The organism is Erwinia persicina (assembly GCF_014838825.1).
GTDB lineage: Bacteria > Pseudomonadota > Gammaproteobacteria > Enterobacterales > Enterobacteriaceae > Erwinia > Erwinia persicina_A.
Genome location: NZ_JACYMO010000001.1, coordinates 115,344 through 172,223, shown reverse-complemented (window position 1 = coordinate 172,223; position 56,880 = coordinate 115,344). Strand labels below are relative to the sequence as shown.

The window sequence follows — 56,880 nt, the reverse complement described above, 5'->3', positions numbered from 1 at the left end:
TGACGCGCTGGAGCAGGCAATACGTGACGTTGTCACTCAACTTACCCCTGAACAGCGGCTGAATGTGGTGGGCATCGGCGTGGATTCGACAGGATCCACCCCTGCCCCTGTCGACCGTGAAGGGCGGGTACTTGCCCTGCGCCCGGAATTTGCCGAAAACCCCAACGCGATGTTCGTGCTGTGGAAGGATCACACTGCCATTGAGGAGGCTGAAGCTATTACCCGCCTGTGTCACAGCGGCGATTTTCAGGACTATTCACGCTTTATCGGCGGTATTTACTCCTCTGAATGGTTCTGGGCCAAAATTCTGCATATCAGCCGCCAGGATGCGGCGGTACGCGAGGCAGCGGTCTCCTGGGTGGAACTGTGTGACTGGGTGCCGGCGCTGTTAAGCGGCACCACGGCCCCTGCCGACATGAAGCGCGGCCGCTGTGCGGCCGGCCATAAGTCGCTCTGGCATCCGGTCTGGCAGGGGTTACCTGAAGCCCGGTTCCTCAATGCTCTCGACCCACTACTGACCGCCGATCTCGATTACCCGATGTTTACCGATACCTGGACGGCCGACGTGCCGGTCGGCAAGCTCAGCGCCGAATGGGCAGCGCGTCTTGGTCTTCCGGGCAGCGTGACGCTTTCCGGCGGCGCATTTGACTGCCATATGGGGGCGGTGGGTGCCGGAGCGCAGCCCTATACGCTGGTGAAAGTGATCGGGACGTCGACCTGCGACATTCTGATTGCTGATGCCGATCGCGTAGCCGAGCGTGCGATTAAAGGGATCTGTGGTCAGGTGGACGGTAGCGTGGTGCCGGGGATGATTGGCCTGGAGGCCGGGCAGTCGGCGTTTGGCGACATGTATGCCTGGTTTGGCCGTCTGTTGAGCTGGCCGCTGGTGCAGGCGGCACAGCAGCAGCCAGCGCTGAAAGCCGAACTTGAGGCCATACAACAGGGCATGCTGGAACAGTTAACCGCCGCCTGGGCCGCCGATCCGCAGCTCGACCATCTGCCGGTGGTCCTTGACTGGTTTAACGGCCGCCGTACGCCCTTTGCCAACCAGCGGCTGAAAGGGGTGATCACCGACCTCAATCTCGGCACCGATGCCCCGACGCTGTTCGGTGGCTTTATTGCCGCTACCGCGTTTGGCGCACGCGCCATTATGGAGTGCTTTGAACAGCAGGATATCCCGGTACAGCAGATCCTCGCCCTCGGCGGGATTGCCCGCAAGTCGCCGACCATTATGCAGGTGTGCTGCGACGTGATGAACCGTCCGCTGGACATTGTTGCCTCCGACGAATGCTGTGCGCTGGGGGCCGCCATCTTTGCCGCTGTGGCCGCAGGCGTCTATGCCGATATCCCGTCGGCACAGGCGCAGATGGCCAGCCCGCTGGATCAGACCCTGCAGCCGGATCCGGTTCGCGTCGCCCGCTTCCAGCAGCTTTATCAGCGTTATCTTCAATGGTGTGAGCTGGCGGAACCGCAGTTTGCCCCACAACCTTCATCAGTCAGTTAAGGAATCGCTTTATGACACAGTTAAACGCCCGCAGCGTATGGTTTGTGATTGGTACCCAGCACCTGTACGGTGCGGAAACGCTGCGCCAGGTCGAGCAGCATGGACAGCAGGTGGTGGAAGGCCTGAACCGGGCGGGTAAACTGCCCTTCTCTTTACAGCTTAAACCGCTGGTTAAAACACCGGATGAGGCACTGTCGCTGTGCCGCGAGGCGAATCACGATCAGAGCTGCCTGGGCATTATCACCTGGCTGCACACCTTCTCCCCGGCAAAAATGTGGATTGGCGGCCTGTCGATTCTGAATAAGCCGCTGCTACAGTTCCATACCCAGTTCAATGCGGAGATCCCGTGGGACAGCATGGATATGGACTTTATGAACCTGAACCAGACTGCACACGGCGGCCGTGAGTTTGGCTTTATTGGCGCGCGGATGCGTCTGCCGCATCAGGTGGTGACCGGCCACTGGCAGGATGAACGCTCACAGCAGCGCATCGGACAGTGGATGCGCGGTGCCGCCGCTCTGCAGGCCAGCCAGCAGCTGAAAGTGGCCCGTTTCGGTGACAACATGCGCGAAGTGGCAGTGACGGAAGGCGATAAAGTCGCGGCACAGATCCAGTTTGGTTACGCCGTGAACGGCTGGGGCGTGGGCGATCTGGTAGAGGTGATCAACCAGGTCAGCGACGGCGATGTCAGCGCACTGATTGATGAATACGAAAGCAGCTATGAATTTAGCGCGGCAGCGGCCGTGAACGGTGACAAACGGCAGAACGTGCTGGATGCTGCCCGGATTGAACTGGGGATCAAGCGGTTCCTGGAAAGCGAAGGCTGCCGGGCATTCACCACCAATTTCCAGACGCTGCACGGTATGACGCAGCTGCCGGGGCTGGCGGTACAGCGCCTGATGCAGCAGGGGTACGGTTTTGCCGGTGAGGGTGACTGGAAAACGGCGGCACTGCTGCACATCTTTAAACAGATGGCGGGAGATGTCCCGGGAGGCACCTCGTTTATGGAGGATTACACCTACCACTTCGCACCGGGGAACGACCTGGTGCTGGGCTCACATATGCTGGAGGTCTGCCCGACCATCGCGCGTGAAGCCAAACCGCTGCTCGACGTGCAGGCGCTGGGCATCGGCGGCAAGGCCGATCCGGCTCGTCTGATCTTCTCCGCCCCGGCCGGACGAGCGGTTAATGCCAGCGTGATTGATATGGGTGACCGTTTCCGCCTGCTGGTTAACGTGGTGGACGCGATCGAACAGCCGCAGGCACTGCCGAAACTGCCGGTGGCCCGCGCCCTGTGGCGGGCGCAGCCGTCGCTGGCGACAGCGTCTGAAGCGTGGATTCTGGGCGGCGGTGCGCATCACACCGTCTTCAGCCAGGCGCTGACCGTCGACGATATGCGGCTTTACGCCGAGCTGACCGGGATTGAAGCGCTGGTGATCGATGAAGAAACCACGCTGCACGGTTTCCGCGATGCGCTGCGCTGGAATGAAGCTTACTACCGTCTGAATCAACGCTAACCGCTAACGCCCCCTGACGGGGGCGTTTTCTCATCTTACTCTGCGTTACCCTGCCCCCAACGCCACTGGCTGACTTCCGGCATGTCTTCTCCGTGTTCACGCACATAATCATGGTGATACGCCAGACGCGCCTGCAATGTTTCAACAACGTGACCCTGAGTGGCGGCCAGATGCGGAACATGTGTGATAGCCGCTTGCGCCAGATGGTAGCGGTCCAGCTTATTGAGCACGGTCATATCAAACGGTGTGGTGGTGGTGCCCTCCTCACTGAACCCCTGTACGTGAAAATTCTGATGATTCCGGCGCTGATACGTCAGCCGGTGGATCAGGCTGGGGTAACCGTGAAAGGCAAAGATGACCGGCTTATCCGCCGTGAACAACGCTTCAAACGCCTGTTCCGTTTTACCGTGCGGGTGCTGCTCCTGCGTTTGCAGCGCCATCAAATCCACCACGTTGACGACGCGGACCTTCAGCTCAGGGACCCGTTCACGCAACAGTTGTACGGCTGCCAGCGTTTCAATGGTGGGAACATCTCCGGCGCAGGCCATCACCACATCAGGGCTGACATCGTTGTCAGTATTGCCCGCCCAGGACCATATCCCCATACCGGCTTCGCAATGCTTCGCCGCGCTGTCGCGGTCCAGCCACTGCGGCGAGGGCTGCTTGCCCGCGACAATAACGTTGATGCGATCCCAGGTTTTCAGACAGTGATCGCCCACCCACAGCAGGGTATTGGCATCCGGTGGTAAGTAGACGCGGACGATGTCGGCTTTCTTATTCACCACGTGATCGATAAAGCCCGGGTCCTGATGACTGTAGCCATTATGATCCTGACGCCATACGTGTGATGAGAGCAGATAATTCAGCGAGGCGATCGGTGCCCGCCAGGGGAGCTTGCGTGACACCTTCAGCCATTTTGCATGCTGGTTAAACATCGAATCGATAATGTGAATAAAGGCTTCGTAACAGTTGAACAGCCCGTGCCGGCCGCTCAGCAGATATCCTTCCAGCCACCCCTGGCAAAGATGCTCACTGAGCACTTCCAGTACCCGACCATCCGGGGCCAGCTGCTCGTCATACGGTTCGCGTTCCCCCATCCAGCGGCGTGCGGTGACATCAAAAACCGGACTCAGCCGGTTAGAGGCCGTTTCATCCGGCCCAAAAATCAGGAAATTATTGGGGTTTTTCTGCACAACCTCACGCAGATAATGACCCAACTGCGCCGTCGCCTGCCCCTGTACGGCACCGGGCGTCGTTACGTCCAGTGAGAATGCACCAATATCAGGCGTGATTAAGGGCTGCCTGAGCCTGCCGCCGTTAGCCCAGGGGCTGGCCCCCATGCGCCAGTCACCCTGCGGTGCCAGCGCCTGCAGTTCCGGGCGTAAACGTCCGCTGGCATCAAACAGTTTTTCCGGCTGATAACTTTTCAGCCACTGTTCAAGGATACGTCGATGTTCATCATTCTCACGACAGCCTGAGACCGGCACCTGGTGGGCCCGCCAGAAGTCTTCCACTTTCTTACCGTCGACACTTTTGGGCCCGGTCCATCCCTTCGGACTGCGTAACAAAATCATTGGCCAGCGTGGCACACCGGCCGGCGGTTTTTCCTGACGGTACTGCCGCTGGATCGCCGCAATCTCGTCAAAGACTTCATCCAGTACCATCGCCATTTGCGCGTGCATCAGCGCCGGATCATTGCCTGTCACCACGCGCGGTGCATAGCCCAGCGCCCGGTAGAGTTGTACCAGTTCTTCATCACTGGTGCGGCCGGACAGGGTGGGATTGGCGATCTTATAGCCGTTCACGTGCAGTATCGGCAGTACCGCCCCGTCACGCTGTGGATTAAGGAACTTCAGGCTTTGCCAGCTGGCAGAAAGCGGCCCGGTTTCCGCCTCTCCATCACCAATAATGCACGGAACAATCAGCTCGGGATGGTCGAATGCGGCACCGAAGGCGTGTGCCAGCGAGTAGCCCAGCTCTCCGCCTTCGTTAATCGAGCCCGGGGTTTCGGCCGCCGCATGGCTGGGTATCCCTCCCGGGAAGGAAAACTGCTTAAACAGCCGTTTCATGCCGGCGATGTCCTGGCTCACGTCAGGATAAATTTCGCTGTAGCTGCCTTCCAGCCAGGTATTGGCCACCATGCCCGGCCCACCGTGTCCCGGCCCGCAGACATAGAGTAAGTTAAGCCTGCGCTGGCGAATGATGCGGTTGAGATGGACATAGATAAAATTCAGGCCGGGTGTCGTCCCCCAGTGGCCCAGCAGTCTTGGCTTGATATGCTCCGGCTTCAGCGGTTCGCGCAGAAGTGGGTTATCCATTAAATAGATCTGACCTACAGAAAGGTAATTGGCTGCCCGCCAGTAGCGATCGATTAATATACATTCGCTGTCAGTGAGAGAGTCTGCCACGTGATAGTCTCCTCTTGATTCGCTTATTCCTGTGTCGTTATTCCTGAGTTATCTGTCATGGGGCGGGTTCGCCGGGGAGATTACTCCCCCTTTTTCAACTGCTCACCTAATGCTTTTTCGCAGCCCGCCTGCGTGTTAGCCTGGCGACGCTGTTCCGGCGAGAGCGCCAGCCAGCCGTCAACAACCTTCCCGGCCACCTCGCGGTCAAAATCAGTTTTATTCAGCGAGGAAGAAGAGTGACTGCGCATGTGCATATCGTTGAGCTGCTGCAGGTAGGCGTCACGGGAAGCGTCCGGTTGGGCAGACGCGGTGGTACACAGCAGGCTGACATAGCGGGCCTCCTCAGAGGGGGTACCTGTCTCAGCCGCGAAGGCTGTGCCCGCTAGCAGCAATGTGGATAAAAGCAGAATGTTTTTCATAACGGCTCCTTACCTAAAAGAGTAAGGATAGAAGAGATAAACCGCTTTTGCAGGCCGCCCGACCCGGGCAACGGCTGCGCGGCCGCCGGGGGAACGGAGCGAGCCGGCCCCAGGGCCGGCTCGCTCCGTCTGACGTCAGACCAGCCGCTTCACCGGCGCATTTTGCTGGCGATCCCACATCAGCGTTAGCAGGCGCTGCAGGGCAATAAACGCAAACAGCAGCACGCCAATGGCAATTTTGGTCCACCAGGAACTCAGGGTGCCGTCAAAGTTAATCCACGTCTGGATCAGCCCCTGGATCAGCACGCCGAACAGCGTCCCCAGTACGGTGCCGACCCCGCCAGACAGCAGCGTCCCGCCGATCACCACCGAGGCGATGGCATCCAGCTCCACGCCCATTCCCGCCAGCGCATAGCCTGCAGAGGTATAGATGGAGAACACGATGCCGGCCAGCGTGGCCAGTCCGGAAGAAAGCATATAGATCCGCACCGTGGTGCTGCGGGTGGAGATGCCCATCAGCCGGGCGGACGTCGCATTCCCGCCGATGGCGTACACCTGATTACCAAAGCGGCTGCGGTGCGCCAGTAAGATGCCCAGCGCCACGACCACCAGCATAATCACGGCCAGCAGGCTCAGCCGCCCGCCACCGGGAATTTTCCACGCCATCGATGACAGCGTGGCATACAGCGGGTGGTCGATGGGTAACGAGCTTTCCGCCACCAGATAGCTGCAGCCGCGCAGGAAGAACATACCGGCCAGGGTAATAATAAACGCCGGGATCTTCAGCGCATCGATCAGCCAGCCCATAAAGGCTCCGAACGCCGTGCCCAGGGACAGCACCAGGGCAAATGCCAGCCAGGGGTCAACGTGGAAATCACCAATCAGACGGGCAAGAAAGACCCCGGTAAAGGCAATGACCGCCCCCACCGACAGATCGATACCGCCGGAGAGGATCACAAAGGTCATTCCGACGGCGATAATGCCCAGAAAGGCGTTATCGGTGAGAATATTGGCAATCACCCGCGTGGAAGCAAAACCGGGATACTGGCTCAGGCAGAAGAGATAACCCGCGACAAATACCAGCAGGGTGATCATTAACGGCAGATGGCGTTTAATCACGGCGATGCCCTCGTTTAAACAGTTGAATAAAGCGCGGAGACTGCAGCAGCAGCACCAGCATCACCACCACCGCCTTCACCACCTGATTCAGTTCGGGTGGGAAGCCGGAGAGTAAAATCCCGGTATTCATCGCCTGGATGATCAGCGCGCCGATCAGCGACAGCATCAGGCTAAAACGCCCACCCATCAGCGATGCCCCGCCAATCACCACCGCCAGGATGGCATCCAGCTCCAGCCACAACCCGGCATTGTTGGCATCGGCACCGCGTATATCCGCAGCGACAATCAGCCCGGCCACCGCCGCGCACAGTCCACTCAACACGTACGTACTCATCACCACCAGCCAGCCGTTGACGCCCGCGTTGCGCGCCGCCCGCAGGTTAATCCCCACCGCTTCAATAAACATGCCCAGTGCGGTTTTACGCGTTAACAGCCAGACCAGCAGTGCCAGCCCGAGGGTGATCCATACCGGTACCGGAAGCAGAAGCAGCGTCCCGCTGCCCAGGCGTGCCAGCGCGTCGCTGTCGAAGGTAACAATCTGTCCCTGGGTGATCAGCTGCGCAATACCGCGCCCCGCCACCATCAGGATCAGCGTGGCCACAAACGGCTGGATCTTCAGCAACGCGACCAGCACGCCATTCCACAGTCCGCAGAGAATGCCGCTGCCCAGCGTCACCAGGATGATCACCGGCAGGCTGTGTCCGGCAACGGTCAGGGTGGCGGCAGTGGCCCCGGCAATAGCCATGACGGCCCCGACCGAAAGATCGATGCCCCCGGTGGCGATCACCAGCGTCATGCCAATCGCCAGAATTGCCACCGGAGCCGCGCGGTTAAGAATATCAATCGGGCTGCCGAACAGACGTCCGTCCTGCAGGTGGATAGCAAAGAAGTTGTTCGCTACCAGACTGTCAATCAGCAGCACCAGCAGCAGTGCGCCAATCTGCGGCAGCCCGGGCGGCAGTTTTCGTTTTAACATCGGTGATTTCCCCGCCATCAGATGCGATTCAGGCATGTTGTTCCCCTCCCGCCGCTATCGCATTCACGATCGCCGCAACGGAGAGCTGCTCCAGTGGAATTTCGGCAACCTGCTGACGGTCGCGCAGGATCACCACGCGGTCCGCATAGCCGACCAGCTCCTCCAGCTCGGAGGAGATCACCAGCAGCGCCAGGCCATCGGCGCACAGGGTTTCAATCAGGCGGATAATCTCCGCGTGGGCGCCGACGTCGATACCGCGCGTCGGCTCATCCAGGATCAAAAACTGGGGTTTGGTCACCAGCCAGCGCGACAACAGCACCTTTTGCTGGTTACCACCGGACAGCAGTTCCACCGGCTGTTCCGCATCCGGGGTACGGATGCCGAGGCTCTTGATAAAGCGCTCCGCCACCTGCTGCTGCTCTCGCTTTGGGATCGGTCGCAGCCAGCCGCGCTGGGCCTGCAGCGCCAGAATGATATTTTCCCGTACGGAAGCCGCCCCGATAATACCGTCCGTTTTGCGATCTTCCGGACAGAAGCCCATGCCCAGCCGCGAGGCCTGGGCGGGTGAGCGAATGGTCTGAGGTTTTCCCCTGATGAAGGCACGGCCGCTGTCGGCTCGTTTGATGCCGAACAGCAGCTCTGCGGTCTCCGTGCGCCCGGAACCCAGCAGGCCCGCCAGCCCGACGGCCTCGCCAGGACGCACGCTGAGGCTAAAGGGTTCAATCGTCCCTTTCTTACCGTAATCTTTGAATTCCACCGCAGGCTGATCGCTTTTCAGCGTGCTGCCCGCGCGTTGCAGTGCAGTTTCCAGCAGTTCACGCCCCAGCATCAGCTTGATCAGTTCGATTTGTGGCAGGCTGTGGGTGTCGCGCGTGGCGATAAACTGGCCGTTGCGCAGTACGGTAATGCGGTCCGTCACGCGGTAAACCTGGTCAAGGAAGTGGGTGACAAACACCAGCCCCATCCCTTTTGCCTTCAGCTGTTCCATCAGCGTGAACAACATGGTCACCTCGCTGGCATCCAGGCTGGCGGTCGGTTCATCAAGGATCAGGACTTTTGCCGACAGGTCCACCGCCCGGCAGATGGCAATAATTTGCTGCATCGCTACCGAGTACTGCCCCAGCGGTCGGGTGACGTCCAGTTCAAAGCCGTAATCGGCCATCAGCTTCACTGCCCGCCTGTTCAGGGTTTTACGATCGATCAGGCCAAAGCGCTTAGGCTCACGGCCAATAAACAGATTATCGGCAACGGACATATTCGGCAGCAGGTTCACCTCCTGATACACCGTGCCAATACCCAGCTGCTGCGCCTCGGCGGTATTACGGGGATTAATGCTCTGCCCGCCAAGCATCAGGGTACCGCCATCGCGCTGATAAACGCCGGTCAGCACCTTGATCAGCGTGGATTTCCCCGCCCCGTTCTCCCCCAGTAAGGCCATTATTTCGCCGGCACGCAGGTCAAACGAGACATTGTCCAGCGCCCGGACGCCGGGAAAAGATTTGCTGACGTTGCTGATGGCCAGCAACGCAGGCGTAGAGGTTTCGATGGTCATACGCGTGCCTCAGACAAATAGGTAACCGCCCCGGGCGGGGCGGCGAGGGGATCAGTAGCCCATTCCTTTTTTGGTGTCTAACTGCGCCTGCGCATCGGCTGGCAGGAACAGTCGGGTTTCCGTTTTGATAATTTTTGGCGGCATGGTGCCGTCTTTTTTCAGTTTTTCCAGCGCATCAAACGCCGGGCCAGCCATATTCGGCGTCAGCTCAACGTTGGCATTGGCTTCGCCGGCCAGCATCGCTTTATAAATATCCGGTACGCCATCAATGGATCCGGTTAAAATATCTTTACCCGGTTTAAGTCCGGCTTCTTTTATCGCCTGAATAGCCCCGATCGCCATATCATCGTTATGTGCGTAAACCATACAAATATTCTTGCCGTTGTTTTCCGCCTTAATAAAACTTTCCATCACTTCTTTACCCTTGCTGCGGGTAAAGTCACCAGACTGCGAACGAATAACTTTAATATTTGGCGTATTGGCAATGGCTTCAGCAAAGCCTTTTTTACGGTCGATGGCCACGCTGGCCCCTACGGTTCCCTGCAGTTCCACCACGTTACAGGGCTTACCGGCCTGATGTTTCACCAGCCAGTCACCGATCAACTTGCCTTCATAGACGTTATCCGCCGTTACCACGGCCTGATAGAGGGATTTATCTTTGACCACGATGGCGCGGTCCAGCAGGAAGACCGGGATTTTGGCGTCTTTGGCTTCAGAGAGCACCGGTTCCCAACCTGTCTGCACGACAGGCGCGATAAATATCGCGTCTACCCCCTGCGCGATAAAGGAGCGCACTGCCTTGATTTGATTCTCTTGTTTTTGCTGGCCGTCCGCGATCTTCAGCGTAATGCCCCGTTTTTGAGCTTCACTTTTTGCCACGCTGGTTTCTGCTGCGCGCCAGCCTGATTCCGAGCCAACCTGTGAGAATCCGACGGTCATTGATTCGGCCAGCGCAGGTGCAGACAGGCTGGCTCCGATAAGGGTGGATAAGAGTAAACGCTTCCACATGATCATTTTTCCTCTGATGGGATTTTATCGTATAGGGTTAAGAGCCACATAAGCCTGGCCTATTCGCAGGAAAACATTTACGACAATGCTCACAAAATTCAATAATTCAAAGAGGTTACGCCACCATCAGGCGCGGTGAGTACGATTGGTGATATGGAAAAAACGCGTATTTGCAGTAAAAATCAGGTTAAATAAGTGTAATAAACATAAGCGTTTGCGGCAGAAGCATTTGGAAGCGATTACAACACTGCGTGAAGTTCTGTCGCCCGGGCGCTATCGGCGGCGCACCTGAGCAAACTGCAAAATTGTGATCTCTTCCACAGTTTTATTCTCTGTCGTTTCAGCATGGCGTTGGCTTATTCTCTTTATCAGATTCATCCTGGGAGGGTGAAAGGGCGAAAGCCATCTAAATCCCTCACTGGCCCTGCTGCCGACCGCAGGGGACGATAACGGATCGTCTGATGCACTAAGCTATGCTGAATTTTCTGATTTTTATATTGCCCGATGAAAACAAAGTGGAATCTTTTGCCCTGCATCATATACTGCCAGCTCTTGATTCCTACCTGGATGGCTGCAATGACCGTTCAAGATTACTTATTGAAATTTCGCAAAGTTAATTCTCTGGAAAGCCTGGAAAAACTTTTTGACCATCTGAATTATTCTCTCACCGATGACGCAGACATTATTCAGATGTACCGCGCGGCCGATCATCGTCGTGCCGAACTCGCCTCGGGCGGCCGCCTGTTTGATTTGGGTCGTGTGCCCAAAACCGTCTGGCATTTTGTGGTCTGATATGCCGCGTTCATCGCCCTGATGACCTGAACCACGATAATCCGTATAATCCTCCCCCTCATGCGTGTGGCCCTGTGCGATGCGCCTTTGCCCTTTCCGGCTGATAAAAGGATAATTTGTGCCTGTTGATTCTAAACCGCGTATCGGCGGCTGGCTGCTGGTCCCGCTGGCCTGGCTGATTATCGCCTTAATGGCCTCAGCACTGGTGATGACGATGTATATCGGCGCACTGACCGGGCCAGCAATACGAAATGTATCCTGGCACTCTCCGCAGCCCGCACTGCTGCAGTGGGCGGCGTCGCTGCTTACGTCCGCTGTCATGCTGGTGTATACGGCGTGGATCACCTGGCTTTTCTGCCAGCGGTCACGGCGGGTGCCGCGCCACTATCTGATCTGGCTGTTGCTGAATGTCGTCCTGGCGCTGAAGGCTTTTGTCTTCTCTCCGGTGGCTGATAACCTGGCAATGCGTAATTTACTGTTCGCCTTGCTGGCCGCCAGCGTTCTGGTACCCTATTTCAAGCGTTCTCAGCGGGTTAAAAACACCTTTGTCGCGCCCTGATGTTGAAAAAAACGTCAAAAATTTAATCGTGAGTGCGCTATTAAAAAACCGCTAAGACTGTGCGGTTGTGGTCAGGGCTGCAATGCCGGATAATAGACCGCTTTCACTATTTTTCAGGCGTATCAATGACCGAATACCTGCTTCTTTTTATTGGCACCGTGCTGGTGAATAACTTCGTGTTAGTGAAGTTTCTCGGCCTGTGTCCCTTTATGGGCGTTTCCAAAAAACTGGAAACGGCAATTGGCATGGGACTCGCCACGACGTTTGTCATTACGCTCGCCTCGATCTGTGCGTGGCTGGTTAACCATCTGATCCTGCTGCCGCTGGATCTGGTTTACCTGCGCACCATGGCCTATATTCTGGTGATTGCCGTCGTCGTGCAGTTCACCGAGATGGTCGTGCGTAAAACCAGTCCCGACCTCTATCGCCTGCTGGGCATCTTTTTGCCGCTGATCACCACTAACTGTGCGGTGCTTGGCGTGCCGCTGTTAAGCGTCAACCTTAACCATACGTTCCTGCAGGCCGCGCTTTACGGCTTCAGTGCTTCACTCGGCTTCTCGCTGGTGATGGTGCTGTTTGCCGGTATTCGTGAACGTCTGGTGCTGGCCGATGTTCCCGCGCCGTTTAAAGGGTCGTCGATTGCGCTGGTGACCGCCGGCCTGATGGCGCTGGCCTTTATGGGCTTTACCGGACTGGTCAAGTTCTGATGAGTGCTATCTGGATTGCCGTTGCCGTTTTAAGTGTGCTCAGCCTGATTTTTGGTGGGCTGCTGGGCTATGCCTCCCGCCGGTTTAAGGTAGAAGAAGATCCGATCGTTGAGCAGATTGACGCTATCCTGCCGCAGAGCCAGTGTGGGCAGTGCGGCTATCCCGGCTGCCGCCCGTATGCGGATGCCGTCGGCAATAACGGCGAGATGATCAATAAATGTGCCCCCGGTGGCGAACAGACCATGCTCAAGCTGGCGGCGCTACTTAACGTTGATCCGCAGCCGCTGGGCGACGAACTGCCGGGTGAACCCGAGCGTAAGGTCGCCTGGATTGACGAAGCCAACTGTATTGGCTGCACCAAATGTATTCAGGCCTGCCCGGTTGATGCTATCGTCGGCGCCACGCGTGCGATGCACACGGTACTCAGCGATGTCTGTACCGGCTGCGATCTGTGCGTTGCTCCCTGCCCGACCGACTGCATTGAGATGCGCCCGGTTGCCCCCACTACTGCCAACTGGAAATGGGACCTGAACACCATTCCGGTCCGGGTCATTCCTGTAGATAGCCATGTTTAACCTGCTTAATTTCTTAAAAAAAGACCGCCTCTGGGATTTTAAAGGGGGGATCCACCCGCCTGAAATGAAAACCCAGTCAAACGGTACGCCGCTGCGTGAACTGCCGCTGCCAGCCCAGTTTATTCTGCCCCTGAAGCAGCATATCGGCCCGGAAGGCGAACTGGCCGTGCGTCCGGGAGATCGCGTTCTCCGTGGTCAGCCGCTGACCTTTGGCAGTGGCCGGATGCTGCCGATCCACGCGCCCAGCTCCGGCACGGTGACAAAAATTGCGCCACATATGACAGCCCATCCCTCGGCCCTGGCCGAGATGTGCCTGTTTATTACGCCGGACGGTGACGATCGCTGGGTTGAGAAGCACCCCCTGCAGGATTATCGCCGCGTTGAGCGAAGTGAACTGGTGGAGAAAGTCCATCAGGCTGGCGTCGCAGGCCTGGGCGGGGCCGGTTTCCCCACCGCCAGCAAGCTGAAAGGTGGCCTGCACGGCGTGAATACGCTGATTATTAACGCAGCAGAGTGCGAACCTTACATCACAGCCGATGACCGCTTAATGCAGGACTGCGCACGGGAAGTGCTGGAGGGCAGCCGCATTCTGGCGTTTATCCTGCAGGCAGACCAGGTACTCATCGGCATTGAGGACAATAAGCCGCAGGCGATTGCCGCGCTGAAACAGGCGCTGGGCAGCGATACTGACCTGCAGATCCGCGTGATCCCCACCAAATACCCGTCGGGCGGGGCCAAACAGCTGACCAAAATTCTCACCGGTAAGGAAGTGCCGCACGGCGGTCGTTCAACCGATATCGGCGTGCTGATGCAGAACGTCGGCACGGCATTTGCCGTTAAGCGTGCCGTAATTGATGGCGAAGCGCTGACCGAACGCGTTGTCACCCTCACCGGGGGGGCCGTGGCCCGGCCCGGAAACGTCTGGGCGCGCCTGGGCACGCCGATCAGCCATCTGCTGCAGCAGGCTGAATTTACCCCCGGTGCGGAACAAATGGTGGTGATGGGCGGCCCGCTGATGGGCTTTACCCTGCCGACGCTGGATGTGCCGGTGGTGAAAATCACCAACTGCATTCTGGCCCCCGCCGCCAGTGAGATGGGACAGGACGAGCCGGAACAGAGCTGCATCCGCTGCAGTGCCTGTGCAGATGTCTGTCCGGCCGCCCTGCTTCCCCAGCAGCTTTACTGGTACAGCCGGGGCGGCGATCACGACAAGGCGCGTGAACACAATATTGCCGACTGCATTGAGTGCGGTGCCTGCGCCTATGTCTGCCCGAGTAATATTCCCCTGGTGCAGTACTACCGTCGTGAGAAAGCCGAAATCCAGGCTATCGATCTTGAAGCGGAACGCACCGCACTGGCTAAAGCGCGCTTTGAAGCGCGCCAGCTGCGCCTTGAGCGCGAGAAAGCAGCACGCGAAGCGAAACATCAACAGGCAAAACGCAGCGTCGCGTCAAGCGACGCTGATGCGATTGCTGCGGCACGTGAAAGAGTAAAAGCGAAGCAGGTGGATCCGTCAGCCGCAGAAACCACCGATCGCGCCCTCAGACAGGCGGAGCGTGAAGCCCGCCAGGCAGAAGCGCGCGTGCATCAGGCCGAGCAGCAGGCGGTGAATGAACCTGTTACCCGACAGACCACCGACCCGCGTCAGGCGGCGGTGGAAGCTGCCATCGCCCGCGCCAAAGCGAAGAAAGCCGCGCAGGCCAGCGCCAGCGCACCGGACGAAACCAACGTGACGCCTGCCGAACCGCCGGTCGACGCCCGCAAGGCGGCGGTGGAGGCTGCCATCGCCCGCGCCAAAGCGAAGAAAGCCGCGCAGGCCAGCGCCAGCGCACCGGACGAAACCAACGCGACGCCTGCCGAACCGCCGGTCGACGCCCGCAAGGCGGCGGTGGAAGCCGCCATTGCCCGCGCCAAAGCGAAGAAAGCCGCGCAGGCCAGCGCCAGCGCACCGGACGAAACCAACGCGACGCCTGCCGAACCGCCGGTCGACGCCCGCAAGGCCGCTATCGAGGCCGCCATCGCCCGCGCTAAAGCGAAGAAAGCCGCGCAGGCCAGCGCCAGCGCACCGGACGAAACCAACGCGACGCCTGCCGAACCGCCGGTCGACGCCCGCAAGGCCGCTATCGAGGCCGCCATTGCCCGCGCCAAAGCGAAAAAGGCCGCGCAGGCCAGCGCCAGCGCACCGGACGAAACCAACGCGACGCCTGCCGAACCGCCGGTCGACGCCCGCAAGGCGGCGGTGGAGGCTGCCATCGCCCGCGCTAAAGCGAAGAAAGCCGCGCAGGCCAGCGCCAGCGCCAGCGCACCGGACGAAACCAACGTGACGCCTGCCGAACCGCCGGTCGACGCCCGTAAGGCGGCTATCGAGGCCGCCATCGCCCGCGCCAAAGCGAAAAAGGCCGCGCAGCGGCAGGAAACCGACGATCATAACGACGAAGCGCCAGCCGCTTCCGACGACGCACGTAAAGCAGCGGTGGCCGCGGCCATTGCGCGCGTTAAAGCGCGTAAATCGCAGCAGCCTTCAGCTCAAGAGGATTAAATGGCTTTTCGCATTGCAAGTTCACCTTACACGCACAACCGCCGCAGCACCGGCACCATTATGCTGCTGGTGCTGATTGCCGCTGTGCCCGGCATGGCAGCGCAGTGGTACTATTTTGGCTGGGGTAATCTGATCCAGGTGCTGATTGCCGCCGTGGCGGCCGTGGGCGCGGAGGCTGCTATTCTGCGGCTGCGTAAGCTACCGCTGGCGGAGACACTGAAGGACAACTCCGCGCTGCTCACCGCCCTGCTGCTCGGCATCAGCATCCCCTCACTTGCCCCGTGGTGGTTAGTGGTGATCGGGACGCTGTTTGCGGTGATTATTTCAAAACACCTCTACGGTGGCCTGGGGCAAAATCCGTTCAACCCGGCGATGGTGGGGTATGTTGTCCTGCTGATCTCCTTCCCGGTGCAGATGACCAGCTGGCTGCCGCCAGACAGTTTGCAGGGCATCACGCCCGGCTTCGGCGATACCCTGAGCATGATTTTCCATTTCCATACGCTGGATGGCCACACCATGCAGCAGCTGCAGGTAGGCATTGACGGCATCAGCCAGGCAACGCCGCTGGATAACTTCAAAACCGGCCTGCGTGCCGGGCACAGCGCGGAGCAGCTGCTGGCACAGCCGATCTACGGCGGCGTGCTGGCCGGGCTGGGCTGGCAGTGGGTGAACGTGGGTTTTCTGCTGGGTGGAGCCTTCCTGCTAATAACCCGCAGTATTCGCTGGCATATCCCGGTCAGCATGCTTGTTTCCCTGGCATTCTGCGCCACGCTGGGCTGGCTTTTCTCGCCGCAGAGTTTAGTGTCGCCGGTGATCCATTTACTCTCCGGGGCAACTATGTTGGGTGCATTCTTCATCGCCACCGATCCGGTAACCGCCTCCACGACCAATAAAGGACGCCTGCTTTACGGTGGACTGATTGGCCTGCTGGTCTGGCTGATCCGCAGCTTTGGCGGCTACCCGGATGGCGTGGCGTTTGCCGTGCTGCTGGCTAACATCTGCGTACCCCTGATTGACTACTACACGCAGCCGCGCGTCTACGGCCACCGGAAGGAAAAATAATGCTGGATGCCATTCGTAAAAACGGCGTCACACTGGCCGTTTTCGCCGCCATCACCACCGGTCTGACGGCAGTGGTTAATACCGTGACCAAACCGACCATTGCTCACCAGACCGCGCTTCAGCAAAAAGTCCTGCTGGACCAGGTGGTGCCGCCGGAGCTGTACGATAACGCCATTCAGCAGGAGTGCTACCTGGTCAGCAACTCCGCGCTGGGTAACGGCAGTCCTCACCGCCTCTACCTGGCACGTAAAGGGGATAAGCCGGTGGCCGTGGCGATGGAAACGACGGCCCCTGACGGCTATTCGGGGAATATTCAGATGATCGTGGGGGCCAGCTTTACCGGTACGGTATACGGCACCCGCGTGGTGGAACATCACGAAACCCCCGGCCTGGGCGATAAAATTGATCTGCGCGTTTCTGACTGGATCAACAGCTTCAACGGTAAGCGGGTCACCGGCCCTGACGACAGACAGTTTGCGGTGAAGAAAGACGGCGGCGAATTTGATCAGTTTACCGGGGCCACCATTACCCCGCGTGCGGTGGTGAATGCGGTGAAGCGCACAACGCTGTATATTGAAACCTTACCGGGGCAGCTGTCCTCGCTGCCAACCTGTGGAGATGACAATGAGTGAAGCAAAAACCCTGCTGGTCGGCGGGCTGTGGAAGAATAACTCCGCGCTGGTGCAGCTGTTGGGGCTCTGCCCGCTGCTGGCGGTGACATCAACCGCCACTAATGCCCTGGGCCTGGGGCTGGCCACCACGCTGGTACTGACCTGTACTAACAGCGCTATCTCACTGTCGCGCCGCTGGGTGCCGTCTGAAATCCGCATTCCTATTTATGTGATGATCATTGCCGCAGTGGTGAGCTGCGTGCAGATGCTGATCAATGCCTATGCCTACGGCCTGTACCAGTCACTCGGCATTTTTATTCCGCTCATTGTGACCAACTGTATCGTGGTCGGCCGTGCTGAAGCGGTGGCATCGAAAAACAGCTTACCGCTTTCGGCGCTGGACGGCATGGCCATCGGTCTGGGTGCCACCAGCGTGATGGTGGTACTGGGGGCGATTCGCGAAATTATTGGTAACGGCACGGTGTTTAACGGTGCCGATCTGCTGCTGGGTCCCTGGGCCAAAGCCATGCGTATTGAGGTGGTTCACTTTGACTCGCCGATGCTGCTGGCGATGCTGCCGCCCGGTGCCTTTATCGGGCTTGGGATGCTGCTGGCGGCCAAGTATCTGATTGATAATAAAATGAAACAACGTGCCGCGCTCAAAGCAGAAAGAGAGGCGCAGGCGCTACCGGACGGGAAAACAGGTGTATTGTGAATAAGGATAAACGTCAGGAGATTTTGATCCGCCTGCGGGACAATAACCCGCACCCCACGACGGAGCTGATGTTCACCTCCCCGTTCGAGCTGTTAATTTCCGTGCTGCTCTCCGCGCAGGCCACAGACGTCAGCGTCAATAAGGCGACGGCAAAGCTCTATCCCGTGGCCAATACGCCAGCGGCGCTGCTGGCGCTGGGTGTTGATGGGGTGAAAGCGTATATCAAGACCATCGGTCTGTTTAACAGCAAGGCGGAGAACGTGATTAAGACCTGCCGGATTCTGCTGGAACAGCACGGTGGTGAAGTGCCGGAAAGCCGTGAGGCGCTGGAAGCCCTGCCCGGCGTGGGGCGGAAAACCGCTAACGTGGTGCTGAACACCGCCTTTGGCTGGCCGACTATTGCCGTGGACACGCATATTTTTCGCGTCTGCAACCGTACCCGTTTTGCCCCAGGTAAGAACGTGGAACAGGTAGAGGAAAAACTGCTTAAAGTGGTGCCAAAAGAGTTTAAAGTTGACTGCCACCACTGGTTTATTCTGCACGGCCGCTACACCTGTATTGCACGTAAACCGCGCTGTGGCTCCTGCCTGATTGAAGATTTATGCGAATATGATGCTAAAGTAGATGAGTAGGCGCTAAGACACACCTGCACAAGCCCCTAAAAAAAATACTTTTATCCTCTTTATGACGGCACGTCGCGGTCATTATTCAGAATAGAGAGTTTGCTATGCAACATATCATTGAAGGTTTTCTTAACTTCCAGAAAGACATTTTCCCACACCAGAAAGAGTTATTCCGCAGCCTTGCGTCAAGTCAGAATCCTAAAGCGTTGTTTATCTCCTGCTCCGACAGCCGTCTGGTGCCAGAGCTGGTAACCCAGCAGGATCCGGGACAGCTCTTCGTGATCCGTAATGCCGGTAACATTGTTCCCTCCTTTGGCCCTGAGCCTGGCGGCGTTTCCGCCACCATCGAATACGCCGTAGTGGCACTGGGTGTGACGGATATTGTGATCTGTGGTCACTCTAACTGTGGCGCAATGAAGGCGATTGCCACCTGTCAGTGTCTTGACCCGATGCCCGCCGTCGCTCACTGGCTGCACTATGCGGACGCAGCAAAAGCCGTGGTCGATAAAAAGACTTACAGCAGCGAAGAGGAAAAAGTGAATGCGATGGTGCAGGAGAATGTCATTGCGCAGTTGAACAACATCAAAACCCACCCTTCCGTTGCGGTAGGCCTGCGCAACAATGCGCTGCGGCTGCATGGCTGGGTGTACGACATTGAAAGCGGGGCTATCCGGGCGCTGGATAAAGACACTAAAGAGTTTGTGCTGCTGTCAGAAAATCCAAACGTCTGCTTCGAATAGTTCTGCGATTACGGGGCGATCGAATAGGGTGGTCGCCACGACGTAACAGGAAATGGCAAAGGCTGACCTGACGTTCCGGTCAGCCCGCATGTCATTAACGACTTAACTGATAATACTCTGCTTCTGACAGCGGCAGCGGGGCTTTGCCACGGATCGCGTCAGAAATTTTCTCGGCAATCATCACCGTCGGGGCATTCAGGTTACCGGTGGTGATCTGCGGCATAATGGAGGCATCCACCACGCGCAGATTGTGCATTCCGTGGACGCGCCCTTCTGCATCGACAACGGCCATCTCATCCGTCCCCATGGCACAGCTGCCGCACGGGTGATAGGCGGTTTCCGCATGTTCACGGATAAACGCATCAATCTCTTCATCGCTCTGCACGTTAATACCCGGCTGTAGCTCCTCACCGCAGTATTCAGCCAGCGCAGGCTGACGCATGATTTCACGCGTCAGACGCACCGCATTACGGAACTCGACCCAGTCACGCTCTTCAGACATATAGTTGAAGAAGATCGACGGTGCGGCGTACGGGTGTTTAGAGGTCAGCTTGATGCGCCCCCGGCTCATGGAGCGCATCGGCCCCACGTGTGCCTGGAAACCGTGCTGTTTAACCGGGCTGCTGCCGTTGTAGTTGATCGCCACCGGCAGGAAGTGATACTGCAAATCCGGCCAGTCGGGCTGGTCATCGCTGCGGATAAATCCACCGGCTTCGAACTGGTTGCTGGCACCGACGCCGGTTCCGTTGAACAGCCACTCGGCACCAATAGCCGGCTGGTTCCACCACTGCAGGGCTGGATACAGGCTGACCGGCTTCTTACAGCCGTACTGCATATACACTTCCAGGTGATCCTGCAGGTTACGGCCTACGCCCGGCAGCGCGTGAACAACATCAATATCCAGCTCGCGCAGCCACTCTTCCGGGCCTACGCCGGAACGCTGCAGGATCTGCGGCGAGTTAATGGCTCCGGCACACAGTAGCACTTCGCGACGTGCCTGAGCTTCTTCCTGTCGCCCATTGCACAGCCAGGTGACCCCGGTCGCTGTTTTACCCTCAAACAGAATACGGTCGGTCTGCGCGTGGGTGACAATAGTCAGGTTCTGACGCTGCTTTGCCACATCCAGATAGCCGCGTGCGGTGCTGGAGCGCCGGCCTTTCGCCGTCACCGTGCGATCCATCGGGCCAAAACCGTCCTGACGGTAGCCATTCAGGTCGTCGGTTTCGTGGTGTCCGGCCTGTTTCGCCGCATCAATAAAGGCACGATACAGCGGGTTATTGCCCGCTTTCGGCGTGGTCACGCTGAGATAACCTTCCCCGCCGTGCCAGTCGTTTTCGCCAATGTCCCGTTTTTCCGCGCGACGGAAATACGGCAGGCAGTTCAGGTAGGACCAGTTTTCCAGACCCGGCTTGCTCGCCCAGTTATCATAATCCATCGCATTGCCGCGAATGTAGCACATGCCGTTGATCAACGAAGAACCGCCCAGCCCTTTCCCCCGACCGCACTCCATGCGACGGTTGTCCATATGCGGCTCTGGATCGGTTTCAAATGCCCAGTTGTAACGTTTACCCTGGAGTGGATACGCCAAAGCGGCTGGCATTTGGGTACGGAAGTCCCAGCGGTGGTCTTTACCGCCTGCTTCCAGTAACAGTACCGATACGTCAGCATCCTCAGTCAGTCGGGTTGCCAGCACGTTGCCTGCGGAGCCCGCCCCAATAATAATATAGTCAAATGTCTGCATTAAACCTCCGGAAAAACTGCCGCGACGCGGACGCCGCGGCGAAAAATCAGAATGCGGATGGATAGTCGCCCATCTCGATCAGAACAGATTTCGTTCTGGTGTAGTGATGCAGTGTTTCCAGGCCGTTTTCACGCCCGACGCCGGACTGCTTATACCCGCCCACCGGCATCGGTGCCGGCGATTCGCCCCAGCTGTTGACCCAGCAGATACCGGCTTCGAGCTGATGGATCACCCGATGTGCGCGGTTCAGTGACGTCGTGAACACGCCAGCGGCCAGGCCATACTCGGTGTCGTTGGCGCGGCGGATCACTTCGTCTTCATCGTCAAAGACCAGGATGCTCATCACCGGACCAAAAATCTCTTCCTGCACGATACGCATGTCGTCGGTGCAGTCAGTGAATACCGTTGGCTCAACGTAGCAGCCTTTGGCCAGTGGGCCTTCGGTGATGCGTGAACCGCCTGCCAGCAGGCGCGCGCCTTCCTGTTTACCGATCTCCAGGTAAGAGACAACTTTCTGGCAGTGCTCTTCGCTGACCAGTGGGCCAAAGTTCACAGCCGGGTCGGTCGGGTCGCCACAGTGAATGCCGGCCATTTTTTCCTGCAGGCGCTGTTCAAAGGCGGCCAGCAGCGAACGCTGAACAAAGACGCGCGTACCGTTGGTACAGACCTGGCCGCTGCTGTAGAAGTTCGCCATCATCGCACCATCGACTGCCCGTTCCAGATCGGCATCGTCAAACACCACCAGCGGGGACTTTCCGCCCAGCTCCATGGTCACAGACTTCAGGTTCGCCAGGGCCGCATCGGCCATCACGCGCTTACCCGTATTCACTTCGCCAGTAAAGGAGACTTTAGCAATGCCGCCATGCTGGCTCAGGCCCTGACCGACAGCACCCGCACCCTGAACCACGTTAAACACGCCGTCCGGCAGGCCGGCCTCCGTAAAGATTTTAGCCAGCTCCAGCACGCTCAGCGGCGTCACCTCGCTCGGCTTAAAGATCATCGCGTTACCCGTCGCCAGCGCCGGAGCGCTTTTCCACATCGCAATTTGGATCGGATAGTTCCAGGCACCGATGCCCGCGCAGACGCCCAGTGGTTCGCGGCGGGTATAGACCAGTGCGGTATCACGCAGTGGAATCGACTCCCCTTCTACGGCGACGGCCAGACCGGCGTAATACTCCAGAACATCGGCCCCGGTGACGATATCAACCGCAGAGGTTTCACTGATCGGTTTACCCGTGTCCGCCGTTTCCAGCTCTGCCAGCGCCTGATTGCGCTCACGCAGCAGGGCAACCGCTTTCAGCAATACGCGGCTGCGCTCAACCGGCGTATAGCTGCGCCAGATGCGCTGTCCGGCCTGGGCAGAGGCGACGGCATCATCAATATCCTGCTGGCTGGCAGCGGTGATTTCAGCCAGCACCTCGCCATTGGCAGGATTGATGGTGGTGAACAGTTCGCCATTACCCGGCACTTCGCGTCCGTTGATGTATAAACCGTGGCGTTTCATATCGGCCATGTCTCCTCCTTACAGGGGGTGGGTGCGCTGTTCAGCCACAGCGCAAGATTTTGATAACAAAGCGTGCGGGCCTGATCCAGGCCCTGCTCCATCGGCTGCGGGGCCAGCGTCATACGCAGCCACACGCCGTCGATCACTGCCGCAAGGCTTGCGCCGGCGGCCCGGGCCTGATGCTCAGGCAGAACACGACGGAAATGTACCGTCAGATTGGAATAAAGGCGGCGGTCATTCATCCGCTGCAGGCGGTGCAGATTAGGCTGATGCAGACTGTTAGCCCAGAATACCAGCCAAGTCTTCAGCACCGGTGCGGCTATCTGCGTGACATCAAAATTCGCATCGATGATAGCCCGGATCTGTGCGGCCGGGTCAGGCGTCGCTTTATGCCGGTGATGCTCTAATGCTACATAGAGATCGGACATAATCTGTCGCATACAGGCGTCAAGCAGGCCGTGTTTGTCACCAAAATAGTGACTGACAATTCCGGTAGAAACGCCGGCCTCTTTCGCTATCACTGCCAGACTGGCCTCTGCCAGACCAACCCGGTCAATCACGGTCAGCGTTGCGTTAATCAGCTGCGCCTGACGAATCGCCTTCATTCCTATTTTTGGCATCGCTTCATTGGTTTTAGCTATTGAATGAGACCTATTGTAGTGTTTTTATATTGAACGTTCAATCAATAAAAAAATAAAGACGCTAAAACCGTTTGTTTACAACGAGAATTATCAACCTTTATGTGATTTTAATCACATAAAGCGCTTTTATCTGCATTCACTGCGCCTGAAGCCCGGTAAAAACCTGATAAATCACTACATTTCTTAGAATAGACAGCTTATATAACTAACAAATTAACAAAAAACAGAATTTACAGTCGCATTGCAACAGGTCAGGATGATCATCCTCATTCCGTGCAATTTCGCCACAATGTTAAATATATTTATCTTCATAATGATGAATAAATAGCATCCATCACTACAACTTCAGCAAAACCCTGCTGTTAAGACTGTTATTGCCGCTGACAGCGATATTGAAAAAATGCTTGCCTCAGCGCCGACAATCAGCGAAATTATTCGGCGTTTTTCCCTTTCTTATAACTATAAGGTGAGCGCACGTCCCGCGTTACGCCGACTTATTTCCTGTCTCGAAACAGGTCCTGAATTCAGAGGTACTAGTGTCAACTGCAAACAAAAAACCAGAGGCCGCAAGCCTCAACGCGTTTAAGCAACCCCGGTCGTTTTATCTGATCTTCTCCATTGAGTTATGGGAGCGTTTCGGTTATTACGGTCTGCAGGGGATCATGGCCGTCTACCTGGTGAAAATGCTGGGAATGTCAGAAGCGCAGTCGATCACACTGTTCGCCTCTTTCAGCGCACTGGTCTATGGCCTGGTGGCCGTTGGTGGCTGGCTCGGTGATAAGGTGCTGGGTACTAAGCGCGTGATCGTGCTGGGTACTCTGGTGCTGGCGCTGGGTTATGCCCTGGTGGCCTGGTCAGGTCATGATGTCAGTCTGGTCTACATCGGTATGGCTACCATTGCGGTGGGTAACGGCCTGTTCAAGGCAAACCCTTCCTCGCTGCTGTCGACCTGTTACGATAAAGATGACCCGCGTCTCGACGGTGCGTTCACCATGTATTACATGGCGATCAACATCGGTTCCTTCTTCTCAATGCTGGCCACCCCGTGGCTGGCGGCAGAATTTGGCTGGAGCACCGCTTTTGCCCTGTCATTCGTCGGGATGCTGATCACCCTGGTGAACTTTATGTTCTTCCGCAAATGGGTCAAAAACCACGGTTCTAAAGCAGACTTTGCCCCGCTGAATATTGGCAAACTGCTGGCAACGCTGGCCGGGATTGTGGTGATGATTACCCTGGCCACCTGGCTGCTGCACAATCAGGATATTGCGCGTCTGGTGCTGGCGGTGATCGCCATCGGTATCGTACTGGTATTCGCCAAAGAGACCTTTGCCCTGCAGGGCCACGCGCGCCGCAAGATGATTGTGGCCTTTGTGCTGATGGTGCAGGCGATTGTGTTCTTCGTGCTTTATATGCAGATGCCCACCTCCCTGAACTTCTTCGCTATCCGTAACGTTGAACACAGTATTCTGGGCATTACCTTCCAGCCCGAGCAGTTCCAGGCGCTGAACCCGTTCTGGATCATGATTTTCAGCCCGCTGCTGGCCGCGCTGTACAACAAGATGGGCGACCGCCTGCCGATGCCACATAAGTTTGCGCTGGGCATGCTGCTGTGTTCTGGCGCGTTCCTCGTGCTGCCGCTGGGCGCGTCACTGGCGAATCAGCTGGGTATCGTGTCGGTCAGCTGGCTGATCCTCAGCTACGCGCTGCAGAGCGTCGGTGAGCTGATGATTTCCGGTCTCGGCCTGGCCATGGTGGCCCAGCTGGTTCCCCAGCGCCTGATGGGCTTTATTATGGGCTCATGGTTCCTCACCACGGCAGGTGCTGCGATGGTGGCCGGTAAGGTGGCGAATCTGATGGCCGTCCCGGAAAATATTACCGATCCACTGCAGTCCCTGCACGTTTATGGTGATGTGTTCCTGAAAATTGGTATTGTCACCGGCGTGATCGCCGTCCTGATGATGCTGACGGCACCGCTGCTGAACCGGATGACGCAGGGCGAAACCGCTGCGCCGGAGAAAGCCAGCGTCTGACCGCTGAAGGCAGGATGAAGAAAAGGGCGACAGTGATGTCGCCCTTTTTTTATTATGCGGAGACAGAACGCGCGCTGTCGGCATATTCTACGGCGCTCCCGGCGGCGGGAAGCAGCTGCCGCAGCCGCAGGATACGCTGTGGTTCCACGGTCCAGTAACGCTCGGCCCGCCCTTTTCCGGCGGGCTGCCAGACGATTTCAGCCTGCCCCTGGATATGCAGTGCTGCACCCTGATGAAAGTCCATAATCAGCAGCGCACAGCGAGGCTCAAGCAGCAGATTTCCCAGGGTATTCATGTAGCGATTTCCCGCATAATCCGGGATATGCAGCTTTCCGTCCCTGAGTGCAATAAAGCCCGGCATTCCTCCCCGGTGGGAGAGATCTGCCCCACCCGCCTCCTGCTGGCGGGGCGCATAGCTGGCCACAAAGAAGGTGTCGGCAGCAGCGATCAGGTAGCGGGCATCCGCATCCAGAACCGTGAGCGGCTCCACCTGCACCTCACGGCGGCGCGCCTCTGACGGCAGTAAACGCCGCTGAATATACTGCGGGCAGTTGCCAAAGCTCTCCTGCACACGCAGCACCACCCGATCGTCAGTGATGGCATCCACCACTCCGTTGATCCGGTTACGGCGGCGGCTGGCCAGGTCGATGCCCAACCCGCCTACCGCCATGCCCGGCCGGAGTGCTGGCAGCCAGGGTAGCGCATCTGTAGCCTCACGCCGCAGGCAGAGGTCATGTGCATTCGGGGTGACTAACAGCCCTGGCCCGCCGTGGATCAGGCCGGCTACCGGATAGCCACTGTCATCCAGCACGCCAAGATAAAACGTCTCCAGCCCCTGGAAAAACAGGCGGTGCTGCACCGGCATCTGTGGATAAACCGCGGCGTTTACCCCCGTATAGCCCGCCTGCTGCTGCGCCAGCCTTTCCCCCGGATGAAACATGTTATCCCTCCGCAGGCAGCGGCAGCGGCGGCAGCGCGACAAACCCCGGCAGGGCTTCAACCTGCCGCAGCCAGGCACGGACTGCCGGCCAGGCCTGCAGGCTTATGCCTCCCTCCGGCGCACAGGCAACGTAAGCGTAGCAGGCCACGTCGGCAAGCGTTGCCCGCTGCCCCACCAGCCACTGACGATCGCTGAGGTGTGATGCCAGCTGGGGTAAAAATTTCATCGCCACATCGTGAGCGCTGGCATAGTTTTCTGCCGCGTTGAACTGCCTGATCAGGCGCGCAGACGCCACGCCATAGCGGATTTCCCCTGCCGCTTTAGCCAGCCACTGATGAACCTGAACCTCTTCCGTCAGATCCTGCGGCAGCCAGCCGCTGTCCGGCGCATAGCGCTTCACCAGCCAGATCAGAATGGCATTGCTGTCGCCAATCACCGTGCCGTTATCCACCAGTACCGGCACCTGACCGAGCGGATTCAGCGCCAGAAAATCAGGACTTTTTCTCAGGGTGGCATCGGCCTCGACCCAGTCGGCATCCAGCCCCAGCAGGCTGAGTAACAGCCGCACCCGGTGGACGTGCCCGGACAGCCCGGTACCATACAACGTTAATGAAGACATTTTTACCTCCTGTTTTTTAGCCAGCTTACTCTTGCTGAAAACGAGGTAAACTGGCAAAAATAGCAATTCATAATTTCAATTACTGGAATAATCATGGACAGGCTGGATGAGATGGCGGTTTTTGTGGCGATTGTGCAACAGGGGAGCCTCGCCGCCGCCGCACGAGCGCTGCGGCGTTCTCCCCCCGCCATTACCCGCGCGCTGACGGCGCTGGAAAGTCGCCTCGGAGTGGTGCTGGTCGAACGCACTACCCGTCGGCTTTCGCCTACTCCCGCCGGACTGGCACTGTTTGAGCGTGCAAAGAGCCTGCTGGAGGATTACCAGCAGGCCATGCTGACGACCACGCGCAATACGCTCAGCGGTAAAGTGCGCCTGACCGCGCCGGTGCAGTTTGGCCGCTTGCATATCGCCCCGCTGGTGTTGACGTTTCTCGAGCGGTTCCCGGATATTGAGATTGAGCTGCTCCTCAGCGATAGCTATCAGGATCTGATTGAGCAGGGGCTGGATATGGCGGTGCGCATCGGCCAGCTGCGTGATTCATCGCTGGTGGCCTCTGAGGTCGGCCAGGTTTACCGTACGCTGGTCGCCAGCCCGGCCTACCTCAAGCGGCACGGTTACCCGCAGAGCCCCGCCATGCTCACACAGCATCATCTTATTGCCGGCAGTACCCCCAGCGTACAGAGAGAGTGGCGCTTTGGTTCAGATGTGCAGCAGGAAAGGGTGCGCTTTACGCCAAGACTGAGCGTGAACGAAGTGGAAACACAGCTGATTGCCGCCCGCGCCGGTCAGGGCATCACGCGACTGCTCTCCTATCAGGTCTGTGATGACCTGCAGCGGGGAACACTGTGCGAAGTGCTGACAGATTATCGCCCACCTCCGGTCCCGATCCAGCTGGTCGCGCAGAACGTGAAATATATGCCGGCAAAAGTACGGGCATTCTGGGATCTCGCCCGCGCCACCCTGCCTCAGCTGGACAGCCTGCGGGGGCAGAGTTTGCGCCCGGTTAAATAACCGGCAAAAAACCTGTTCCGACTGGCGCAGTCGCGCTGACTTTTCCAGCCCGGGGCAGTAAGCTAAAGACACTGTCAGTCCATGTAAGGAGCGAGCAATGAAGCTGTTCTGTAAACCGGGTGCCTGTTCACTGTCACCCCATATTGTCCTGCGCGAATGCGGTTTTGATTTCACCCTGGTGACCGTTGATACCCAATCGAAGAAGACAGAACAGGGTGAAGACTACCTGCTGATTAACCCTAAGGGACAGGTGCCTGCACTGCTGCTGGATGATGGCTCGGTGCTGACCGAAGGGGTGGCGATTGTGCAGTACCTCGCCGATCTGAAGCCAGACCGCCAGCTTCTGGCCCCTTCCGGTAGCCTGACCCGTTACCATACCCTGGAGTGGCTCAACTTTATCGCGACGGAGTTGCACAAAGGGTTCAGCCCGCTGTTTCGTCCCACGACCCCGGAGGAATACAAGACGCTGGCCAGGGCACAGCTTGAGCAGAAGTTCCACTACGTGAATACCGAATTAAAAGAGAAGCAGTGGCTGATGGGGCTGCGCTTTACCGTCGCGGATGCCTATCTCTTTACGGTGACGCGCTGGGCACACAGCCTGAAGCTGAACCTGAGTGAATTCGAAGCGTTACATGCCTGGTTTGAACGGGTCGCTGCGCGTCCGGCGGTGACGGCAGCGCTGAGTGCGGAAGGACTCAACTGAGGGGCACGGGCAGGCCTGAAGCACACCTGCCCGTGATGATGTTAACTGACCACTTCTGCGGTGAAATGCTGTTGCGGTTCAGCAATGGCCTGCTGTGCCGCCACCAGCTGCAATTCATATTCACCCATCTGATGGGTTTTCAGCATCACTTCATACACAGCGGCAGTGACGTGTTCCAGCGCCTGCTGCAGCGACAGCCCGTGCAACAGATCGACCAGCAGCAGACCGCTGGTCAGGTCGCCCACGCCCACCGGCTGGCGCACGCCAAAGTCGATCAGCGGGCGCGCAATATGCCAGGCCTCGTCCGCCGTCACCAACAGCATCTCAAAGCGATCGCTGCGATAGCCCGCACGGGCAAGGTGTTTGATCAGCACCACTTTCGGCCCTTTGGCAATCAGTTCGCGCGCGGCGGCCACCGCCTGCGCCACGTCGCCCACCTGCCGACCGCTAAGCATTTCCAGCTCCAGCAGGTTTGGCGCAATGATGTCACTGGCCGGTAAGGATGCGTGGGTATGAAACTCTGCCACGCCGGGCGCCACGATACAGCCCTTTTCAGGGTGACCCATTACCGGGTCGCAGAAATACCAGGCATCCGGGTTAGCGGCTTTAACCATCCGCACGATCTCAAGGATCGCCTCCCCCTGCTCGGCCGACCCCAGATATCCGCTTAAAACCGCATCACAGGTTTTCAGGCGGTCAATATCACCAATGCCCCGGGCGATCTCTGTCAGGTGGCTGGCCGGCATCACCGCACCGGCCCACTGACCGTACTGCGTATGGTTAGAAAACTGAACGGTATTCAGCGGCCAGACGTTTGCGCCCAGACGGCGCATTGGGAACTCTGCCGCACTGTTTCCGGCATGGCCAAACACCGTATGGGACTGGATGGAGAGAATGTTTTTCATCGTGCTGAGCGACCTTCCTTGCCATGAAAAAAGCCGGCGTTAACCGGCTCCGTGACGGGGCTTACCTCGCCCGATTTTTTTATTTCCAGCTGATTAAGCTGTAGTTCTTTTTACCACGGCGCAGCAGCGTATATTTGCCATACAGGCGATCGCCGTCGCTGAACGCATATTCTGCATCAGTTTGCAGGCTACCGTTAATGCTGACCGATTTGGCGTCGATCAGCTTACGTGCCTGGCCGCGGGAAGGTGCCAGCTCAGAGTCGACCAGCGCCTGCTGCAGATCCTGACCGCTTTCCAGCTCAACGCCCGGCATCCCGTCCTGCGCCAGCTGGGCCAGATCCTGTTCGGTCAGTTCGCTCAGCGCCCCCGAGAACAGGCTCTGAGTGATGCGCTGTGCCGCCACCAGACCGCCGTCGCCGTGAACCAGTCGAGTGACCATTTCGGCCAGGACATACTGCGCGCGCGGCGCTTTTCCACTGTTTTTGTCTTCCTCTTCCAGCGCATTGATCTCGTCCAGGCTCAGGAAGGTGAAAAACTTGAGGAAGCGGTAAACATCCGCATCAGCGGTATTGATCCAGAACTGATAGAACTTGTAAGGGCTGGTTTTTTTCGCGTCCAGCCAGACTGCGCCGCCTTCGGTTTTACCAAACTTAGTGCCGTCAGATTTGGTGATCAGCGGAACGGTCAGGCCAAATACCTGGTTCTGATGCATACGGCGCGTCAGGTCAATACCGGAGGTAATGTTACCCCACTGGTCGGAACCGCCAATCTGCAGAACGACGTCGTGACGCTCATTCAGGCAGGCGAAGTCATACCCCTGCAGCAGATTGTAAGAAAACTCAGTAAAGGAGATCCCCTGATCGTCACGATTCAGGCGCTGCTTGACCGCTTCCTTATTAATCATCTGGTTGACCGAGAAGTGCTTGCCAATATCACGCAGGAAGGTCAGGACGTTCATGCTGCCAAACCAGTCGTAGTTATTGGCCGCTATGGCACTGTTGCTGCCACAGTCGAAATCGAGGAATGGGGCCACCTGGTGACGAATTTTTTCAACCCATTCATTCACGGTATCGCTGGTGTTCAGCTTGCGTTCGGCCGCTTTAAAGCTCGGGTCACCGATGAGTCCCGTCGCGCCACCGACTAAAGCCACTGGCTTGTGTCCGGCATCCTGAAAACGTTTCAGGCAGAGTAACGGCACCAGATGCCCCAAGTGCAAGCTGTCGGCAGTCGGATCGAAGCCACAATAGAGAGCGATTGGGCCCTGCGCCAGCCGTTCTGCTAACGCCTCTTCATCCGTTACCTGGGCGACAAGGCCCCGCTCTTGCAATTGTTTGATCAGGTTACTGCTGGCCATCTAAGACTCCATGTGAAAAGTCTGCACCTATGCTGGTACACAGCTTTCCGCTGAAACGCGGAGAAAAAATAAGGGGTATAGAATAAAGGGCCGGACCGCTCCGATCCAGCCATTCACGGCATTATTTCCTGAATCAGGGTGCCAGACGATCAATTTCCCATGCGTCACCTTCACGCTGGTAGAAAAAACGATCGTGCAGGCGGTGCGCGCCACCCTGCCAGAACTCCATGGCGTCCACTTTCACCCGGAATCCCCCCCAGAAACTCGGCAGCGGAATTTCACCCTGCTGGAACTTCTGCTTAAGCTCAAGGAATTTGCCTTCAAGAATGCCGCGTGCCGAGATGCGGCTGGACTGTTTCGATACCCAGGCCCCCAGCTGACTGTCACGCGGACGGCTGTGGAAGTATTTCAGTACCTCCAGCGTAGAGAGGCGCTCAACGCTGCCCAGCACCATGACCTGGCGCTCCAGCATATGCCACGGGAACAACAGGCTGATACGGGGATTGGCCTCCAGCTGCCGGGCTTTACGGCTGCCAAGATTGGTGTAAAACACCAGGCCCTGCGAGTCGAAATGCTTCAACAGCACAATACGTTGATAGGGCTGCCCCTGTTCATCCACCGTTGCCACGCTCATAGCGGTCGGGTCAGGTAACTGTGCCTCAACCGCCTGGTTGAGCCAGTGTTCAAATAATGTCAGGGGGTCAGCGGGAAGATCCTTACGGCGCAGGCCGCCCCGGGTATATTCACGCCGCAGGTGGGCAATTTGTTGCAGGTGGTCGCTGTCTGTCATCGCTCTGGCTTCTGATGGGTGGGGATAAGGCATTGTGCGCCGTACCCCACAATTGTTCAATGGGTTAACTCGCTGGCTGCCGGAGCTGACAGTCGTTGATGATGACCTTGTCATTGCGTTCAATAAAGGCGCTGTCACCTTTCGACCAGAATACATAATGGCCATCCCCATAACGCGCGCCGGACGCCGCTGGAAGCTGCTTCAGCACCAGCGGCTGCCCGTCGAGGATCAGGTTCACTTCACTTTTACTGTTATCCAACTTAACCGTTAATGGCAGCGTGCCACAGGTGTAGTGCAGTGTACTGACCTGCTCTTCGGGTGCCGTCTGAAAATGGCTGCATCCTGTCAATGCCACCATCATTCCTGCGATATACCACTTTTTCATTGTTCATTCCTTGTGAGTTACCTGAAGTCTGACAAGGGTAAAACGTCATTTCAGGGGATGCAATCAGCGCACCGGACGATTTGCCGGGAATATTGCCCCGATCACGCTGGCCTCACGCGCACCCGTCACCGAGGGGAGATTGCCCGGTAAACCACTCAACGTGCACCAGGCGAGCCAGGCAAACGCCAGCGCTTCCATATCGTCTCCGCTGATACCGGCCTTGTCGGTGCTCATCACTTCTGTTCCGGCCAGCAGTGCGGCCAGACGAGCCATCAGTTGAGGATTATGCGCACCTCCGCCGCACACCATGAGGCGATCGCAGCCGCCGCTGAGGTGTACCTGTTGCGCAATGGTGGTGGCCGTCAACTCTACCAGCGTGGCCTGAACATCCTGCGCCGGCAGGCCAGGCCAGGCGGACAGCTGTTGTTCCAGCCAGCTGAGATTGAAATATTCACGTCCGGTGCTTTTGGGCGCACTCAGTGCAAAGTAGGGATCGCTCAGCATCTGCTGAAGCAGTGGCATGATCACACTCCCCCCCGCACCCCATGCGCCGTCCTTATCATAGGGTTTGCCCTGCTGACGCCAGACCCAGGCATCCAGCAACATATTGCCTGGCCCGGTGTCAAAACCCCGCAAGGTCTGTCCGGGTAACAGCAGCGACAGGTTAGCAATTCCGCCAATATTGAGGACCATGCGGCGTTCTGTCGGATGCATCAGGACCGCGTGATGGAAAGCAGGCACCAGCGGTGCGCCCTGGCCCCCCAGCGCCATATCACGCCGACGAAAATCGCCCACCACGGTGATACCTGTGGCCGCCGCAATCTGATTATTATCCCCGATTTGCAGCGTATTCGGCGCATCCCCCTGCGGTTCATGCCAGACGGTCTGACCGTGGCAGCCAATTGCGATGATATCTTCCCCTGTCAGGCCCTGCTGTTTCAGCAGCGCCTGCACCGCGTCAGCAAACAGCCGCCCGAGTCGCGTGTCGAGCTGCCCCAGCGCTGACAGCGTCAGTGACTGCCCCTGGCAGATCGCCAGAATCTGCTGGCGAAGCGCCTGAGGAATGGGGTGACTGTAGCTGGCCTGCTGCGCCACCATCTGCTGATCGATCACGGCCAGCACCACATCAATGCCGTCGAGACTGGTGCCGGACATTACGCCAATAAATCGCCCTGATTTCATGCCTGTGCCTTATCCCCGCGGAGGGGTATCAATGTCATTGCGCCAGCCTGGCAAAATTACTCAGGCAATTCTATGATTTAGTAATCTTTTATTCACCCGTTAAACGAACCGGCACTTTTTGTTTGTGATTGAATCGACGTTTAAGTGGCATGCGCTATCTTTCTGCGGTGCTTTTTCAAACTAATAGTGAGTAACGCAGGGCTTGTGCCTTATAATAGCGTTATCGACCGCTGCCCAATGAGCAGCAGCACCTGCTACACATAGGAGTTTTAATGATGATTAAGCGTTTATTAGTCGTGGCACTTGCCGGGATAACGCTGGCTGGTTGTGTGAATGACAATACGCTGTCCGGTGATGTTTACAGCGCGTCCGAAGCCAAGCAGATCCAGACTGTGACCTACGGTACGCTGGTGTCTGTTCGTCCTGTGCAGATTCAGGGCGGCGATGACAGCAACGTCATCGGGGCGATTGGCGGTGCGGTGCTGGGGGGCTTCCTGGGTAACACCGTCGGCGGCGGCGCCGGACGCAGTCTGGCCACGGCAGCGGGTGCCGTTGCTGGTGGCGTAGCCGGTCAGGGTGTTCAGGGCTCTCTGAATAAGAGCCAGGGCGTGGAGCTGGAAATTCGTAAGGACGATGGTAATACCATCATGGTGGTACAGAAACAGGCTTCCAGCCGTTACGCTGTTGGCCAGCGCGTTGCCATGGCATCAAACGGCAGCCAGATCACCGTTTCCCCGCGTTAAGACGTCAAACCTCCTGTAAAAAAACCGGCCTCTGTTGCCGGTTTTTTTTATTCATCTCTGCCTTGCAGCTCCAGAATATTTTTTTCCAAGCGGGCGATAAGGGTCACCATCTTGTCGATCTCAGGCTGCGAAATGCCAGCGAGGATATCGTCACGCGTCGCATCAATTACATGCTCGACCTGATTAATAATCGGCTCTGCCTGGGCGGTAAGGCCAATGCGCTTCGCGCGGCGGTCGTTAGCACAGGTGCTGCGGGTAATCAGTCCCTTCTCTTCCAGCTGATCGAGCGTACGCACCAGGGAAGGTTGTTCAATGCCAATCGCCTTGGCCAACTGGATTTGTGACTGCTCCGGGGGTAGCTGGTGAATGTTATGCAGCGTCACCCAGTGGGTCTGCGTCAGTTCCAGCGGTTTTAATCTCTGATCAATTAATGCGCGCCAGATCCGCACAAGCCTTGCCAGGTCCGTTCCCAAAGGCGTATCCAATTTCCACTCCTTATAATTAGCTTGCTAGCTATCAAGCATGATTTTAGACTATTCTGCGAGTTTACAGGACAAAATACAAATCCATCCTCTGTGATGGCCGTATTCAGCTTGCCCTCGCCTGCCAGGCGTTGACCATAAGGATTGAGTGTGTGATAACGTCGATATTGCCTGCTACCAGCCCCATCACCGAACTGGTTTTTGGGGATTCCCTTTTTTTTCCACCGCTGTTCAAATCCGTTCTGCTTGGTTTTTTTTTCTGGCTGTTAATCCACCCGCTGCTGCGTGACTGGATGTACTCAGGTGAGATCTGGCACCCCACTCTATTAGACCTCTCCGTGTTCATTCTTTGTATCGCCGCCTCGCTGGGGCTGCTCACCATCGGGTAACGTCATGAAACTGAGCTCATTAAAGTACTTTTCTACGCTGATTTTTTTCACTGCCGCTCTCCTCGCAGGCTGGTGGCTGTGGAATTTCTATATGCAGTCCCCATGGACGCGGGACGGTAAAGTCCGCGCCGAGCTGGTTAATATCACGCCCCAGGTCTCCGGCCGTATCACCCGGTTGCTGGTGGAAGACAACCAGTTCGTGACCAAAGGCACCCATCTCTTCACCCTGGACGGTGAGCCGTACCGCATAGCTATCCTCAATGCAGAAGCTCAGCTGGCGAAGGCGCATTCAGACCTGATCAAGGCGCAGCATGAAGCACAACGCCGCCAGAATCTGCCGCGTAATGTCATTTCAGCCGAGGATCTGGATGTTGCCCTGCTGACGGTGAAGACGATGGAAGCCACGGAGAAAGCGGCGAAGGCCGCGCTGGATCGCGCACGCTGGGATCTCTCGCAGACCGATGTCTACGCCCCGACCGACGGCTGGATAAACAATCTGGAAACCCGTGTCGGCAACTACGCCAGCACCGGCTCGCCCCTTTTTGCGCTGGTGGACAGCCACTCCTTTTACGTCATGGGCTACTTTGAAGAGACAAAGCTGCGCCACATCCAGGCAGGCGCCCGCGCAGACATTAAACTCTACAGTACGGATGAACAGTTGACTGGCACAGTGCAAAGCATTGGCCGTGCCATTTACGATCAAAGCGTGGAATCCGACAGCGGTCTGGTGCCGGATATCAAACCCAACGTCCCTTGGGTCCGACTGGCACAGCGTGTGCCGGTGCGCATTCGTCTGGATCCCATTCCGGCCAATATGACCCTGGTCGCCGGAACAACCTGCACAATTTCTGTCCGCCAGTGAGTATCCAATGAATCTGAGCTGGCTGGAATGGCAGAACCTGCCGTGGGTGAAAGCCACCGGCGCACAGTGGCGCTATGCCCTGCGGAATGCTATCGCCATGTGCCTGGCGCTGAGTATTGCCTACGGCCTGCAGCTGGATGAACCCTACTGGGCGATGACCTCTGCGGCTGTAGTCAGTTTTCCCACGGTTGGGGGGGTGATCAGTAAAAGTCTGGGACGCATTGTCGGCAGTATGCTCGGGGCCACCGCCGCCTTAATTATCGCCGGTCATACGCTGGACGAACCCTGGTTGTTTGTCGTGTCAATCGCGGCCTGGCTGGCCATGTGTACATGGGTGTCAAACCACTATCAGAATAACGTTGCGTATGCCTTCTCGCTGGCTGGCTATACCGCGGCGATTATTGCCTTCACCAGCGTCAACCAGGTGGAGATTGACAGCATCTGGACCATTGCGCAGGCGCGCGTCTGTGAGGTGATATCCGGTATCCTGTGCGGTGCCCTGATGATGATGATCCTGCCCAGTACTTCCGATGGCGATACGTTAATTCATTCACTAAAAGAGATGCACACCAAACTCCTGCACCATGCCATGTTGCTGGTCAACCGCGAGGATACCGCGACCATTCGACACGCGCACGAAAATGTCATTGGTGAGATCCTCACCATGAACCTGCTGCGTATTCAGGCCTTCTGGAGCCACTATCGCTTTCGCCGTCAGAACAACGTGCTGAACTATATTCTGCATCAGCAGCTGCGCCTGACCAGCGTGATCTCCAGCCTGCGCCGTATGTTACTCAACTGGGATAATCCGCCCGACCGCCTGTTCAGCATGACGCAGGAGCTGCTTGCGGCCATCGAACGCGGCGAGACGGATAAGTATTATCTGGCACGCATCCTTTATCAGGCAGCACCTGATGACAGGGCCGACTACCGGCATCGTGCCTTTTGGGAGCGTCTGCGCTATTTTTGCTGGCTTTATCTGAATATTGCCCGCTGGATACGGCAGTTTGAACGGGCAGATAATCAAACCTTTCTGGTGCCGCCCCCTGTTCCGGCGCTGGCGCGTCAGTCAGACGGTGCTGAATCTGGCTGGAACGCCCTGAGAACCTTTAGCGTGATCTTTGTCGGTTCAGCCTTCTGGGTCAGTACCCAGTGGGACGCCGGTGACTCGGCACTGACGCTGGCGGCGATCAGCTGCGTGCTCTACTCCTCCTCCCCCTCACCGGTCAGCAGTATCTCACTGCTGCTCAAGACGCTGGGGCTGCTGTCCCTGTTCAGCTTTGTGATGAAGTTTGCTTTTATGGTCCAGGTCACAGTGCTGTGGCAATTTCTTATTGTGCTCTTCCCCCTGATCATCACCCTGCAGCTCTTTAAATTACAGCAAAAGAAGCGTGCCGCCCTGTGGGGCCAGCTGATTGTCTTTATGGGGTCATTTTTGTCCGTCACCAATCCACCCACCTACGATTATCAGGGCTTTATCAATGATAATCTTGCCAAGGTCTGTGGGGTAATGTTTGTTTGGCTGGCCTTTATTATTTTACGTCCCAGCTCGGATAAACGTCGCAGCCGACGCCACATTATTGCCCTGCGTCGCGAGTTTATCGATCAGTTAGGCAGGCACCCACGCCACAGTCAGAATGCGTTTGAATCGATGGTTTATCATCGTATTAACCAGCTAAAAAACAGCCGTGACGAACAGGCCCAGCTGTGGTTGATGCGCTGGGGTGTGGTGTTGCTTAACTGTTCACATATTGCCTGGACACTGCGTAACTGGAAAACGGCCTCGCCAGCGCTTGCCGACATGCGCGATGCGGTATTGCGCGATCTGCAAAGCATCATTAGCGATCGCGGCATTCATCATGTTTCCCTGAACGATACGCTGAAAACCCTGCAACAGCGTATTGACGTACTCAGTGAGGGAGGAAAGGAACAGGAAACCGAACTGGCCGGCATTATCTGGCGGCTGTTCTGTTCCCTGTCGCAGTTAAAAGTCGCCTCGGCTTAACGCCGCAATTACCCTCGCCACGGGCATTTCTGGCCGCCTGGCGAGGACATTTCAGCGGATTGACCTGCTATGGCACATCAAAACCGAGGGCGGCTTTGCGAATACGGAACCACTGCTGACGCGTAAGCGAGAGAGTCACCGCCCTGGCTGCCGCCCTGACCCGCTCGATTTTACCACTGCCAATAATAGGCAGCGGCTTAGAGGGCAGTTGCATTATCCAGGCATAGATCAGCTGTTCAATATTCTCAGCGCCGGTCTCCTGCTGGATCAACATCAGTTCATCACGCAAAGGCTGATATTCCGGGGCCGTCATCATTACGCCCCCCGCCAGACATGACCACGCCATCGGTCTTACTCGCATCTGCTGACACTGATCCAACGTTCCGTCCAGTAACAGTGGCTGATGTACAGGGGAAATCTCCACCTGATTAGTGACCAGCGTAAAAGGAAGACGCGACTGCAGTAGCGAAAACTGGGCGGGCGTAAAGTTAGACACGCCAAAATGTTTCACTTTGCCGCTCTGATGAAGCTGCAGAAAAGCGCTGGCGACTTCATCGGCATCCATTAAGGGATCGGGCCGGTGGATCAGAAGCAGGTCAAGATAGTCGGTGTGGAAATGGCGCAGAGAATTTTCAGCACTGTTGATGATGTGCGCGGCCTCGGTGATGTAATGGCCCAGCGCGTGGCGGGGATCGGCGGTGGTAGCAATTCCGCACTTTGTCACCAGCTCAAGGCGCTGGCGCAGAGAGGGTTGCAGACGCAGGGCGTGACCAAACGCTTCTTCACACTGGTAGCCACCGTAAATATCCGCATGATCCACCGTACTGATGCCACACGCCAGGTGCTGCTCAATAAACTCAACCAGCTGCTGCGGGGTCATTCCCCACTCCATCAGCCGCCAGTACCCCATAACCAGCGGCGAGAAAAAAGGTCCCTGAGGGGCAATCTGTTCGCGTTGTAGCATCGTATAACTCCCGTTGGCGAAATCGCTGACGGCATAATACGCTATCTGCCCCCGGCAATAACAGGACAGGGAGACACTGCGGTTTAAAACAGTGTCGGCTGCAAGGGATCGTCAGAGGCATCAGCATTTTGCCCACGCTGCTGGCGCTGTATGCGCTGACGACACAAACGCAGCACCTCACGCTTCTGTGCATCGCTATAGCTCATCCAGTTGAAACGTTCCTCACGGCTACGCAAACAGCCCCGGCAGTAGCCGCGCTCGTTAACCTGACAGATCCCCCGACAGGGACTGGGTACCGGGAAAAACTCTAATTGTTCAGCCACCACGACTCCAGGTTTATTCGCCCTGTGTTTATTGAAGACCCCTCACTCCATGTCTGCAAGCCTGACCTGGTGATTTTGACGAAAATAGTCACGTAAAGCCCGCAGCGCCTGCTGGCTTTTCTCAGGCAGCACGCGTTCCAGAGTAAGTGCCGTCAGTTTAAGCGGACTGGCGCGCCACTCGGGCAATAAGACCATCAGCTGCCCGCTGCGCAGCTCTTCACCGATCTCCTGTAAGGGCTGCAGGGAGAGCCCCATACCGGCGACGGTAAACGCACGCATAACGTTCATGCTGTCGCTGACCACTTGTCCTTCTGCCAGACGCAGGGTCAGGTCCCCTTCACGCGGATGATGAAAATCAATATGCCGGTGGGTACTGTGCCCGTGTATCCAGCGGTGGGCAGAGAGCGCCTGCGGCGTTTCCGGCACGCCGTAGCGACTCAGATAAGCAGGTGCGGCACAGATCACCATCGGCCACTCTGCCAGTGGATGCGCAATCATGGCGGTGTCGCTTAACTGACGGCTGAAGCGCAGCGCAATATCAATCCGGTGTTCAATCATGTTCAGGACATTATCGGTGGCGATAATCCGCAGCTTCAGCCCCGGGTTCTGCTGTAACAGCGGGGATAATGCGCTGCACAGCGGTTGCCCACCAATACCGACTGTCGCACTGATCCGCAGCTCCCCGCTGAGGGTGTCGCGCATTTCAGCCAGACGCCGCTCCGCCTCCAGCGCGTGGCTGAGCATCGCTTCACAGCCTGGATAAAATGCCGCCCCGGCTTCGGACAGCGTCAGCTTACGGGTGGAACGATGGAGTAACGGGACGCCAACCGCCTGTTCAAGCGCCCGCAGATGCTGGCTAACCGCCGAAGGCGACATCCCCAGTCGTCGGGCTGCGGCGGCCATAGAGCCTTCACTGACCACGGTCGCGAACACGGCCATGCGATTGAGTTTGTCCATTATTCGTAAGCCTTACTTCATTATAAAAGCGAAAATATGCCACTTATCAACGTAACTGTTAAGCAGTAAAGTTCAATCCACACCTTACAGAGGAATGAACGCATGAAAATCACTATCATTGGTGCAACCGGTTTTGTCGGTCCTGACGTAGTAAAAGAAGCGCTGGCACGCGGCCACGAGGTGACGGCCATTTCCCGTTCGGGTAAAAATCTGCCCGCCGACACCCGACTGAGCGTGGCAAAAGGCGACGTACATGACAGTGCCTGGCTGGCAGGTATACTCAAAGGCCAGGATGCGGTGATCAGCGCCTATAATCCGGGCTGGGAAGAGAGCGATTTGTTCGAAAAATTCACCCGCGGCAGTCAGAAAATCCTTGAAGCGGTTAAAAACAGCGGAGTTAAGCGACTGTTAGTGGTGGGCGGCGCAGGCAGTCTGGAAGTGGCACCCGGCGTAGAACTGGTTGATACCGAAGCTTTCCCTGCCAATATCAAACCGGGGGCGCTGGGCGCTCGTGCGCTGCGTAATCAGCTTCAGGCGGAAGAGCAGGCGCTGGACTGGACCTATCTTTCTCCGGCGGCGCTGCTGCAGCCCGGCCCCCGCACCGCACAGTTCCGTCTGGGCACCACCTCGCTGCTGATGGACGGTGATAAGCCGGGCTCGATTAGCGTCGCTGACCTGGCGGTCGCCATCCTGGATGAAATTGAACAGCCTCAGCATATCCGACAGCAGTTTACTGCGGCCTACTAAGTCCTCTGGCCCGTCGCTGGCGGGCCTTTCCCCTGTTGACGGGCAGTTAAGGTTTATTTAAGGTTTCCCGGCTACTCTTAAATAAGATTATTCTGACGCCGGACACCCATGAAAGCCCTGAAAAAGTTACGTTGTAACGAAATAACCTTTAATATTTATGCTGCTCTCTTTTTTACGCTGATACTTAACGGCCTTTTTATTGCACGGGCATGGCAAATCATCCCCTATCAGGGTCTGCACGATTATCTGTATGCTGCCACCCTTCCTGTCGTGCTGTTCTGCGCCTTTTTACTGATTTTTAATGTCATTGCGCTTCCCTGGATACGCAAGCCTTTACTGCTGATCCTGATCGTCGCCAGCGCCGCCGCTAACTACTTTATGTACAGCTTCGGCACGGTGATCGATACCAATATGATCCAGAACGTGTTTGAAACCGACCTGCAGGAAGCGACCGCCCTGTTCAGCATGAAATATCTGCTGTGGATGCTGTTGCTGGGCGTACTGCCTGCGGCACTAATTGTACTGACGCGGATTGAAAATAATCGCCCCTGGTGGATGTCGATCGTCTGGCGACTGGTGACGTCACTGGCAGCCATCTTCATTGTGCTGCTGATCGCTGCGCTGTTCTACAAGGACTATGCTTCGATGATCCGCAACAATAAGGGGCTGGTTAAGATGGTCACCCCGCCTAACGTGGTCAGCAGTATCGGGCACTACGCGGACAATCGCTGGTTTGCCGGTAGTCAGGCGCTGGTAAAAATTGGCCTGGATGCGCACAAAGGTCCGGTGTTAGCCGGCGAGAAAAAGAAAACGCTGGTGATTTTTGTCCTGGGTGAGACGGCCCGGGCAGAAAACTTCTCGCTGGGGGGCTACGCCCGCGAGACAAATCCCAAGCTGAAGCGCGACAATGTCATTTATTACCGTAACGCCACCTCCTGCGGCACAGAAACAGCGATCTCTGTTCCCTGCATGTTTTCCAATATGACGCGTCAACAATATAACGCTAATCTGGCACACCATCAGGAAGGGCTACTGGATGTGATGGCCCACGCGGGCGTCAATGTGCTGTGGCGAGAAAATGACGGGGGCTGTAAAGGGGCCTGCGACCGCGTACCTCATACGGATATGACCCAATGGCGGGTGAGCGAATTATGTAAAACGGATTATTGTCTTGATGACGTTTTGCTGCACCGCCTGAACAATTATATTGGCAGCGTGAAAGATGACACGGTCATTGTTCTGCATCAGATGGGCAGCCATGGCCCGGCCTATTACCTGCGTTATCCGGCGGAAAGTCGACAGTTTACTCCGACCTGTGACAGCAATCAGATTCAGGACTGCGATCCTCAGGCGCTGGTTAATACCTACGACAACTCCATTCTCTATACGGATTCCATGCTGGATAGCACGATAACTCTGCTGAAATCCTGGGGTGATAAATACAATGTCGCGATGATTTATCTGTCTGACCACGGTGAATCACTGGGTGAGCACGGTATGTATCTTCATGGTACCCCTTACCTCTTCGCCCCGAGTCAGCAGACACATATTCCGTTATTACTTTGGATGTCAGGGGATTACGCGACGGCGTTTGACATCGATCAGCAGTGCCTGCAGAAACAGGCGCAGACGGATGATGTCTCTCAGGACAATATTTTTCATACCCTGTTGGGGATGATGAATGTGCAAACCCGGGAGTATCAACCCGCGCTGGATATGATCCGATCGTGTCGTCAAAACCATTAAGGGTTGAAACCGACCGTTCGGTCTAGTACTCTGCTGCGATGAATAAAACGACCCGCTTTGACACACGTGAACATCTGCTTGATACCGGTGAACGGCTCTGCCTTCAGTCCGGGTTTAACGGCATGGGCCTGATCGCCCTGCTGAAAGAAGCTGAGGTGCCAAAGGGGTCGTTCTACCACTATTTCCCGTCCAAAGAAGTGTTTGGCGTGGCGATGCTGGAACGCTACTTCGCACGCTATCACCTGCGCCTGCAGGCGTATCTTGACGACCATCAGGATAACGCCCGCCAGCGCGTGCTGGACTATTATTCCCAGTCGCTTTCTCACTGCCAGGAGAGCCACTTTGCTGGCTGTCTTTCGGTCAAGTTATCGGCTGAAGTCTGCGACCTGTCTGAAGCCATGCGCAGTGCATTACATGCCGGTTCTGCCGCGCTGATTGCCACACTGACAGGTGCTCTCGATAAGGCACAGCAGCAGGGTACCCTGTCACGCCATATCGAATGCGCCGCCTGTGCGCAGACGCTCTATATGTTGTGGCTGGGTGCCAGTCTGCAAAGTAAAATTTGCCGTGACCATGCGCCGTTGCGCCATGCCTGGCAGGAAATGACACGAATTCTTCGTGAAGATTAAAAAAAACACCTTAACTAGTCGACCGGTCTACCAGGAGTAAGTTATGAAACTGAACACGCTGTTTACCCCGCTGAAAACCGGTGCCATCACCGTGCCTAACCGCATCTTTATGGCACCACTGACGCGTTTGCGCAGCATTGAACCCGGCGATATCCCCACTCCGCTGATGGGCGAATATTACCGCCAGCGCGCGACTGCCGGGCTGATTATCACTGAAGCCACCCAGATCAGCTTCCAGGCGAAAGGGTATGCCGGAGCACCCGGTCTTCACTCTGCCGAACAGATCGGTGCCTGGAAAGCCATCAACGAGGGCATCCATCAGGAAGGCGGACACAGTGCTGTACAGCTGTGGCACACCGGCCGTATTTCCCACAACAGCGTCCAGCCTGACGGCAAAGCCCCGGTTTCCGCGTCGGCAATCAACGCGGAAACCCGCACCTCCCTGCGCGATGCAGAAGGCAAAGCAATTCGTGAAGCCACCTCAACGCCACGCGCGCTGAGCACAGAAGAAGTGACGGGTATCGTTAATGACTTCCGCCAGGCCGTTATCAACGCCCGCGAAGCCGATTTTGACCTGGTAGAGCTTCATTCGGCTCACGGCTACCTGATCCATCAGTTCCTTTCTCCGGCATCTAACCAGCGTGATGACCAGTACGGTGGCAGCATCGAAAACCGCACCCGCTTTGCGCTGGAAGTCGTTGATGCTGCCATTGCCGGCTGGAGCGCGGATCGTATTGGTATCCGTATCTCTCCGCTGGGGCCGTTTAACGGTCTGGATAATGGTGAAGATCAGGAAGAAGCGGCACTGTACTTTATTGCTGAACTGGCAAAACGTCAGCTGGCTTATCTGCACATTTCAGAACCAGACTGGGCCGGTGGAAAACCTTACACCCACGAATTCCGTCAGGCGATCCGCGCTGTGTACCCGGGCGTGATTGTCGGTGCAGGGGGCTACACGGCTGAAAAAGCGGAAGATCTGATTGAGCAGGGGCTGATTGATGCGGTGGCATTTGGTCGTAGCTATATTGCTAACCCGGATTTAGTCGCCCGGCTGAAAACTGACGCGCCGCTGAACGAACCGAAGCCGGAAAGCTTTTACGGCGGCAGTGCGGAAGGCTATACCGACTATCCGTTCCTCGGTTAATCACGCCAAAAGTTCGCAGCGGCAGGCATTGCCGCTATACTGCATTTTTCCGTCATCGTCTGATGACGCCGATAAAAGAGGATGTTATGCGTTTACTTCACACCATGCTGCGCGTTGGCGATCTGCAACGTTCCGTTGATTTTTATACCAAAGTGCTGGGCATGCGCCTGCTTCGCACCAGTGAAAATACCGAGTATAAATACACCCTCGCCTTTGTCGGCTACACCGAAGAGAGCGAAGGGGCGGTGATTGAGCTGACCTATAACTGGGGCGTGGACAGCTACGACCTGGGCGATGCGTACGGACATATCGCGCTGGGCGTGGATGATGTCGCTGCCACCTGCGATCGTATCCGCAACGACGGCGGTAACGTCACGCGTGAAGCCGGCCCGGTCAAAGGCGGCACCACAGTGATTGCGTTTGTTGAAGATCCCGATGGCTACAAAATTGAGCTTATCGAAAACAAACACGCCGGTAACGGTATCGGACAGTAATTATTTCGGGTGCCTTTTGGGCACCCGACCTCCCTCCCTGCTGCATCCCCCGACAAAATTTGCCATAATGCGCGCTGCCTTTTTTCCCCTGTGAGAAGCTGATGTCTGAATCGAATGAACTGAATACCCTTAGCAGCCGTTTTCGCGGTTTTTATCCAGTCGTTATTGATGTTGAAACCGCCGGTTTCGATGCCAGAACTAACGCCTTACTGGAAATCGCAGCGGTCACGCTAAAGATGGATGACAACGGCTGGCTGGAAAAGGATGAGACCCTCCATTTCCACGTCGAGCCTTTTGTCGGTTCAGTTCTGCAACCTGAGGCGCTGGCATTTAACGGTATTGACCCCGAAAACCCGCTTCGTGGCGCGGTCAGTGAATACGACGCGCTGCACGCCATTTTCAAACTGGTGCGTAAAGGCATTAAAGAGAGCGGCTGTAGCCGGGCGATCATGGTGGCGCATAACGCCACCTTCGACTTGAACTTTGTCAATGCCGCCGCCGAACGCGCCAGCATGAAGCGTAACCCCTTCCATCCCTTCGTCACTTTTGACACGGCGGCCCTGAGCGGGCTGGTACTGGGGCAAACGGTTCTGGCAAAAGCGTGCACCGCAGCGGGAATGCCGTTTGATAATGCTCAGGCGCACTCTGCCCTGTACGACACCCTGCAGACCGCTGATCTGTTCTGTGAGCTGGTGAACCGCTGGAAACGGCTTGGCGGCTGGCCGCTGCCAGCCGATACGGCACATAACGACAGCGAAGCGTAACGCCATCACGTCGTAAAAAAAACCGGGCCTGAAAAGGCCCGGTTTTTTTATGCCGGCACGCTGCCTGGCTTACTCAGCAGCATCAGACGGATATTTTTGCGCCGTCTCTTTAATAAGCTGCTGCAGTTCGCCGCGCTGGTACATTTCAATAATAATGTCGCAGCCACCGACCAGCTCACCGTCCACCCACAGCTGTGGGAAGGTTGGCCAGTTAGCATATTTTGGCATCTCTGCGCGAATGTCAGGGTTCTGCAGAATATCAACGTACGCGAAACGCTCACCGCAGGCAGACAGTGCCTGAACGGCCTGAGCAGAGAAACCGCAGCTTGGCAGTTTCGGAGAACCTTTCATGTATAACAGAATAGGGTTTTCAGCGATCTGGCGTTGAATTTTTTCAACAGTACTCATAAATGTCTTCCTCAATACAATACTTCATGTGTAGGCTAGGCGCAGCCTGCTTATTGTAGCGACTCTGTCCGGGTGATGAAAATGACATTTTTACATGGCGAAAGGGTAAAAATGTGACCTGAGAACAAAACAGGGAAACAAAATAACATTTTCTTATCATCGCTGCTGCACAAGTTAGCGCCCGCTTTGCGTTTACTGCTGAGATAAACAACTGATACCGTTCAATTTTGCGCCATTTACTTGATCTGTATTATTGAAACAAAAAAGACCTTACCCTTTGTTAAGAAGTTAGATTAGAATTGCCCTAACCTTCTGCCTTCGCGCAGAAATGCCTTTTCTGACTCCGTTGCGACCTTTTGCAGCGCACAAACTGTTAATGGGAACGATGCGTTTACTCATCACGCTCTGCATACTGGCTTTCACCCAGTTGTTCTTCAATATGGCGCACGCATCGCCACATACCCCTATTAATGCGAATCAGCAAAAAGCCGATCGCACTACCGCACGTGAAGATGAGCGTCGCAAACGCCGCCCGGTCAAGACCGCCTCCACGAAAAAAGTGAAAGAACCGGTCAGTAAAAAAGCAAAAGAACCCGCCAGGAAGACCGCCGCTAAAACAGCACGTCTGGTGCCGGCAAAAAAACTCAAAGAAAAAGCCAGGAGTAAAGTGGCGGCAAAACCGTTGCGCACGGCTAAAGTAACGAAAAAGTCCTTAAGCAAAAAAATCGCCGCCAACAAAAAAGCCGACAAGAAGCACTATGGTCGCGATCGCGCCGGGCGCAAAGTTGCGCAACGCGATGACGCGCAGCTTTCAGGCCCGCTGAAACTGAGTAAAGCCCACCGCGCCCGCTATCAAAAAGCGCGCGAAACAGCGATGACAAAATTGATGGGGCAACTCGGCAAACCCTATCAGTGGGGCGGTACCTCACCTAAAACCGGCTTCGACTGCAGCGGTCTGGTGTGGTACGCCTACAAAGATCTGGTGAAGTTCAAAATCCCCCGTACGGCAAATGAAATGTATCACCTGCGCGATGCCGCCTCGGTCAAACGCGATCAGCTGGAAAAAGGGGACCTGGTCTTCTTCCGCATTAACGGTCGCGGCACGGCCGACCACGTAGGGGTTTATCTGGGTGGGGGCAAATTTATTCAGTCTCCGCGCACCGGTAAAGATATCCAGGTCAGTGCACTGAGTGAAGATTACTGGCAGGAGCATTACATCGGCGCACGCCGGGTGATGACACCGAAGACAATTCGTTAACTGTGCCGTCAGCGTGATGGGTATACGGGAGGGGTCACCTCCTCCCGGGCCGGACTTAGTGCATGACTGCGGTAAAACTAAACGCAATAATCATCAGCAGTGAACCCACCACCGCCAGCGCTGTCATTTTCATATCGGTGTTCATATTTTCTCCTTAATAACCCTGCAATGTGTAAGCCAACAGATTTTCCCATACTTACCCGTAAAAATCTCGTTTTCTGCGCCCAGCCTTGTTAGAATTATTCCTTTCCGTTGCGCAACACGCCCGGAAACGTTTTAAGTCAGCGCTGCATGTCACTCTACGGATGATTTTACCCCTCCCCGAATCTTTGAGACAGCACCCCAGATCGTTCTCGTCGGGCAGCAATAGCGGCGCGCAGGCAAACGTTTAACCAACTTGTTATCAGTACGTTACGATAACACCAGGAGTAGGATTTTAATGGCAACAATTAAGGATGTGGCAAAGCGTGCCGGTGTGTCCACCACCACCGTGTCCCATGTCATCAACAAAACGCGCTTTGTAGCCGAAGAGACGCGCGAAGCGGTATGGGCGGCAATTAAAGCTTTGCATTATTCCCCCAGCGCCGTTGCCCGCAGTCTTAAGGTGAACCACACCAAAACCATCGGGCTGCTGGCCACATCCAGTGAAGCCCCCTACTTTGCCGAAATCATTGAAGCGATTGAAAACCGCTGCTTTGCTAAAGGCTATACGCTGATCCTCGGCAATGCGCATAACGATCTGCAAAAGCAGCAGGCGTATCTGTCGATGATGGCGCAGAAGCGTGTCGATGGCCTGCTGGTCATGTGTTCAGAATATCCTGACCCCCTGATAGCCATGCTGGAAGAGAACCGTAATATTCCAATGGTGGTGATGGACTGGGGCGAGTCACGCGGAGACTTTACCGATACCGTGCTCGATAACGCTTTTGAAGGCGGCTATCTGGCGGGGCGTTATCTGATCGAGCGCGGCCATCGTGATATCGGGGCGATCCCGGGACAGCTGGAACGCAATACCGGCGGCGGTCGCCATGCGGGCTTCCTGAAAGCACTGGCTGAAGCCGGGATTACCCTGCGCGATGAATGGCTGGTACAGGGCGACTTTGAACCGGAATCTGGCTACCGCGCCATGCAGCAAATACTGTCACAGAAGCAGCGTCCGACGGCGATCTTCTGTGGGGGAGATATTATGGCGATGGGTGCGATTTGCGCAGCGGACGAGATGGGGTTGCGCGTACCGCAGGATATTTCGGTGATCGGTTATGATAACGTGCGCAACGCCCGTTACTTCACCCCGGCGCTGACCACCGTACACCAGCCAAAAGAGCGTCTGGGGGAAACAGCCTTTGATATGCTGCTTGACCGCATCACCAGCAAACGTGAAGAGCAGCAGACGATTGAAGTGCATCCTTCACTGATCGAACGCCGCTCCGTTGCCGACGGCCCCTTCCGCGACTATCGCCGTTAATATCCGCGCATCAGATCCCGGGCTGTTCACTCAGCCATTCTGCATTCAGCGTTTCGGTATTGCCCAGATAGGCCAGCAACCAGTTCAGCGCCGGTGAGGCGCTGTGCTCAGACCAGCTGAGGTAGCAGGGACTGTCAGGAAACGGCGAGGCCAGCGTCAGCTCACCCAGCACCTGCTGTTGCAGCCAGGGCTGGGCAAAGTGCCCCGGTACCATCCCGACGCACAGCCCGGCACGCAGGCAGTCGAATGCGCTTTCCCAGTCCGGTACCACCAGCCGCCGCTGATTGTCCAGCGTCCAGGTTGTGCGCTTCGGCAGCGCCCGCGACGTATCCTCCAGCACCAGCGAGGGCCATTCGCGGATCAGCGCTTCACTCAGCGCGCCTTCGTAACGGTGCAGCGGATGTTGGGACTGGACTACGCAGCGCCAGTTCAGACTGCCCATGTCGCGAAAGGCAAAACGCCCCCTCACAGGAATGGCCTGGGTTGCGCCTATTGCCACGTCCACGCGACCGTCAGCCAGCGCATCCCAGACGCCGTTAAACACCTCCGGCATGATGTGCAGCTCCATGTCCGGGAAATGACGATAAAAATCCACCACCAGCTGACGCGTGCGCGCCGGCCGTACAATCCTGTCCACCGCAATGTTAATCTGCCCGCGCCAGCCGTTTGCCACCTGCTGACAGCGGGTTCGCGTGGCAAGCATTTTTTTGATAACAGCCCGCCCCTCTTCACTGAATACGCGACCCGCCTCGGTCAATACCACGTCGCGATGGCGGCGTTCAAACAGGCTCACAGCCAGCCACTCCTCAAGCTGGCGAACGGTGTAGCTGACCGCAGATGGCACGCGATGAAGCTCTGCCGCTGCGGCGGTAAAGCTGCCCGTTCTGGCGACAGCGTCAACCACTTCGAGAGAATATTCAGACCACATAACTTGCCTTCAAATTATTTCACTGCAATAGACGAATAATAGCGTTTCACAGCGCACTCGGCACGGGATTACACTGCGCACGTGAAAAAATTGTCTGATAAGAGTTAAAAACCATGCGTTCCAAAGGATTTATGTTTTACCTGGCCATACTGAGTATGCTGGGTTTTCTTGCCACCGATATGTACCTCCCCGCTTTTGGCGTAATGCAGCAGGATCTGGGCACCCAAGCCGGTGCCATCAGCGCCAGCCTGAGTATTTTCCTTGCCGGTTTTGCCTGTGCGCAACTGGTCTGGGGCCCGCTCTCTGACCGCATCGGCCGTAAGCCCGTGCTGGTGATGGGTCTCAGCCTGTTCGCCATTGGCTGCGCCGCCATGCTGTGGGTGGAGTCGGCACCCTGGCTGCTGGCGATGCGCTTTGTGCAGGCCGTCGGCGTATGTGCAGCGGCCGTCAGCTGGCAGGCGCTGGTCGTTGATCGCTACAGCGGTGCGCAGGCCAATCGCGTATTTGCCACGATTATGCCGCTGGTGGCGCTGTCTCCCGCGCTGGCACCCTTGCTGGGAGCCTGGCTGTTACAGCACTTTTCCTGGCGCGCTATCTTCGTCGCACTGCTGGTGATAAGCGTGATGCTGCTGATCCCAACGCTGCGCCTGCCATCGCCTTCCCGCGTTGTCAAAGACACGGTGAAAACGCCCGCGCCTGGCTTCTTTACCTTGCTGAAATCGCCCCTCTACAGTGGCAATGTGGCAATTTATGCCGCCTGCTCCGCTAGCTTCTTTGCCTGGCTCACCGGATCGCCGTTTATTCTGGGCAAGTTAGGCCTCTCGCCCGGTGATATCGGCCTGAGCTATGTCCCCCAGACGGTGGCGTTTTTGATTGGGGGGTTCAGCTGCCGCGCCCTGCTTAATCGCTTTGCCGGACGTCAGCTACTGCCCTGGCTGCTGGCATTTTACAGCCTGAGCATTGCGGCTATTTATCTGGTGGCGTTGCAGCCTGAACCGTCGCTGTTTGCCCTGCTGCTGCCTTTCTGCGGCATGGCGATGGCGAATGGTGCTATTTATCCTATCGTGGTGTCCAGTGCCCTGCTGCCTTTTCCTCATGCGACAGGCAAAGCGGCGGCACTGCAAAACATGCTCCAGCTTGGCCTCTGCTTCCTGGCCAGCATGGTCGTGTCGACGTGGATCGAGTCCGCACTGTATACCACCACGCTGGTGATGGCAGGCACGATCTTCCTCGCCATTGCCGGTTACCTTGCGCAGCGCAGCGCAGAGCAAAAACAGGCCTGGCAGACAGCGGAAGAATCCCGCTAAATGCTCAGATAATACTTAGTTAGCACCCTAACAATAATGCGTTGAATATTCTCAGGCCTCAGCCTATAATTTATCGCGCATTATAAAATAACAAATACACAACACTTTTGAAGTTGGCGATGACCTCCGGTCATCGCTGCTGTTGCATACTGACAGGGTTGTCGAAGTGTTCTTCCGCGTGACATTTTTGCGACCTCTGCTAATTTCATATCAAGCCTCTTTTAACGTCGGATATCAGACTGTGGCATGCGCCACAAGTGCTCTCACAAACCTGCAGGAAAGACGATTCTTTTTCTCAGGTTTCAATCACACAGGGTGATGGGGAAGCTATGAGTTCATCGTGCATAGAAGAAGTGAACCTGGAAGATAATCAGTGGTATCGCATCGTCCAGGAGATGTTGAGCAAAGCAGATATTGAAATTAACGGAACCCGTAGCTGGGATATCCGCATCGCTACCCCCGACTTTTTTAAGCGTGTGCTGCAGGAAGGTTCGCTGGGGTTAGGTGAAAGCTATATGGATGGCTGGTGGGAGTGTGACCGGCTGGATATTTTCTTCCAGCGCGTGCTGTCCGCGAAGCTCGATCAACAACTCCCCCACCATTTTCGCGACACGCTTCGCGTCGCTGCTGCCCGCCTGACAAATCTGCAATCCCGCAGGCGCGCGTGGATTGTCGGTAAAGAGCATTACGATTTGGGTAACGACCTGTTTACCCGGATGCTCGACCCCTATATGCAATACTCCTGCGGTTACTGGAAGCAGGCCAGCACGCTGGAAGAAGCCCAGGAAGCGAAGCTGCAGATGATCTGCGAAAAGCTTCAGCTGGCCCCGGGCATGTCGCTGCTGGATATCGGCTGCGGCTGGGGGGGGCTGGCCGAATATGCTGCGCGTCACTTTAACGTCAGCGTGGTCGGCGTGACCATTTCAGCCGAACAGCAGAAGCTGGCTCAGGCGCGCTGCGAAGGTCTGGACGTCACCATCCAACTGCAGGACTATCGCGATCTTAACCAACAGTTTGATCGTATTGTCTCCGTCGGGATGTTTGAGCACGTCGGCCCCAAGAATTATGCTACCTATTTCGACGTCGTAAACCGTAATTTGAAACCTGAGGGTATTTTCCTGCTGCACACCATTGGTGCCAATAAGACCGACAATAATGTTGACCCGTGGATTGATAAATATATTTTCCCCAATGGCTGTCTGCCATCAGTTCGTCATATTGCGGATGCGAGTGAGCCGTTTTTTGTTATGGAAGACTGGCACAATATTGGCGCGGATTATGATCTGACCCTGATGCAGTGGTATCAGCGTTTTCTTGACGCATGGCCAGCGCTGTCGGATAAATATGGCGACCGCTTTAAACGGATGTTTACTTACTATCTGAATGCCTGTGCCGGTGCCTTTCGCGCCAGGGATATTCAGCTCTGGCAGGTGGTCTTTACCCACGGTATACAGGGTGGGTTACGGGTCGCACGCTAGACCGGCGTGTGCAAACAGGGCGACGATATGTCGCCCTGATACTTTGCTAATCCTGGTGACTTTCATCCCGCAGTTCGCTGGCTGCGGCCGCCAGTAACGAGGCCTCACGCTGTGCCAGCACCCGCTCAACGGTTTCGACTATCGCCTGGGTGTGCGGATCAATTTCAATATTGACGCGATGACCCAACCGCTTGCTGCCTAACGTGGTGCGCATCAGTGTTTCCGGGATCAGATGCACACAGAATTTTGTCCGCGTCACTTCCCCCACCGTCAGGCTGATGCCATCAATACCGACAAAACCCTTGTGCAGAATATATTTCATCTGGCTGGCATCCAGCGGCTTAAACCAGATCTCCCGGTTATTTTCTGAGGTCAGTATTTTACTGATTTCAGCGGTCGTCATCACATGCCCGGACATCAGATGCCCTCCGATTTCATCGCTGAATTTCGCTGCACGCTCAACGTTCACCGTATCGCCGACCTGCAAATCGCCCAGATTGGTAATGCGCAGCGTTTCTTTTACCAGATCGAAACTGACGCGGTCGCCCTCTACCTCGGTCACCGTCAGGCAGCAGCCGTTGTGCGAAACAGACGCGCCCAGTTCCAGCCCGGGCAATAATGCTTCTGGCATTTTAATTACATGGGTACGAAAATTAGGTTTCTCGTCAATTGCCAGCACCTCTGCGGTGCCCTGCACAATACCGGTAAACATAGCTGTTGCCTCAATCAATGTGTTTTTCTGCCCTTAGTTTGCCCTGGCAACGTGGCAAAGCCAAATAAAGCACCGCATAATTGCGTGACACAAAGAGCTATTCTTTTGTCATAACATTGGCTATTTCCTCTGCTATCACTAAACTGGGGCGCCTGCTCTGCTGATATCATCGCTGAAAGCCGTTTTTCTTAAGCAGTGTCATGAATAAAACCATTACCGTCCTGCCGTTACGCTGTCACTCGCCTGCGTGAACAGGGACGGAGAAAATTAAAAGGTGTATGTGTGCAGAAGTACCTCTCAGAGGCGCGTCAGTTATTAGCCCTGGCTATTCCGGTGATCCTTGCGCAGGTTGCGCAAACTTCCATGGGCTTTGTCGATACAGTAATGGCCGGTGCCGTTAGCGCCACGGATATGGCCGCCGTTGCCGTGGGTACCTCCATCTGGTTACCCTCGATTCTCTTTGGTCACGGTTTGATCCTCGCCCTGACACCGGTAGTCGCCCAGCTCAACGGATCAGGCCGTCGGGAACGTATTGCCCACCAGGTCCGCCAGGCCTACTGGCTGGCGGCGATGGTTTCCGTACTGATTATGGTGGTGCTGTATAACGCAGGCTACCTGATTGGTGCCATGCATAATGTTGACCCGGTGTTGTCTGAAAAGGCTATCGGCTATCTTCACGCTCTGCTGTGGGGCGCGCCGGGGTATCTGTTTTTCCAGGTGGCTCGTAACCAGTGTGAAGGCTTGTCCAAAACCAAGCCCGGGATGGTCATGGGATTCCTTGGCCTGCTGGTCAACATTCCGGTCAACTACATCTTTATTTACGGTCATTTCGGCATGCCCGCACTCGGTGGCGTCGGCTGCGGCGTGGCGACAGCGTCGGTCTACTGGGTCATGTTCATTGCCATGAAGGCATGGGTTAACCGTGCCAAATCGATGCGCGATATCCACCTGCCGACCCGTTACAGTCCACCGGACTGGAAAGCCCTGCGTCGCCTTGCCGGACTGGGTCTGCCGGTTGCGCTGGCGCTTTTCTTTGAAGTAACGCTGTTTGCCGTAGTCGCCCTGCTGGTGTCCCCGATGGGGATTGTCAAAGTGGCCGGTCATCAGATCGCCCTGAACTTCAGTTCCCTGATGTTTGTCCTGCCGCTGTCTCTCGGCGTGGCCACGACCATCCGCGTCGGTTTCCGTCTGGGTCAGGGGTCGGTTGAAGGTGCCAGGGTGGCAGCATGGACCGCGCAGGCAGTGGGTATTGGCATGGCCTGCCTGACCGCCCTGTTCACCATCACCTTCCGCAAGGAGATCGCGCTGCTGTATACGGATAATCCGGAGGTCATCACTCTGGCCGCTCAGCTGATGTTCCTGGCGGCGATTTATCAGTTCTCGGACTCGATTCAGGTGATCGGCAGCGGTATCTTGCGCGGTTACAAGGACACGCGCGCGATCTTCTTTATCACCTTCGTCGCCTACTGGGTGCTTGGCTTGCCCAGTGGCTATGTGCTGGCGATGACCGACTGGGTGGTTCCGGCCATGGGGCCAGCCGGATTCTGGACCGGTTTCATTATCGGCCTGACGTCTTCAGCGGTGATGATGATCTGGCGGATGCGCCGTCTGCAACGGCAGCCCGCTGAGGTGATTATGGCCCGCGCAGCACGTTAATTTTTCGGCACATTTCGCTTTCAGGTGATTAAAATTGCTGCGCTTCGCACAGATGCGCAGCAATCAGACGGAAAAATCATTTTTCCCCTTGCCAGTCGCCTACTGTGCCGTTAATATTCGTCCCCGCTGTCACCCAGACAGCACAGTGCGTCTGTAGCTCAGTTGGTTAGAGCACCACCTTGACATGGTGGGGGTCGATGGTTCGAGTCCATTCAGACGCACCACACTTTCGCTGACGCAGCCAACAGGCTGATGGCAGAAAAGATGAAGAAATGCGTTCTTAGCTCAGTTGGTTAGAGCACCACCTTGACATGGTGGGGGTCGGAGGTTCGAGTCCTCTAGAACGCACCACTCTCTCTCCCTGATTTACCTTCCCCCGACAACCTTTAAGATTAACCTTACGTCCGGTCAGTTTGCGCAACGAACTTGATGCGTATCACTCCTGCGTGCTATTTCACGCTTTTTAATTGGTTTTCGAACACTTAGCGACTATAATACGGGACGTTGTTTCACTTGAATGGTTTCAGCGTATGGTTGCCCCTCAATTTAAAACGAGTACCTGTTGCGCAACACATTATTGCGCCTGCGCCGAAACCGCGTCTTCACTTACCCTGCACGCTTTCATTCTGTCACCTATCCTTACCCTGTATCGCCATTCTCATAACACAAATTTTCTCCTCCGGTGGATCCACCGCCGGGATACATCTTTAATCATCCATCACAACTTAATAGATAAATCGTCATGAAAAAGACTAAAATCGTTTGTACTATCGGTCCAAAAACCGAATCTGAAGAGATGCTGACCAACCTGCTTGATGCCGGCATGAATGTGATGCGTCTGAACTTTTCCCACGGGAATTATGAAGAACACGGCCAGCGCATTACCAATCTGCGCTCAGTGATGAGCAAAAGCGGCCACCAGGCGGCGATCCTGCTTGATACTAAAGGCCCTGAAATCCGCACCATGAAACTGGAAGGCGGCAACGATGCCTCCCTGAAAGCGGGCCAGACCTTTACCTTCACCACTGACCAGACCATCATCGGCAATGCTGATACGGTGGCGGTGACCTATGCAGGCTTTGCTGCTGACCTGAAAATCGGTAATACCGTTCTGGTTGACGATGGTCTGATCGGCATGGAAGTGATCGAAGTGACCGAAAGCACCGTGGTATGTAAGGTGCTGAACAACGGCGACCTGGGTGAGAACAAAGGCGTTAACCTGCCGGGAGTATCCATCCAGCTGCCTGCCCTGGCTGAGAAGGACAAACTGGACCTGATCTTCGGCTGTGAACAGGGTGTCGATTTTGTCGCTGCTTCGTTCATCCGTAAGCGTTCAGACGTGCTTGAAATTCGTGAGCACCTGAAAGCGCACGGCGGCGAGCATATCCAGATCATCTCTAAAATCGAAAACCAGGAAGGTCTGAACAACTTCGACGAAATCCTTGATGCCTCAGACGGTATCATGGTCGCTCGTGGTGACCTCGGCGTTGAAATCCCGGTTGAAGAAGTGATCTTCGCGCAGAAGATGATGATCAAAAAATGTAACCGTGCACGCAAAGTGGTTATCACCGCTACCCAGATGCTCGACTCCATGATCAAAAACCCGCGCCCAACCCGTGCAGAAGCTGGTGACGTTGCTAACGCCATCCTCGACGGAACCGATGCAGTGATGCTCTCGGGTGAAAGTGCCAAAGGGAAATACCCTCTGGAGTCCGTCACCATCATGGCGACCATCTGTGAGCGTACTGACCGCGTGATGAAAAGCCGTATCGACTCCCAGCATGACAACCGTAAAATGCGCATCACTGAAGCCGTCTGTCGTGGTGCGGTAGAAACGGCTGAAAAACTGGAATCGCCGCTGATCGTTGTCGCCACCGAAGGGGGCAAATCAGCCAAGTCTATTCGTAAGTATTTCCCGAATGCGACCATTCTTGCGCTGACCACCAACGAACAGACGGCTCGTCAGTTACTGCTCAGTAAAGGTATCATTACCTCTGTGGTAAGTGAGATCGCATCCACTGACGATTTCTATCGTCTGGGTAAAGAAGCAGCGGAAGCGAGCGGATTCGCGATGAAGGGCGATGTGGTGGTCATGGTTTCTGGTGCGCTGGTACCAAGCGGCACCACTAATACGGCGTCAGTCCACGTTCTGTAATGAAAGATTACGCCTTGTAGTGAAAAAGCGTCC

Annotated in this window: 55 protein-coding genes and 2 tRNA genes (1 of these 57 cut by a window edge); 33 read left to right on the top strand and 24 right to left on the bottom strand. The window is 56.4% G+C overall.

The features are described 5' to 3' along the window. Both IFU29_RS00825 and araA read left to right on the top strand, forming a co-directional pair. Positions 1–1,504, top strand: partial view of a ribulokinase gene (locus IFU29_RS00825; protein WP_191932235.1) — the 3' portion only. The gene continues 182 nt to the left of window position 1, outside the view; only the last 1,504 of its 1,686 coding nucleotides appear in the window; its start codon lies beyond the left edge, outside the window; it ends in the stop codon at positions 1,502–1,504. An 11-nt stretch (positions 1,505–1,515) separates the two neighbouring features. Further along, positions 1,516–3,021 (top strand): L-arabinose isomerase, encoded by a 1,506-nt coding sequence (gene araA / locus IFU29_RS00820; protein ID WP_118664200.1) that lies wholly within the window; start codon positions 1,516–1,518, stop codon positions 3,019–3,021. A 35-nt stretch (positions 3,022–3,056) separates the two neighbouring features. Here araA and IFU29_RS00815 read toward each other — a convergent pair whose 3' ends face one another. The 6 genes from IFU29_RS00815 to ytfQ all read right to left on the bottom strand — a co-directional run bounded on the left by IFU29_RS00815 (position 3,057) and on the right by ytfQ (position 10,503). Next, positions 3,057–5,429, bottom strand: coding sequence for a phosphoketolase (locus tag IFU29_RS00815; RefSeq protein WP_191935954.1), 2,373 nt, complete (start codon positions 5,427–5,429; stop codon positions 3,057–3,059). Positions 5,430–5,509: 80 nt separating this feature from the next. Further along, positions 5,510–5,848 (bottom strand): hypothetical protein, encoded by a 339-nt coding sequence (locus tag IFU29_RS00810; RefSeq protein ID WP_191932234.1) that lies wholly within the window; start codon positions 5,846–5,848, stop codon positions 5,510–5,512. A gap of 135 nt (positions 5,849–5,983) precedes the next feature. Beyond that, positions 5,984–6,967, bottom strand: a complete 984-nt coding sequence (gene yjfF / locus IFU29_RS00805) for a galactofuranose ABC transporter, permease protein YjfF (RefSeq protein WP_191932233.1) — start codon at positions 6,965–6,967, stop codon at positions 5,984–5,986. Beyond that, complete coding sequence (gene ytfT / locus IFU29_RS00800; protein ID WP_191932232.1) at positions 6,960–7,979, bottom strand: galactofuranose ABC transporter, ATP-binding protein YtfT; 1,020 nt, start codon at positions 7,977–7,979, stop codon at positions 6,960–6,962. Before ytfT ends, yjfF begins: the two co-directional genes overlap by 8 nt. Then, positions 7,972–9,495 carry a galactofuranose ABC transporter, ATP-binding protein YtfR gene (gene ytfR, locus IFU29_RS00795; RefSeq protein ID WP_191932231.1) on the bottom strand — a complete coding sequence of 508 codons (1,524 nt, stop codon included), beginning with the start codon at positions 9,493–9,495 and terminating at the stop codon, positions 7,972–7,974. Before ytfR ends, ytfT begins: the two co-directional genes overlap by 8 nt. A 51-nt stretch (positions 9,496–9,546) precedes the next feature. Then, positions 9,547–10,503, bottom strand: a complete 957-nt coding sequence (gene ytfQ / locus IFU29_RS00790; protein WP_062743412.1) for a galactofuranose ABC transporter, galactofuranose-binding protein YtfQ — start codon at positions 10,501–10,503, stop codon at positions 9,547–9,549. A 576-nt stretch (positions 10,504–11,079) separates the two neighbouring features. On the opposite strand from ytfQ, the gene ydgT reads away from it, so the two are divergent. From ydgT to IFU29_RS00740, 10 genes are all read left to right on the top strand, one after another. After that, on the top strand, positions 11,080–11,295 hold the full coding sequence (gene ydgT, locus IFU29_RS00785; RefSeq protein ID WP_191933081.1) for a transcription modulator YdgT: 216 nt from the start codon (positions 11,080–11,082) through the stop codon (positions 11,293–11,295). Between the two features lie 118 nt (positions 11,296–11,413). Continuing rightward, positions 11,414–11,854 carry a DUF2569 family protein gene (locus IFU29_RS00780; RefSeq protein ID WP_191932230.1) on the top strand — a complete coding sequence of 147 codons (441 nt, stop codon included), beginning with the start codon at positions 11,414–11,416 and terminating at the stop codon, positions 11,852–11,854. 125 nt (positions 11,855–11,979) lie between these two features. Then, positions 11,980–12,561, top strand: a complete 582-nt coding sequence (gene rsxA / locus IFU29_RS00775; protein ID WP_062743415.1) for an electron transport complex subunit RsxA — start codon at positions 11,980–11,982, stop codon at positions 12,559–12,561. Then, positions 12,561–13,136, top strand: a complete 576-nt coding sequence (gene rsxB / locus IFU29_RS00770) for an electron transport complex subunit RsxB (RefSeq protein ID WP_191932229.1) — start codon at positions 12,561–12,563, stop codon at positions 13,134–13,136. Before rsxA ends, rsxB begins: the two co-directional genes overlap by 1 nt. Then, positions 13,129–15,675 (top strand): electron transport complex subunit RsxC, encoded by a 2,547-nt coding sequence (rsxC, locus tag IFU29_RS00765; protein WP_191932228.1) that lies wholly within the window; start codon positions 13,129–13,131, stop codon positions 15,673–15,675. The genes rsxB and rsxC overlap by 8 nt, the downstream gene beginning before the upstream one ends. Further along, positions 15,676–16,737, top strand: coding sequence for an electron transport complex subunit RsxD (gene rsxD, locus IFU29_RS00760; protein ID WP_191932227.1), 1,062 nt, complete (start codon positions 15,676–15,678; stop codon positions 16,735–16,737). It begins immediately after the preceding gene. Next, the gene (rsxG, locus tag IFU29_RS00755) at positions 16,737–17,369 is read left to right on the top strand and encodes an electron transport complex subunit RsxG (RefSeq protein ID WP_191932226.1); all 633 of its coding nucleotides are present in this window, start codon (positions 16,737–16,739) and stop codon (positions 17,367–17,369) included. The genes rsxD and rsxG overlap by 1 nt, the downstream gene beginning before the upstream one ends. Beyond that, entirely contained in the window at positions 17,362–18,063 is a 702-nt protein-coding gene (locus tag IFU29_RS00750) for an electron transport complex subunit E (protein WP_191932225.1), read from the top strand. Before rsxG ends, IFU29_RS00750 begins: the two co-directional genes overlap by 8 nt. Further along, positions 18,060–18,695 carry an endonuclease III gene (nth, locus tag IFU29_RS00745; protein WP_191932224.1) on the top strand — a complete coding sequence of 212 codons (636 nt, stop codon included), beginning with the start codon at positions 18,060–18,062 and terminating at the stop codon, positions 18,693–18,695. Before IFU29_RS00750 ends, nth begins: the two co-directional genes overlap by 4 nt. A 95-nt stretch (positions 18,696–18,790) precedes the next feature. Beyond that, complete coding sequence (locus tag IFU29_RS00740; RefSeq protein WP_191932223.1) at positions 18,791–19,426, top strand: carbonic anhydrase; 636 nt, start codon at positions 18,791–18,793, stop codon at positions 19,424–19,426. Between the two features lie 94 nt (positions 19,427–19,520). Here IFU29_RS00740 and betA read toward each other — a convergent pair whose 3' ends face one another. Genes betA through betI form a run of 3 tightly spaced genes read right to left on the bottom strand, consistent with a single transcriptional unit; the run spans position 19,521 to position 23,291 of the window. Continuing rightward, entirely contained in the window at positions 19,521–21,167 is a 1,647-nt protein-coding gene (gene betA / locus IFU29_RS00735; protein ID WP_191932222.1) for a choline dehydrogenase, read from the bottom strand. A gap of 46 nt (positions 21,168–21,213) precedes the next feature. Then, positions 21,214–22,671 carry a betaine-aldehyde dehydrogenase gene (betB, locus tag IFU29_RS00730; RefSeq protein WP_191933080.1) on the bottom strand — a complete coding sequence of 486 codons (1,458 nt, stop codon included), beginning with the start codon at positions 22,669–22,671 and terminating at the stop codon, positions 21,214–21,216. Continuing rightward, the gene (gene betI / locus IFU29_RS00725) at positions 22,668–23,291 is read right to left on the bottom strand and encodes a transcriptional regulator BetI (protein WP_191932221.1); all 624 of its coding nucleotides are present in this window, start codon (positions 23,289–23,291) and stop codon (positions 22,668–22,670) included. Before betI ends, betB begins: the two co-directional genes overlap by 4 nt. A gap of 557 nt (positions 23,292–23,848) precedes the next feature. Here betI and dtpA point away from each other — a divergent pair. Next, the gene (dtpA, locus tag IFU29_RS00720; RefSeq protein WP_191932220.1) at positions 23,849–25,342 is read left to right on the top strand and encodes a dipeptide/tripeptide permease DtpA; all 1,494 of its coding nucleotides are present in this window, start codon (positions 23,849–23,851) and stop codon (positions 25,340–25,342) included. A 52-nt stretch (positions 25,343–25,394) separates the two neighbouring features. On the opposite strand, the gene IFU29_RS00715 is transcribed toward dtpA, so the two are convergent. Both IFU29_RS00715 and IFU29_RS00710 read right to left on the bottom strand, forming a co-directional pair. Further along, on the bottom strand, positions 25,395–26,282 hold the full coding sequence (locus IFU29_RS00715) for a pyridoxamine 5'-phosphate oxidase family protein (protein WP_191932219.1): 888 nt from the start codon (positions 26,280–26,282) through the stop codon (positions 25,395–25,397). A gap of 1 nt (position 26,283) precedes the next feature. Further along, complete coding sequence (locus IFU29_RS00710) at positions 26,284–26,901, bottom strand: glutathione S-transferase (RefSeq protein WP_191932218.1); 618 nt, start codon at positions 26,899–26,901, stop codon at positions 26,284–26,286. A 93-nt stretch (positions 26,902–26,994) separates the two neighbouring features. On the opposite strand from IFU29_RS00710, the gene IFU29_RS00705 reads away from it, so the two are divergent. Further along, on the top strand, positions 26,995–27,912 hold the full coding sequence (locus IFU29_RS00705; RefSeq protein ID WP_191932217.1) for a LysR family transcriptional regulator: 918 nt from the start codon (positions 26,995–26,997) through the stop codon (positions 27,910–27,912). 97 nt (positions 27,913–28,009) lie between these two features. After that, positions 28,010–28,615, top strand: a complete 606-nt coding sequence (gstA, locus tag IFU29_RS00700; protein WP_191932216.1) for a glutathione transferase GstA — start codon at positions 28,010–28,012, stop codon at positions 28,613–28,615. 41 nt (positions 28,616–28,656) lie between these two features. Here the strand turns inward: gstA and pdxY are convergent, their stop codons facing one another. The 5 genes from pdxY to anmK form a co-directional block, all read right to left on the bottom strand. Next, positions 28,657–29,520 carry a pyridoxal kinase PdxY gene (gene pdxY, locus IFU29_RS00695; protein ID WP_191932215.1) on the bottom strand — a complete coding sequence of 288 codons (864 nt, stop codon included), beginning with the start codon at positions 29,518–29,520 and terminating at the stop codon, positions 28,657–28,659. Positions 29,521–29,599: 79 nt separating this feature from the next. Beyond that, the gene (gene tyrS, locus IFU29_RS00690) at positions 29,600–30,874 is read right to left on the bottom strand and encodes a tyrosine--tRNA ligase (protein WP_191932214.1); all 1,275 of its coding nucleotides are present in this window, start codon (positions 30,872–30,874) and stop codon (positions 29,600–29,602) included. Positions 30,875–31,007: 133 nt separating this feature from the next. Beyond that, positions 31,008–31,664 carry a pyridoxamine 5'-phosphate oxidase gene (gene pdxH, locus IFU29_RS00685; protein ID WP_191932213.1) on the bottom strand — a complete coding sequence of 219 codons (657 nt, stop codon included), beginning with the start codon at positions 31,662–31,664 and terminating at the stop codon, positions 31,008–31,010. Between the two features lie 64 nt (positions 31,665–31,728). Beyond that, a complete protein-coding gene (locus IFU29_RS00680; RefSeq protein ID WP_191932212.1) occupies positions 31,729–32,049 on the bottom strand; it encodes an MliC family protein in 321 nt (106 codons plus the stop codon). A gap of 63 nt (positions 32,050–32,112) precedes the next feature. Beyond that, on the bottom strand, positions 32,113–33,231 hold the full coding sequence (gene anmK, locus IFU29_RS00675; RefSeq protein ID WP_191932211.1) for an anhydro-N-acetylmuramic acid kinase: 1,119 nt from the start codon (positions 33,229–33,231) through the stop codon (positions 32,113–32,115). Positions 33,232–33,506: 275 nt separating this feature from the next. Here anmK and slyB point away from each other — a divergent pair, with 275 nt between their 5' ends. Then, on the top strand, positions 33,507–33,974 hold the full coding sequence (gene slyB / locus IFU29_RS00670) for an outer membrane lipoprotein SlyB (protein WP_191933079.1): 468 nt from the start codon (positions 33,507–33,509) through the stop codon (positions 33,972–33,974). A 47-nt stretch (positions 33,975–34,021) separates the two neighbouring features. Here slyB and slyA read toward each other — a convergent pair whose 3' ends face one another. Beyond that, positions 34,022–34,459: a transcriptional regulator SlyA gene (gene slyA / locus IFU29_RS00665; protein WP_062743453.1), complete on the bottom strand. Its 438-nt coding sequence runs from the start codon at positions 34,457–34,459 to the stop codon at positions 34,022–34,024. Between the two features lie 149 nt (positions 34,460–34,608). Between slyA and IFU29_RS00660 the strand changes: the two genes are divergently transcribed. The 3 genes from IFU29_RS00660 to IFU29_RS00650 are packed head-to-tail and all read left to right on the top strand — an operon-like array spanning position 34,609 to position 37,712. Continuing rightward, the gene (locus tag IFU29_RS00660) at positions 34,609–34,845 is read left to right on the top strand and encodes a DUF1656 domain-containing protein (protein WP_191932210.1); all 237 of its coding nucleotides are present in this window, start codon (positions 34,609–34,611) and stop codon (positions 34,843–34,845) included. 4 nt (positions 34,846–34,849) lie between these two features. Then, complete coding sequence (locus tag IFU29_RS00655; protein ID WP_191932209.1) at positions 34,850–35,707, top strand: efflux RND transporter periplasmic adaptor subunit; 858 nt, start codon at positions 34,850–34,852, stop codon at positions 35,705–35,707. A 7-nt stretch (positions 35,708–35,714) separates the two neighbouring features. After that, positions 35,715–37,712 carry an FUSC family protein gene (locus tag IFU29_RS00650; RefSeq protein WP_191932208.1) on the top strand — a complete coding sequence of 666 codons (1,998 nt, stop codon included), beginning with the start codon at positions 35,715–35,717 and terminating at the stop codon, positions 37,710–37,712. A gap of 67 nt (positions 37,713–37,779) precedes the next feature. Here IFU29_RS00650 and IFU29_RS00645 read toward each other — a convergent pair whose 3' ends face one another. The 3 genes from IFU29_RS00645 to IFU29_RS00635 form a co-directional block, all read right to left on the bottom strand. Then, positions 37,780–38,676 carry an aldo/keto reductase gene (locus IFU29_RS00645; protein WP_191932207.1) on the bottom strand — a complete coding sequence of 299 codons (897 nt, stop codon included), beginning with the start codon at positions 38,674–38,676 and terminating at the stop codon, positions 37,780–37,782. 83 nt (positions 38,677–38,759) lie between these two features. Next, positions 38,760–39,002: a DUF1289 domain-containing protein gene (locus IFU29_RS00640; protein ID WP_191932206.1), complete on the bottom strand. Its 243-nt coding sequence runs from the start codon at positions 39,000–39,002 to the stop codon at positions 38,760–38,762. Between the two features lie 39 nt (positions 39,003–39,041). Then, positions 39,042–39,956, bottom strand: a complete 915-nt coding sequence (locus IFU29_RS00635; protein ID WP_191932205.1) for a LysR substrate-binding domain-containing protein — start codon at positions 39,954–39,956, stop codon at positions 39,042–39,044. 102 nt (positions 39,957–40,058) lie between these two features. Here IFU29_RS00635 and IFU29_RS00630 point away from each other — a divergent pair, with 102 nt between their 5' ends. From IFU29_RS00630 to rnt, 6 genes are all read left to right on the top strand, one after another. Beyond that, positions 40,059–40,703: an NAD(P)-dependent oxidoreductase gene (locus tag IFU29_RS00630; RefSeq protein ID WP_191932204.1), complete on the top strand. Its 645-nt coding sequence runs from the start codon at positions 40,059–40,061 to the stop codon at positions 40,701–40,703. A gap of 108 nt (positions 40,704–40,811) precedes the next feature. Next, on the top strand, positions 40,812–42,449 hold the full coding sequence (gene eptA, locus IFU29_RS00625; protein ID WP_191932203.1) for a phosphoethanolamine transferase EptA: 1,638 nt from the start codon (positions 40,812–40,814) through the stop codon (positions 42,447–42,449). A 38-nt stretch (positions 42,450–42,487) separates the two neighbouring features. Further along, positions 42,488–43,078 carry a TetR/AcrR family transcriptional regulator gene (locus IFU29_RS00620; protein ID WP_191932202.1) on the top strand — a complete coding sequence of 197 codons (591 nt, stop codon included), beginning with the start codon at positions 42,488–42,490 and terminating at the stop codon, positions 43,076–43,078. Positions 43,079–43,121: 43 nt separating this feature from the next. Then, positions 43,122–44,222: an alkene reductase gene (locus IFU29_RS00615; protein WP_191932201.1), complete on the top strand. Its 1,101-nt coding sequence runs from the start codon at positions 43,122–43,124 to the stop codon at positions 44,220–44,222. 86 nt (positions 44,223–44,308) lie between these two features. Beyond that, positions 44,309–44,716: a lactoylglutathione lyase gene (gloA, locus tag IFU29_RS00610; RefSeq protein ID WP_062743648.1), complete on the top strand. Its 408-nt coding sequence runs from the start codon at positions 44,309–44,311 to the stop codon at positions 44,714–44,716. 101 nt (positions 44,717–44,817) lie between these two features. Next, positions 44,818–45,480 carry a ribonuclease T gene (gene rnt / locus IFU29_RS00605; protein ID WP_191932200.1) on the top strand — a complete coding sequence of 221 codons (663 nt, stop codon included), beginning with the start codon at positions 44,818–44,820 and terminating at the stop codon, positions 45,478–45,480. 69 nt (positions 45,481–45,549) lie between these two features. On the opposite strand, the gene IFU29_RS00600 is transcribed toward rnt, so the two are convergent. Beyond that, positions 45,550–45,888, bottom strand: coding sequence for a Grx4 family monothiol glutaredoxin (locus tag IFU29_RS00600; RefSeq protein WP_191932199.1), 339 nt, complete (start codon positions 45,886–45,888; stop codon positions 45,550–45,552). Between the two features lie 385 nt (positions 45,889–46,273). On the opposite strand from IFU29_RS00600, the gene IFU29_RS00595 reads away from it, so the two are divergent. Beyond that, on the top strand, positions 46,274–47,146 hold the full coding sequence (locus tag IFU29_RS00595) for a C40 family peptidase (protein ID WP_191932198.1): 873 nt from the start codon (positions 46,274–46,276) through the stop codon (positions 47,144–47,146). Between the two features lie 55 nt (positions 47,147–47,201). Here IFU29_RS00595 and cydH read toward each other — a convergent pair whose 3' ends face one another. Further along, positions 47,202–47,291 (bottom strand): cytochrome bd-I oxidase subunit CydH, encoded by a 90-nt coding sequence (gene cydH, locus IFU29_RS00590; RefSeq protein ID WP_118664219.1) that lies wholly within the window; start codon positions 47,289–47,291, stop codon positions 47,202–47,204. A 294-nt stretch (positions 47,292–47,585) separates the two neighbouring features. Here cydH and purR point away from each other — a divergent pair, with 294 nt between their 5' ends. Next, positions 47,586–48,611, top strand: coding sequence for an HTH-type transcriptional repressor PurR (purR, locus tag IFU29_RS00585; protein WP_191932197.1), 1,026 nt, complete (start codon positions 47,586–47,588; stop codon positions 48,609–48,611). 10 nt (positions 48,612–48,621) lie between these two features. On the opposite strand, the gene punR is transcribed toward purR, so the two are convergent. Next, the gene (punR, locus tag IFU29_RS00580; RefSeq protein WP_191932196.1) at positions 48,622–49,539 is read right to left on the bottom strand and encodes a DNA-binding transcriptional activator PunR; all 918 of its coding nucleotides are present in this window, start codon (positions 49,537–49,539) and stop codon (positions 48,622–48,624) included. 113 nt (positions 49,540–49,652) lie between these two features. On the opposite strand from punR, the gene punC reads away from it, so the two are divergent. Then, positions 49,653–50,846, top strand: coding sequence for a purine nucleoside transporter PunC (gene punC / locus IFU29_RS00575; protein ID WP_191932195.1), 1,194 nt, complete (start codon positions 49,653–49,655; stop codon positions 50,844–50,846). Positions 50,847–51,175: 329 nt separating this feature from the next. Next, positions 51,176–52,324 (top strand): cyclopropane fatty acyl phospholipid synthase, encoded by a 1,149-nt coding sequence (gene cfa, locus IFU29_RS00570; protein ID WP_191932194.1) that lies wholly within the window; start codon positions 51,176–51,178, stop codon positions 52,322–52,324. Between the two features lie 46 nt (positions 52,325–52,370). Here the strand turns inward: cfa and IFU29_RS00565 are convergent, their stop codons facing one another. Next, a complete protein-coding gene (locus IFU29_RS00565; protein ID WP_191933078.1) occupies positions 52,371–53,036 on the bottom strand; it encodes a riboflavin synthase subunit alpha in 666 nt (221 codons plus the stop codon). 282 nt (positions 53,037–53,318) lie between these two features. Here IFU29_RS00565 and IFU29_RS00560 point away from each other — a divergent pair, with 282 nt between their 5' ends. The 4 genes from IFU29_RS00560 (at position 53,319) to pykF (ending at position 56,847) form a co-directional block, all read left to right on the top strand. After that, entirely contained in the window at positions 53,319–54,692 is a 1,374-nt protein-coding gene (locus IFU29_RS00560) for an MATE family efflux transporter (RefSeq protein ID WP_191932193.1), read from the top strand. A gap of 147 nt (positions 54,693–54,839) precedes the next feature. Beyond that, positions 54,840–54,916: transfer RNA gene (locus IFU29_RS00555), tRNA-Val, on the top strand. Between the two features lie 50 nt (positions 54,917–54,966). After that, positions 54,967–55,043 (top strand) — tRNA-Val (locus IFU29_RS00550). A 391-nt stretch (positions 55,044–55,434) separates the two neighbouring features. Further along, the gene (pykF, locus tag IFU29_RS00545) at positions 55,435–56,847 is read left to right on the top strand and encodes a pyruvate kinase PykF (protein WP_191932192.1); all 1,413 of its coding nucleotides are present in this window, start codon (positions 55,435–55,437) and stop codon (positions 56,845–56,847) included. The last annotated feature ends 33 nt before the right edge of the window (positions 56,848–56,880 follow it).

What these genes read in the sequence shown, in the direction of transcription:
- IFU29_RS00810 (WP_191932234.1), bottom strand. Translation starts at nt 5,848, where the DNA reads ATGAAAAACATTCTGCTTTTATCCACATTGCTGCTAGCGGGCACAGCC.
- punR (WP_191932196.1), bottom strand. Translation starts at nt 49,539, where the DNA reads ATGTGGTCTGAATATTCTCTCGAAGTGGTTGACGCTGTCGCCAGAACG.
- tyrS (WP_191932214.1), bottom strand. Translation starts at nt 30,874, where the DNA reads ATGGCCAGCAGTAACCTGATCAAACAATTGCAAGAGCGGGGCCTTGTC.
- pykF (WP_191932192.1), top strand. Translation starts at nt 55,435, where the DNA reads ATGAAAAAGACTAAAATCGTTTGTACTATCGGTCCAAAAACCGAATCT.
- betI (WP_191932221.1), bottom strand. Translation starts at nt 23,291, where the DNA reads ATGCCAAAAATAGGAATGAAGGCGATTCGTCAGGCGCAGCTGATTAAC.
- IFU29_RS00620 (WP_191932202.1), top strand. Translation starts at nt 42,488, where the DNA reads ATGAATAAAACGACCCGCTTTGACACACGTGAACATCTGCTTGATACC.
- betA (WP_191932222.1), bottom strand. Translation starts at nt 21,167, where the DNA reads ATGCAGACATTTGACTATATTATTATTGGGGCGGGCTCCGCAGGCAAC.
- ytfT (WP_191932232.1), bottom strand. Translation starts at nt 7,979, where the DNA reads ATGCCTGAATCGCATCTGATGGCGGGGAAATCACCGATGTTAAAACGA.
- IFU29_RS00630 (WP_191932204.1), top strand. Translation starts at nt 40,059, where the DNA reads ATGAAAATCACTATCATTGGTGCAACCGGTTTTGTCGGTCCTGACGTA.
- IFU29_RS00615 (WP_191932201.1), top strand. Translation starts at nt 43,122, where the DNA reads ATGAAACTGAACACGCTGTTTACCCCGCTGAAAACCGGTGCCATCACC.
- IFU29_RS00595 (WP_191932198.1), top strand. Translation starts at nt 46,274, where the DNA reads ATGCGTTTACTCATCACGCTCTGCATACTGGCTTTCACCCAGTTGTTC.
- rsxC (WP_191932228.1), top strand. Translation starts at nt 13,129, where the DNA reads ATGTTTAACCTGCTTAATTTCTTAAAAAAAGACCGCCTCTGGGATTTT.
- ytfR (WP_191932231.1), bottom strand. Translation starts at nt 9,495, where the DNA reads ATGACCATCGAAACCTCTACGCCTGCGTTGCTGGCCATCAGCAACGTC.
- rsxG (WP_191932226.1), top strand. Translation starts at nt 16,737, where the DNA reads ATGCTGGATGCCATTCGTAAAAACGGCGTCACACTGGCCGTTTTCGCC.
- anmK (WP_191932211.1), bottom strand. Translation starts at nt 33,231, where the DNA reads ATGAAATCAGGGCGATTTATTGGCGTAATGTCCGGCACCAGTCTCGAC.
- rnt (WP_191932200.1), top strand. Translation starts at nt 44,818, where the DNA reads ATGTCTGAATCGAATGAACTGAATACCCTTAGCAGCCGTTTTCGCGGT.
- pdxH (WP_191932213.1), bottom strand. Translation starts at nt 31,664, where the DNA reads ATGACAGACAGCGACCACCTGCAACAAATTGCCCACCTGCGGCGTGAA.
- purR (WP_191932197.1), top strand. Translation starts at nt 47,586, where the DNA reads ATGGCAACAATTAAGGATGTGGCAAAGCGTGCCGGTGTGTCCACCACC.
- eptA (WP_191932203.1), top strand. Translation starts at nt 40,812, where the DNA reads ATGAAAGCCCTGAAAAAGTTACGTTGTAACGAAATAACCTTTAATATT.
- IFU29_RS00650 (WP_191932208.1), top strand. Translation starts at nt 35,715, where the DNA reads ATGAATCTGAGCTGGCTGGAATGGCAGAACCTGCCGTGGGTGAAAGCC.
- cydH (WP_118664219.1), bottom strand. Translation starts at nt 47,291, where the DNA reads ATGAACACCGATATGAAAATGACAGCGCTGGCGGTGGTGGGTTCACTG.
- pdxY (WP_191932215.1), bottom strand. Translation starts at nt 29,520, where the DNA reads ATGAAAAACATTCTCTCCATCCAGTCCCATACGGTGTTTGGCCATGCC.
- slyB (WP_191933079.1), top strand. Translation starts at nt 33,507, where the DNA reads ATGATTAAGCGTTTATTAGTCGTGGCACTTGCCGGGATAACGCTGGCT.
- IFU29_RS00600 (WP_191932199.1), bottom strand. Translation starts at nt 45,888, where the DNA reads ATGAGTACTGTTGAAAAAATTCAACGCCAGATCGCTGAAAACCCTATT.
- gloA (WP_062743648.1), top strand. Translation starts at nt 44,309, where the DNA reads ATGCGTTTACTTCACACCATGCTGCGCGTTGGCGATCTGCAACGTTCC.
- rsxB (WP_191932229.1), top strand. Translation starts at nt 12,561, where the DNA reads ATGAGTGCTATCTGGATTGCCGTTGCCGTTTTAAGTGTGCTCAGCCTG.
- araA (WP_118664200.1), top strand. Translation starts at nt 1,516, where the DNA reads ATGACACAGTTAAACGCCCGCAGCGTATGGTTTGTGATTGGTACCCAG.
- betB (WP_191933080.1), bottom strand. Translation starts at nt 22,671, where the DNA reads ATGAAACGCCACGGTTTATACATCAACGGACGCGAAGTGCCGGGTAAT.
- IFU29_RS00750 (WP_191932225.1), top strand. Translation starts at nt 17,362, where the DNA reads ATGAGTGAAGCAAAAACCCTGCTGGTCGGCGGGCTGTGGAAGAATAAC.
- rsxD (WP_191932227.1), top strand. Translation starts at nt 15,676, where the DNA reads ATGGCTTTTCGCATTGCAAGTTCACCTTACACGCACAACCGCCGCAGC.
- IFU29_RS00680 (WP_191932212.1), bottom strand. Translation starts at nt 32,049, where the DNA reads ATGAAAAAGTGGTATATCGCAGGAATGATGGTGGCATTGACAGGATGC.
- IFU29_RS00710 (WP_191932218.1), bottom strand. Translation starts at nt 26,901, where the DNA reads ATGTCTTCATTAACGTTGTATGGTACCGGGCTGTCCGGGCACGTCCAC.
- IFU29_RS00565 (WP_191933078.1), bottom strand. Translation starts at nt 53,036, where the DNA reads ATGTTTACCGGTATTGTGCAGGGCACCGCAGAGGTGCTGGCAATTGAC.
- ydgT (WP_191933081.1), top strand. Translation starts at nt 11,080, where the DNA reads ATGACCGTTCAAGATTACTTATTGAAATTTCGCAAAGTTAATTCTCTG.
- IFU29_RS00705 (WP_191932217.1), top strand. Translation starts at nt 26,995, where the DNA reads ATGGACAGGCTGGATGAGATGGCGGTTTTTGTGGCGATTGTGCAACAG.
- IFU29_RS00715 (WP_191932219.1), bottom strand. Translation starts at nt 26,282, where the DNA reads ATGTTTCATCCGGGGGAAAGGCTGGCGCAGCAGCAGGCGGGCTATACG.
- ytfQ (WP_062743412.1), bottom strand. Translation starts at nt 10,503, where the DNA reads ATGTGGAAGCGTTTACTCTTATCCACCCTTATCGGAGCCAGCCTGTCT.
- rsxA (WP_062743415.1), top strand. Translation starts at nt 11,980, where the DNA reads ATGACCGAATACCTGCTTCTTTTTATTGGCACCGTGCTGGTGAATAAC.
- IFU29_RS00655 (WP_191932209.1), top strand. Translation starts at nt 34,850, where the DNA reads ATGAAACTGAGCTCATTAAAGTACTTTTCTACGCTGATTTTTTTCACT.
- IFU29_RS00740 (WP_191932223.1), top strand. Translation starts at nt 18,791, where the DNA reads ATGCAACATATCATTGAAGGTTTTCTTAACTTCCAGAAAGACATTTTC.
- IFU29_RS00635 (WP_191932205.1), bottom strand. Translation starts at nt 39,956, where the DNA reads ATGGACAAACTCAATCGCATGGCCGTGTTCGCGACCGTGGTCAGTGAA.
- gstA (WP_191932216.1), top strand. Translation starts at nt 28,010, where the DNA reads ATGAAGCTGTTCTGTAAACCGGGTGCCTGTTCACTGTCACCCCATATT.
- cfa (WP_191932194.1), top strand. Translation starts at nt 51,176, where the DNA reads ATGAGTTCATCGTGCATAGAAGAAGTGAACCTGGAAGATAATCAGTGG.
- punC (WP_191932195.1), top strand. Translation starts at nt 49,653, where the DNA reads ATGCGTTCCAAAGGATTTATGTTTTACCTGGCCATACTGAGTATGCTG.
- IFU29_RS00645 (WP_191932207.1), bottom strand. Translation starts at nt 38,676, where the DNA reads ATGCTACAACGCGAACAGATTGCCCCTCAGGGACCTTTTTTCTCGCCG.